General features: G+C 64.0%; 58 protein-coding genes (2 of these 58 running past the window's edge). 30 read left to right on the forward strand and 28 right to left on the reverse strand.

Annotated elements, in window-relative coordinates:
* A protein-coding gene (locus ACQY80_RS17615) for a citrate synthase (protein WP_428682198.1) crosses the window boundary here: on the forward strand, positions 1 to 735 show its 3' portion. The gene continues 549 nt to the left of window position 1, outside the view; only the last 735 of its 1,284 coding nucleotides appear in the window; its start codon lies beyond the left edge, outside the window; the stop codon is at positions 733 to 735.
* Positions 736 to 794: 59 nt separating this feature from the next.
* Here ACQY80_RS17615 and ACQY80_RS17620 read toward each other — a convergent pair whose 3' ends face one another.
* The 3 genes from ACQY80_RS17620 to ACQY80_RS17630 are packed head-to-tail and all read right to left on the reverse strand — an operon-like array spanning position 795 to position 4,363.
* Positions 795 to 2,192, reverse strand: a complete 1,398-nt coding sequence (locus ACQY80_RS17620) for a sensor histidine kinase (protein WP_428682200.1) — start codon at positions 2,190 to 2,192, stop codon at positions 795 to 797.
* Positions 2,189 to 3,091 carry a hypothetical protein gene (locus ACQY80_RS17625; RefSeq protein ID WP_428682202.1) on the reverse strand — a complete coding sequence of 301 codons (903 nt, stop codon included), beginning with the start codon at positions 3,089 to 3,091 and terminating at the stop codon, positions 2,189 to 2,191. The genes ACQY80_RS17620 and ACQY80_RS17625 overlap by 4 nt, the downstream gene beginning before the upstream one ends.
* A 57-nt stretch (positions 3,092 to 3,148) precedes the next feature.
* Positions 3,149 to 4,363, reverse strand: coding sequence for a hypothetical protein (locus ACQY80_RS17630; RefSeq protein WP_428682203.1), 1,215 nt, complete (start codon positions 4,361 to 4,363; stop codon positions 3,149 to 3,151).
* A 432-nt stretch (positions 4,364 to 4,795) separates the two neighbouring features.
* Here ACQY80_RS17630 and gyrA point away from each other — a divergent pair, with 432 nt between their 5' ends.
* A complete protein-coding gene (gyrA, locus tag ACQY80_RS17635; protein WP_428685925.1) occupies positions 4,796 to 7,447 on the forward strand; it encodes a DNA gyrase subunit A in 2,652 nt (883 codons plus the stop codon).
* Positions 7,444 to 7,752: a DUF952 domain-containing protein gene (locus ACQY80_RS17640; RefSeq protein ID WP_428682205.1), complete on the forward strand. Its 309-nt coding sequence runs from the start codon at positions 7,444 to 7,446 to the stop codon at positions 7,750 to 7,752. Before gyrA ends, ACQY80_RS17640 begins: the two co-directional genes overlap by 4 nt.
* A 13-nt stretch (positions 7,753 to 7,765) precedes the next feature.
* Here ACQY80_RS17640 and ACQY80_RS17645 read toward each other — a convergent pair whose 3' ends face one another.
* Positions 7,766 to 8,971, reverse strand: coding sequence for an MFS transporter (locus ACQY80_RS17645; protein WP_428682207.1), 1,206 nt, complete (start codon positions 8,969 to 8,971; stop codon positions 7,766 to 7,768).
* 131 nt (positions 8,972 to 9,102) lie between these two features.
* Between ACQY80_RS17645 and ACQY80_RS17650 the strand changes: the two genes are divergently transcribed.
* The gene (locus ACQY80_RS17650) at positions 9,103 to 9,969 is read left to right on the forward strand and encodes a LysR family transcriptional regulator (protein ID WP_428685927.1); all 867 of its coding nucleotides are present in this window, start codon (positions 9,103 to 9,105) and stop codon (positions 9,967 to 9,969) included.
* Between the two features lie 53 nt (positions 9,970 to 10,022).
* Positions 10,023 to 10,868: a TauD/TfdA dioxygenase family protein gene (locus ACQY80_RS17655; protein WP_428682209.1), complete on the forward strand. Its 846-nt coding sequence runs from the start codon at positions 10,023 to 10,025 to the stop codon at positions 10,866 to 10,868.
* Here ACQY80_RS17655 and ACQY80_RS17660 read toward each other — a convergent pair.
* On the reverse strand, positions 10,865 to 11,527 hold the full coding sequence (locus ACQY80_RS17660) for a lysoplasmalogenase (protein WP_428682211.1): 663 nt from the start codon (positions 11,525 to 11,527) through the stop codon (positions 10,865 to 10,867). The two genes, ACQY80_RS17655 and ACQY80_RS17660, sit on opposite strands and share 4 nt — an antisense overlap.
* Before the next feature lie 75 nt (positions 11,528 to 11,602).
* Here ACQY80_RS17660 and trmFO point away from each other — a divergent pair, with 75 nt between their 5' ends.
* Positions 11,603 to 12,964 carry a methylenetetrahydrofolate--tRNA-(uracil(54)-C(5))-methyltransferase (FADH(2)-oxidizing) TrmFO gene (gene trmFO, locus ACQY80_RS17665; RefSeq protein WP_428682213.1) on the forward strand — a complete coding sequence of 454 codons (1,362 nt, stop codon included), beginning with the start codon at positions 11,603 to 11,605 and terminating at the stop codon, positions 12,962 to 12,964.
* Here the strand turns inward: trmFO and ACQY80_RS17670 are convergent.
* Complete coding sequence (locus ACQY80_RS17670; protein ID WP_428682215.1) at positions 12,961 to 13,428, reverse strand: EF-hand domain-containing protein; 468 nt, start codon at positions 13,426 to 13,428, stop codon at positions 12,961 to 12,963. The two genes, trmFO and ACQY80_RS17670, sit on opposite strands and share 4 nt — an antisense overlap.
* Before the next feature lie 129 nt (positions 13,429 to 13,557).
* Here ACQY80_RS17670 and ACQY80_RS17675 point away from each other — a divergent pair, with 129 nt between their 5' ends.
* On the forward strand, positions 13,558 to 14,463 hold the full coding sequence (locus ACQY80_RS17675) for a hydrogen peroxide-inducible genes activator (protein ID WP_428682217.1): 906 nt from the start codon (positions 13,558 to 13,560) through the stop codon (positions 14,461 to 14,463).
* Position 14,464: 1 nt separating this feature from the next.
* Here ACQY80_RS17675 and ACQY80_RS17680 read toward each other — a convergent pair whose 3' ends face one another.
* Genes ACQY80_RS17680 through pgsA form a run of 3 tightly spaced genes read right to left on the reverse strand, consistent with a single transcriptional unit; the run spans position 14,465 to position 15,739 of the window.
* Positions 14,465 to 14,905, reverse strand: a complete 441-nt coding sequence (locus ACQY80_RS17680) for a molybdenum cofactor biosynthesis protein MoaE (RefSeq protein WP_428682218.1) — start codon at positions 14,903 to 14,905, stop codon at positions 14,465 to 14,467.
* Positions 14,902 to 15,159 carry a molybdopterin converting factor subunit 1 gene (moaD, locus tag ACQY80_RS17685; RefSeq protein WP_428682220.1) on the reverse strand — a complete coding sequence of 86 codons (258 nt, stop codon included), beginning with the start codon at positions 15,157 to 15,159 and terminating at the stop codon, positions 14,902 to 14,904. The genes ACQY80_RS17680 and moaD overlap by 4 nt, the downstream gene beginning before the upstream one ends.
* 7 nt (positions 15,160 to 15,166) lie before the next feature.
* Positions 15,167 to 15,739, reverse strand: a complete 573-nt coding sequence (gene pgsA, locus ACQY80_RS17690; RefSeq protein WP_428682222.1) for a CDP-diacylglycerol--glycerol-3-phosphate 3-phosphatidyltransferase — start codon at positions 15,737 to 15,739, stop codon at positions 15,167 to 15,169.
* Positions 15,740 to 15,886: 147 nt separating this feature from the next.
* Between pgsA and ACQY80_RS17695 the strand changes: the two genes are divergently transcribed.
* On the forward strand, positions 15,887 to 17,158 hold the full coding sequence (locus ACQY80_RS17695) for an MFS transporter (RefSeq protein WP_428682224.1): 1,272 nt from the start codon (positions 15,887 to 15,889) through the stop codon (positions 17,156 to 17,158).
* Here the strand turns inward: ACQY80_RS17695 and ACQY80_RS17700 are convergent.
* From ACQY80_RS17700 to nadC, 3 genes are all read right to left on the reverse strand, one after another.
* A complete protein-coding gene (locus ACQY80_RS17700) occupies positions 17,155 to 17,382 on the reverse strand; it encodes a hypothetical protein (RefSeq protein ID WP_428682226.1) in 228 nt (75 codons plus the stop codon). The genes ACQY80_RS17695 and ACQY80_RS17700 overlap by 4 nt on opposite strands.
* A 93-nt stretch (positions 17,383 to 17,475) precedes the next feature.
* Positions 17,476 to 18,192: a ribonuclease T2 family protein gene (locus ACQY80_RS17705; protein WP_428682228.1), complete on the reverse strand. Its 717-nt coding sequence runs from the start codon at positions 18,190 to 18,192 to the stop codon at positions 17,476 to 17,478.
* On the reverse strand, positions 18,179 to 19,027 hold the full coding sequence (nadC, locus tag ACQY80_RS17710) for a carboxylating nicotinate-nucleotide diphosphorylase (protein WP_428682230.1): 849 nt from the start codon (positions 19,025 to 19,027) through the stop codon (positions 18,179 to 18,181). Before nadC ends, ACQY80_RS17705 begins: the two co-directional genes overlap by 14 nt.
* A 96-nt stretch (positions 19,028 to 19,123) precedes the next feature.
* On the opposite strand from nadC, the gene ACQY80_RS17715 reads away from it, so the two are divergent.
* Positions 19,124 to 20,260: an NAD(P)H-dependent flavin oxidoreductase gene (locus ACQY80_RS17715; RefSeq protein ID WP_428682232.1), complete on the forward strand. Its 1,137-nt coding sequence runs from the start codon at positions 19,124 to 19,126 to the stop codon at positions 20,258 to 20,260.
* Positions 20,261 to 20,290: 30 nt separating this feature from the next.
* Here the strand turns inward: ACQY80_RS17715 and ACQY80_RS17720 are convergent, their stop codons facing one another.
* On the reverse strand, positions 20,291 to 20,743 hold the full coding sequence (locus ACQY80_RS17720; RefSeq protein WP_428682234.1) for a peptidylprolyl isomerase: 453 nt from the start codon (positions 20,741 to 20,743) through the stop codon (positions 20,291 to 20,293).
* A 214-nt stretch (positions 20,744 to 20,957) separates the two neighbouring features.
* Here ACQY80_RS17720 and mgtE point away from each other — a divergent pair, with 214 nt between their 5' ends.
* Complete coding sequence (gene mgtE / locus ACQY80_RS17725; RefSeq protein ID WP_428685929.1) at positions 20,958 to 22,358, forward strand: magnesium transporter; 1,401 nt, start codon at positions 20,958 to 20,960, stop codon at positions 22,356 to 22,358.
* A gap of 223 nt (positions 22,359 to 22,581) precedes the next feature.
* The gene (locus ACQY80_RS17730) at positions 22,582 to 22,710 is read left to right on the forward strand and encodes an entericidin A/B family lipoprotein (protein ID WP_428682236.1); all 129 of its coding nucleotides are present in this window, start codon (positions 22,582 to 22,584) and stop codon (positions 22,708 to 22,710) included.
* Positions 22,711 to 22,741: 31 nt separating this feature from the next.
* On the opposite strand, the gene tatC is transcribed toward ACQY80_RS17730, so the two are convergent.
* The 9 genes from tatC to ACQY80_RS17775 all read right to left on the reverse strand — a co-directional run bounded on the left by tatC (position 22,742) and on the right by ACQY80_RS17775 (position 30,036).
* Complete coding sequence (gene tatC / locus ACQY80_RS17735) at positions 22,742 to 23,554, reverse strand: twin-arginine translocase subunit TatC (RefSeq protein WP_428682238.1); 813 nt, start codon at positions 23,552 to 23,554, stop codon at positions 22,742 to 22,744.
* On the reverse strand, positions 23,551 to 23,955 hold the full coding sequence (tatB, locus tag ACQY80_RS17740) for a Sec-independent protein translocase protein TatB (RefSeq protein WP_428682240.1): 405 nt from the start codon (positions 23,953 to 23,955) through the stop codon (positions 23,551 to 23,553). Before tatB ends, tatC begins: the two co-directional genes overlap by 4 nt.
* A 35-nt stretch (positions 23,956 to 23,990) precedes the next feature.
* Positions 23,991 to 24,221, reverse strand: coding sequence for a twin-arginine translocase TatA/TatE family subunit (locus tag ACQY80_RS17745; protein WP_428682242.1), 231 nt, complete (start codon positions 24,219 to 24,221; stop codon positions 23,991 to 23,993).
* 25 nt (positions 24,222 to 24,246) lie between these two features.
* Positions 24,247 to 24,840: an SMC-Scp complex subunit ScpB gene (scpB, locus tag ACQY80_RS17750; protein ID WP_428682244.1), complete on the reverse strand. Its 594-nt coding sequence runs from the start codon at positions 24,838 to 24,840 to the stop codon at positions 24,247 to 24,249.
* Positions 24,837 to 25,607: a segregation and condensation protein A gene (locus tag ACQY80_RS17755; RefSeq protein ID WP_428682246.1), complete on the reverse strand. Its 771-nt coding sequence runs from the start codon at positions 25,605 to 25,607 to the stop codon at positions 24,837 to 24,839. Before ACQY80_RS17755 ends, scpB begins: the two co-directional genes overlap by 4 nt.
* A gap of 8 nt (positions 25,608 to 25,615) precedes the next feature.
* A complete protein-coding gene (nagZ, locus tag ACQY80_RS17760) occupies positions 25,616 to 26,623 on the reverse strand; it encodes a beta-N-acetylhexosaminidase (protein WP_428682248.1) in 1,008 nt (335 codons plus the stop codon).
* 94 nt (positions 26,624 to 26,717) lie between these two features.
* A complete protein-coding gene (locus ACQY80_RS17765; protein WP_428682250.1) occupies positions 26,718 to 27,506 on the reverse strand; it encodes an SPOR domain-containing protein in 789 nt (262 codons plus the stop codon).
* Positions 27,506 to 29,233, reverse strand: a complete 1,728-nt coding sequence (gene argS, locus ACQY80_RS17770) for an arginine--tRNA ligase (protein WP_428682252.1) — start codon at positions 29,231 to 29,233, stop codon at positions 27,506 to 27,508. The genes ACQY80_RS17765 and argS overlap by 1 nt, the downstream gene beginning before the upstream one ends.
* Positions 29,234 to 29,370: 137 nt before the next feature.
* Entirely contained in the window at positions 29,371 to 30,036 is a 666-nt protein-coding gene (locus ACQY80_RS17775) for a hypothetical protein (protein ID WP_428682254.1), read from the reverse strand.
* A 159-nt stretch (positions 30,037 to 30,195) separates the two neighbouring features.
* On the opposite strand from ACQY80_RS17775, the gene ispH reads away from it, so the two are divergent.
* From ispH to rnhA, 3 genes are read left to right on the forward strand one after another with little or no spacing between them, the layout of a single operon-like run.
* Positions 30,196 to 31,182 (forward strand): 4-hydroxy-3-methylbut-2-enyl diphosphate reductase, encoded by a 987-nt coding sequence (ispH, locus tag ACQY80_RS17780; RefSeq protein ID WP_428682256.1) that lies wholly within the window; start codon positions 30,196 to 30,198, stop codon positions 31,180 to 31,182.
* A complete protein-coding gene (thrB, locus tag ACQY80_RS17785) occupies positions 31,182 to 32,144 on the forward strand; it encodes a homoserine kinase (protein WP_428682258.1) in 963 nt (320 codons plus the stop codon). The genes ispH and thrB overlap by 1 nt, the downstream gene beginning before the upstream one ends.
* A complete protein-coding gene (gene rnhA, locus ACQY80_RS17790) occupies positions 32,141 to 32,593 on the forward strand; it encodes a ribonuclease HI (RefSeq protein WP_428682260.1) in 453 nt (150 codons plus the stop codon). The genes thrB and rnhA overlap by 4 nt, the downstream gene beginning before the upstream one ends.
* An 18-nt stretch (positions 32,594 to 32,611) precedes the next feature.
* Here rnhA and ACQY80_RS17795 read toward each other — a convergent pair whose 3' ends face one another.
* Both ACQY80_RS17795 and ACQY80_RS17800 read right to left on the reverse strand, forming a co-directional pair.
* The gene (locus tag ACQY80_RS17795) at positions 32,612 to 32,788 is read right to left on the reverse strand and encodes a YegP family protein (RefSeq protein WP_428682262.1); all 177 of its coding nucleotides are present in this window, start codon (positions 32,786 to 32,788) and stop codon (positions 32,612 to 32,614) included.
* 91 nt (positions 32,789 to 32,879) lie between these two features.
* Positions 32,880 to 34,010, reverse strand: a complete 1,131-nt coding sequence (locus tag ACQY80_RS17800) for an NAD(P)/FAD-dependent oxidoreductase (protein ID WP_428682264.1) — start codon at positions 34,008 to 34,010, stop codon at positions 32,880 to 32,882.
* A gap of 94 nt (positions 34,011 to 34,104) precedes the next feature.
* On the opposite strand from ACQY80_RS17800, the gene ACQY80_RS17805 reads away from it, so the two are divergent.
* The 7 genes from ACQY80_RS17805 to ACQY80_RS17835 all read left to right on the forward strand — a co-directional run bounded on the left by ACQY80_RS17805 (position 34,105) and on the right by ACQY80_RS17835 (position 41,208).
* On the forward strand, positions 34,105 to 34,593 hold the full coding sequence (locus ACQY80_RS17805) for an A24 family peptidase (protein WP_428682265.1): 489 nt from the start codon (positions 34,105 to 34,107) through the stop codon (positions 34,591 to 34,593).
* A 43-nt stretch (positions 34,594 to 34,636) separates the two neighbouring features.
* Positions 34,637 to 35,686, forward strand: a complete 1,050-nt coding sequence (gene cpaB, locus ACQY80_RS17810; RefSeq protein ID WP_428682267.1) for a Flp pilus assembly protein CpaB — start codon at positions 34,637 to 34,639, stop codon at positions 35,684 to 35,686.
* A 1-nt stretch (position 35,687) separates the two neighbouring features.
* Positions 35,688 to 37,157, forward strand: a complete 1,470-nt coding sequence (locus ACQY80_RS17815; protein ID WP_428682269.1) for a type II and III secretion system protein family protein — start codon at positions 35,688 to 35,690, stop codon at positions 37,155 to 37,157.
* Between the two features lie 26 nt (positions 37,158 to 37,183).
* Positions 37,184 to 37,831 (forward strand): CpaD family pilus assembly protein, encoded by a 648-nt coding sequence (locus ACQY80_RS17820; protein WP_428682271.1) that lies wholly within the window; start codon positions 37,184 to 37,186, stop codon positions 37,829 to 37,831.
* Complete coding sequence (locus ACQY80_RS17825; RefSeq protein ID WP_428682273.1) at positions 37,828 to 39,105, forward strand: AAA family ATPase; 1,278 nt, start codon at positions 37,828 to 37,830, stop codon at positions 39,103 to 39,105. The genes ACQY80_RS17820 and ACQY80_RS17825 overlap by 4 nt, the downstream gene beginning before the upstream one ends.
* Before the next feature lie 69 nt (positions 39,106 to 39,174).
* Complete coding sequence (locus ACQY80_RS17830; protein ID WP_428682275.1) at positions 39,175 to 40,152, forward strand: type II secretion system F family protein; 978 nt, start codon at positions 39,175 to 39,177, stop codon at positions 40,150 to 40,152.
* A 9-nt stretch (positions 40,153 to 40,161) separates the two neighbouring features.
* Positions 40,162 to 41,208 (forward strand): type II secretion system F family protein, encoded by a 1,047-nt coding sequence (locus ACQY80_RS17835; RefSeq protein ID WP_428682277.1) that lies wholly within the window; start codon positions 40,162 to 40,164, stop codon positions 41,206 to 41,208.
* Positions 41,209 to 41,281: 73 nt separating this feature from the next.
* Here ACQY80_RS17835 and ACQY80_RS17840 read toward each other — a convergent pair whose 3' ends face one another.
* Positions 41,282 to 42,283, reverse strand: a complete 1,002-nt coding sequence (locus ACQY80_RS17840; protein ID WP_428682279.1) for a fumarylacetoacetate hydrolase family protein — start codon at positions 42,281 to 42,283, stop codon at positions 41,282 to 41,284.
* A 51-nt stretch (positions 42,284 to 42,334) separates the two neighbouring features.
* Positions 42,335 to 42,748 carry a hypothetical protein gene (locus tag ACQY80_RS17845; RefSeq protein ID WP_428682281.1) on the reverse strand — a complete coding sequence of 138 codons (414 nt, stop codon included), beginning with the start codon at positions 42,746 to 42,748 and terminating at the stop codon, positions 42,335 to 42,337.
* A 131-nt stretch (positions 42,749 to 42,879) separates the two neighbouring features.
* On the opposite strand from ACQY80_RS17845, the gene ACQY80_RS17850 reads away from it, so the two are divergent.
* Positions 42,880 to 44,130, forward strand: coding sequence for an ATP-binding protein (locus ACQY80_RS17850; protein ID WP_428682283.1), 1,251 nt, complete (start codon positions 42,880 to 42,882; stop codon positions 44,128 to 44,130).
* Positions 44,131 to 44,133: 3 nt separating this feature from the next.
* Here ACQY80_RS17850 and ACQY80_RS17855 read toward each other — a convergent pair whose 3' ends face one another.
* The gene (locus tag ACQY80_RS17855) at positions 44,134 to 45,189 is read right to left on the reverse strand and encodes a choice-of-anchor A family protein (protein WP_428682285.1); all 1,056 of its coding nucleotides are present in this window, start codon (positions 45,187 to 45,189) and stop codon (positions 44,134 to 44,136) included.
* Between the two features lie 192 nt (positions 45,190 to 45,381).
* On the reverse strand, positions 45,382 to 46,704 hold the full coding sequence (locus tag ACQY80_RS17860; RefSeq protein WP_428685931.1) for an aspartate aminotransferase family protein: 1,323 nt from the start codon (positions 46,702 to 46,704) through the stop codon (positions 45,382 to 45,384).
* A 226-nt stretch (positions 46,705 to 46,930) separates the two neighbouring features.
* On the opposite strand from ACQY80_RS17860, the gene ACQY80_RS17865 reads away from it, so the two are divergent.
* The 8 genes from ACQY80_RS17865 to ACQY80_RS17900 form a co-directional block, all read left to right on the forward strand.
* On the forward strand, positions 46,931 to 48,277 hold the full coding sequence (locus ACQY80_RS17865; RefSeq protein WP_428682287.1) for a glutamine synthetase family protein: 1,347 nt from the start codon (positions 46,931 to 46,933) through the stop codon (positions 48,275 to 48,277).
* A gap of 14 nt (positions 48,278 to 48,291) precedes the next feature.
* A complete protein-coding gene (locus tag ACQY80_RS17870) occupies positions 48,292 to 49,560 on the forward strand; it encodes an NAD(P)/FAD-dependent oxidoreductase (RefSeq protein ID WP_428682289.1) in 1,269 nt (422 codons plus the stop codon).
* Positions 49,557 to 50,900, forward strand: coding sequence for an aspartate aminotransferase family protein (locus tag ACQY80_RS17875; protein ID WP_428682291.1), 1,344 nt, complete (start codon positions 49,557 to 49,559; stop codon positions 50,898 to 50,900). The genes ACQY80_RS17870 and ACQY80_RS17875 overlap by 4 nt, the downstream gene beginning before the upstream one ends.
* 7 nt (positions 50,901 to 50,907) lie before the next feature.
* A complete protein-coding gene (locus tag ACQY80_RS17880; RefSeq protein WP_428682293.1) occupies positions 50,908 to 52,299 on the forward strand; it encodes a glutamine synthetase family protein in 1,392 nt (463 codons plus the stop codon).
* A 93-nt stretch (positions 52,300 to 52,392) separates the two neighbouring features.
* Positions 52,393 to 53,499, forward strand: coding sequence for an ABC transporter substrate-binding protein (locus tag ACQY80_RS17885; RefSeq protein ID WP_428682295.1), 1,107 nt, complete (start codon positions 52,393 to 52,395; stop codon positions 53,497 to 53,499).
* 24 nt (positions 53,500 to 53,523) lie between these two features.
* Positions 53,524 to 54,429 (forward strand): ABC transporter permease, encoded by a 906-nt coding sequence (locus tag ACQY80_RS17890; RefSeq protein WP_428682297.1) that lies wholly within the window; start codon positions 53,524 to 53,526, stop codon positions 54,427 to 54,429.
* Entirely contained in the window at positions 54,429 to 55,271 is an 843-nt protein-coding gene (locus ACQY80_RS17895; RefSeq protein ID WP_428682299.1) for an ABC transporter permease, read from the forward strand. Before ACQY80_RS17890 ends, ACQY80_RS17895 begins: the two co-directional genes overlap by 1 nt.
* A 2-nt stretch (positions 55,272 to 55,273) precedes the next feature.
* Positions 55,274 to 55,712 carry the start of an ABC transporter ATP-binding protein gene (locus ACQY80_RS17900; RefSeq protein WP_428682301.1) on the forward strand. Its footprint extends 692 nt past the window's final position, so only the first 439 of its 1,131 coding nucleotides appear in the window; its start codon is at positions 55,274 to 55,276; its stop codon lies off the right edge, out of view.

Genomic DNA, 55,712 nt, shown 5'->3' on the forward strand with positions numbered 1-55,712 from the left:
TTCGTCTATCCCGACAACAAACTGAGCTACACCGGCAATTTCCTGCGCATGACCTTCGGCGTTCCGGCGGAACCCTATGAGGTGAATCCGGTCGTCGAACGCGCCCTCGACCGCATCTTCATCCTTCATGCCGATCACGAACAGAACGCGTCGACCTCGACCGTCCGCCTTGCTGGTTCGTCGGGCGCCAATCCGTTCGCGTGCATCGCAGCGGGCATCGCCTGCCTCTGGGGTCCGGCGCATGGCGGCGCGAACGAAGCCGCGCTCAACATGCTGCGCGAAATCGGCCGTCCGGAGCGCATTCCCGAATATATCGCGCGCGCTAAAGACAAGGACGATCCGTTCCGCCTGATGGGCTTCGGTCACCGCGTCTACAAGAATTACGACCCCCGCGCGACCGTGATGCAGAAGACCGTGCGCGAAGTGTTCGACGCGCTGAAGGTCAACGACCCTGTGTTCGAAGTCGCTCTGCAGCTTGAGGAAATGGCGCTCAGCGACCCCTATTTCATTGAGAAGAAGTTGTTCCCGAACGTCGACTTCTATTCGGGCGTGATCCTGTCGGCGATCGGTTTCCCGACGACGATGTTTACCGCTCTCTTCGCCCTCGCCCGCACCGTCGGCTGGGTCGCGCAGTGGAACGAAATGATCTCGGACCCCGCACAGAAGATCGGCCGTCCGCGTCAGCTCTACACCGGCTCCACGCATCGTCCGTTCGTTCCGGTCGACAAGCGCTAAGCAAGGTTTCTAGCGAAAATTCCAACGGCGGCGCAGGGCAACTGCGCCGCCGTTTCGATTCAGGCGTCGCGCGCCGGCAGGCTCAGCGTGAAGCGCGCGCCCTGTCCCGGCGCGCTTTCGACCGTGAGTTCCCCATCCATCGCACGCGCCAGCCGCCGCGCGATATAGAGGCCAAGCCCCGATCCACCGCTGTCGGTGCGGCCTAGCCGCTCGAACTTCTCGAACACCACCGCCTGCTGCTCGCTCGAAATCCCCTGCCCCTGATCAGCGACGGTCACCATCGCGCGATCACCCTCACGGTCGACGCGGATCCATATCAGCGAATTTTCGGGCGAATAGCGGATGGCATTGCCGACGAGGTTCAGCAAAACCTGCAGCACGCGCCGGAACTCGCCGGTCGCGGGCATCTTGTCGTCGACCCGCGGGGCATCGATGCGGATACCCTTTTCCTCTGCCTTCATGCCGAGCAGGCCGACGGTGCGGCGCGCAAGATCGCCAAGGTCGATCTCGTCCTCCGCTGCCCTGAAACCGGGGCGCTCGATATTCTGAAGATCGGCCAGATCGTCGACCAGCCCCAGAAGATGGCGACCAGCGTGGGCGATATCGCCGGCATAGCGCGCATAATCGGCGCGGATCGGCCCGTCGAACTGGCCGTGGATTGTCTCGGCGGTGGCGATGATGCGGCTGAGCGGACCGCGCAACGCGCCATCGATCCGGCGTCCGAACTGCGGATCGGACAGCGGCAGCGAACCAAACGCCGGATCGGCGAGCGACGCCGTCGCAGCGCTGGCACCGGGACCCGCAGTTGCCACAGCATCCTGTTCGATCGCCGCTGCACCGCGGAAGCCCGTAAAGCGCCCAGTCGCGTCGAACAGCGGGTCACCCGACAGGGTCATCGCCACGCGCGCTCCCTCACCTTCCGCCCGGACGCGCTGACCCTCGAAATGCGTCTGGCGGGCAAGCGCGCGCAGCACCGGGAAGCGCCCTTCCCCGTCGGGCTGAAGCTCGAACAATTCAGAGAGCGAGCGCCCTTCCCACTCGACCGGAACCGGCGGCGAACTTTCGGCCCGATGCAACGCGACCATCCGCAATTGCTGATCGCACTCCCACGCCCAGCCCTGCGGCGCGATGACGGCATCGGAAACCGTTGTCCCATGCGGCAAGGGAAGCGGCATCGGCCCGGCGCGCCAATCGCTGATTTCCAGGCTGGCGCCTTCCGCATCGGGAAGGATGCGGACCAGTGCATGAATGTCACTATGATCGTCGGCGGTATAAAGCGGGCGCGAAATGTCGCGTTGCAGCCGCTGCGCCAAAGCCACGAGTCGCGCCAGATGCGGCAGCGCCAGCGGCTTTCCGATTCCCGCGCCCGCACGCTGCTGAAGCCGCAGCAAGGGCGCATCGGCGCTGACGAGTATCCCGCTGCCGTCGAGGCGACCGCGAATGAGGCGCTCGCTCATCGGGCGCCCTCTCCGGTACGGCCGGGCAAGGCGGCAAGCGACGCCTCGAGCGGCGCCAGTGATGCGTGGTCCAGTCGAAGCGGCGCCAGCAGCGCCGGCAGCGCGGCAGGCTCCGCGCTCAGCAACGCGAGGGCCATGTCCGAATAGGACCGGCGGCTTGCCGTCGCGGCAAGCGCGATCAGTGCCAGCCAGTCGTGACGCGCAATCGCGGTCGCAGCCTCTTCCGCAGTCGCCTGTGCATTGAGCGCCGCGTGATAGTCCGCTGCGGCACGATCAAGGCCCTGCGATGCCATGCGGCGGTCGAGCGCATGCCCGACAAGATCGTCCGGAGCGGCCGCGCTCGCTTCCGGACGCTGCGTCCGCCATGCGGCGATATCGCGCAGGAGCGCGCGCAAAAGTTCGGGATCGACGTCGGCGAGCGCGATACGCGGATGACCATGGCCGTCGAAGCGACGGCGATCCGCGATCTGCAAAGCCAGGTAGGCGCGATCGGCCTTGCTATCTTCGGCGCTATCTTCGGCCGCCACTTCTGTGCCTTGCGCTTCCATCGCCTCGCTATCGTCGTCCGACAGAGCAGACGGGACGACCATCCGCATCGCGGAATATTCGCGCCAGCGATGCTCCTCGGCGCGCGCGAAGCACGCCGCCGCGAGACGCCCGGCCGTCGGCACGCCGCTATCGAGCCAGTCGTTCCACAGCAGCGCGGTATCGATTTCGCCATCGAGCGCTTTCGCCGCATCGACCACCAGTCGCCGCGCAATGCCGAGCGACAGCGCGCGCTGTTCTTCGGTCAGCCGGTCCGCCATCGGCCGTGCCAGATAATCCGCAAGCTCGCGCAGGCGCGCCGACAGCGTCGGCGACGGCGGATCGATGCCGGGCGAGGTGAAGGATTCAGCCATGCCCGCCCGCGATAGCAGCATGTCGTTAATAGGCGTTAAACCTTGAAGCGCATTGTTTTAACGCGCCTCCGGACGCCGCGCGAGGCGCAGCCAGAGCAGTATCTGGAGCAGCGCCAGTAGCGGCAGGATCGCAAACATCAGCGTGGCGAAGTCGAACAGCAGCGCCGGGACCAGCATGATCCACGCCTGATCTGCATCGGGCAGCAGCCAATGAAACCGGCGCCTTTCCCCCGAATCCTCATAGAGCGCCCGGGCCAGCAGGATGGCGGCCGCCAGGCAGGGCGCCAGCGCGGCTTCCGAAAAGCGCGGCATCAGATGGTCAGCCCCCCCGAGCGAGAGCAGCCAGGGGTAGCCAGCGAGCAGCAGCCAGCCGAAAACCCGTATGATGTCGCGTACGCGGTCCTGCGCTGCGCTCTCCGCTCGAAACGCCGACAGAAAGCGCATAGCAGCGAGACCGAGCCCACCGAGAATCGCTACGATCGCGCCTGCTGCGGCAAGGCCGCTACCCGCCAATAGGGCGACCGAAACCCACAGAAGGGCTGTGATATAAGGCAGGTAGCGCGCGGTCTTCGGAGATTTCACCAATAGCGGCCCGGCCAGACGCACAAGCGGCATCATGATCGCCGATCGGCCAAGGCCCATGCCGCCATATTCGACCTGCTGCAGGCTCGATTGCTCGATCAACGCGGCCGTCGGCAGGTCGGTGACGATCGCAATCTCGCCCTGCTCGAACAGCGCCGGCTCGCAAAAGAGCCGCCGCGACCCCGCCTGGACGGCGAGCCGCAGCAGCGTCAGCATCATGTCCCATTCGCCGGGCATGGCCGCAAGTTCGGCGACCATCGGCTGCGAGATCGATGCCAGACCACCCCAGCGCCGCGTCGCGTCGATCCGCTCGAACCCCTGCGTCAGCACCGTGTCGCCAGTGACGAGGATCGCGGGAGACCCAGGCTTGGCGATCGCCGCATAATGCGTGCCCCCCGCGCGAAGCCCATCAGCGACAAGAATGATGCGGTCATCGGCCTCGACAAGCGGGACAAGGTCGGCGGCTGCACGGACCGGCGTCACCTTCATTCCGCGACGGCGGATGCGGTCACAGGTCGCGAGCAGATCGGCGGGCACGGCCGCCACGGCAATCGTGATATGCGTCACGCCCACATCGGCAAGGCGCGCCGCCTGCCGCTCGATCAGCGTTTCTCCGGCCACGGTGACGAGCGCGCGCAGGCCGCCGTCGGGCAGCGTCTCGCTGGCACCAACCAGCGCGATCAGGGCCACCGGCGCCCCCCAGGCAGGCTCTTGGTCATCGGCGCGCAGCTTTAGGGGCAGGCGCGCGATTGGCAAGCCGCGTTTCCGGTTCCTTTTTTCCGCTCCCCTGCGTTAGCAGGCGCCCTCGACGACGCGTTGGATATGCACCCTGGCCCTTGCCAGAGAGAAAGCGTCTGCGCTTGAGGCAGAAAGCCCTCTCGACGGGCGCCATGACGTCGCGATAAGCCATTGGGAAACAGCCATTTCCATATCTGCGATCGCGGGCTCGATCGCTACAAAAAATATCCCGGAAAATGACCGAATCGCTGGCCTTTCCTGCCCCCATCGGCTAGGTCGAATCCATCTCCCGATAAGTAGAAAAAAGGCCGGGTTTTGACCGAAGAAAATACGCCTGTGCAGCCGTCCGACGACGGCATTTCGCCGATCAATATCGTCGACGAAATGAAGACCTCTTACCTCGATTACGCAATGAGCGTGATCGTCAGCCGCGCGCTGCCCGACGTGCGCGACGGCCTGAAGCCGGTACATCGCCGCATTCTCTATTCGGCCTTTGAAAGCGGCTATGTCGCGAGCAAGCCCTATCGCAAGTCGGCGCGCATCGTCGGCGACGTCATGGGTAAATATCACCCGCACGGCGACAGTTCGATCTACGACGCACTCGCCCGGATGACCCAGGACTGGTCGATGAGCGTTCCGCTGATCGACGGCCAGGGCAATTTCGGTTCGATGGATCCCGATCCGCCGGCGGCGATGCGCTACACCGAATCGCGCCTTGCAAAGCCGGCGATCACCTTGCTCGACGATCTCGACAAGGACACCGTCGATTTCCAGCCCAACTACGACGGCTCCGAAAGCGAGCCGACGGTGTTGCCGGCGCGCTACCCGAACCTGCTCGTCAATGGTGCGGGCGGCATTGCAGTCGGCATGGCGACCAATATCCCGCCGCACAATCTCGGGGAAATCATCAACGCGACCCTCGCGACGATCGATAATCCCGCAATTACGCTCGAAGATCTGATGGCGATCGTCCCCGGCCCGGATTTCCCGACGGGTGCGATGATGCTGGGCCAAGGTGGTGCACGCAACGCCTATCTGACCGGCCGCGGCTCGATCATGATGCGCTCCACGCATATCATCGAGGAAGGCAGAAACGACCGGCAATCGATTGTTTTGACGTCAATTCCTTTCCAGGTCGGCAAGTCGGGCCTGGTCGAGAAGATCGCGGAGGCCGCGCGCGACAAGCGCATCGAAGGCGTCGCAGATATTCGCGATGAATCGAACCGAGAGGGCGTGCGCGTTGTCATCGAACTGAAGCGCGACGCGACGGCAGAGGTCGTTCTCAACCAGCTCTGGCGGCACACGCCGGCCCAGTCCAGTTTCCCGGCCAACATGCTCGCCATCCGTGGCGGCCGCCCCGAAATGATGGGCCTCAAGACCATCCTCGAGGCGTTCATCACCTTCCGCGAGGAAGTGATCACACGGCGCTGCAAATTCGAATTGGGCAAGGCCCGCGACCGCGCGCACATTTTGCTCGGCCTCGTCGTTGCGGTCAGCAATCTCGACGAAGTCGTCCGTATCATTCGCGGCTCATCGAGCCCGGCGGCCGCCCGCGAAGCCCTGCTTCTCCGCGAATGGCCGATCGGTGAAATCGCACCTTACATCCGCCTCGTCGAAGCGATCGAAGGCGAACTCGACGACAGCTCTGCCTATCGCCTTTCGGAAATTCAGGTGAAGGCGATCCTCGACCTGCGCCTTCACCGCCTGACCGCGCTGGGTCGCGACGATATCGGCAAGGAACTCAGCGAGCTGGCGGCCGAGATCGAGGAACTGCTTTCGATCCTCGCCGATCGCGCAAAGCTCTATGCCGTGATGCGCGAAGAGCTAGTCGCGGTGCGCGACGAATTTGCCAAGCCGCGCAGAACTCTCGTTGCACCCGCCGCCGACGGCATCGATGACGAGGATCTGATCGAGCGCGAGGAGATGGTCGTGACCGTCACCCTCGACGGCTATATCAAGCGCACCCCGCTGGACACTTTCCGCGCCCAGCGCCGCGGCGGCAAGGGCCGCGCCGGCATGGCGACCAAGGACGAGGATGTCGTGACCGAGCTGTTCGTCACCTCGACGCACACGCCGGTGCTGTTCTTCTCGACGCTCGGCAAAGTCTATCGCATGAAAGTATGGCGCCTGCCCGAGGGCGGACCCGCCACGCGCGGCCGTCCGATGGTCAACTTGCTGCCGCTCGGCAAGGACGAGACGATCTCGACCGTGCTCCCGCTGCCCGAGGATGAGACCGAATGGGGCAAGCTGCACGTCATGTTTGCAACCGCAAAGGGCAATGTGCGTCGTAACAGCATGGACGCCTTCACCAACGTGCCCTCGAACGGTAAGATCGCCATGAAATTCGAGGGTGAGGATGAGGATGACCGGCTGATCGGCGTCGCTCTTCTCGACGAAAGCGATGACGTCCTGCTCGCGACGCGTCAGGGCAAAGCGATCCGCTTCGCCGGAGACGACGTCCGCGAGTTCCAGAGCCGCAATTCGACCGGTGTGCGCGGCATGCGCCTCGCCGATGGCGATGAGGTCATTTCACTGTCCATCCTGCACCGCGTCGGAACCGACAGCGAAGAACGCGAAGCCTATCTGCGCGCCGCGCCTTGGAAGGATAATGAGAACGAACCGACGCTTGATGGCGAGCGCATGGCTGAACTCGCTGCGCGCGAACAGTTTATCCTCACCATCTGCGCCAACGGCTATGGCAAGCTGTCGTCGGCTTATGAATACCGCCGCACGGGCCGTGGCGGTCAGGGGATCACGAACATCGACAATATCGCCCGCAACGGCCTTGTCGTCGCAAGTTTCCCTGCCACCAAGGCGCATCAGTTGATGCTTGTCACCGACCAGGCCAAGCTGATCCGCATGGGACTCGACTCGATGCGCGTCATTGGGCGCGGTTCGGCGGGGGTACGCCTGTTCGACGTCGCCAAAGACGAGCATGTCGTCTCGGCCGCGTTGATCGAGGACAGCGACGAGGAAGAAGCTGACGGCGCAGAAACCGTAGCCGAAGCCCCGGCAACGGAGACTCCGTCGGAATGACCGCGAAATCGGCCTTCAAGGTGCTGACGGCACAGCAATGGGCTGATTTCGAGCGCGAGCGCGTCTTCCGCGGCGCACCGGTGGATATCGCCGACGGCTATATCCACCTGTCGACCGCGGAGCAGCTTGAGGCGACGATCGCGAAATATTTCGCCGGCCAATCGGGCCTGATGATCGCCGAGGTGGATTTGACCTGCCTCGGCGACGCGATCCGCTGGGAACCCGCACGCGGCGGTGCCCTGTTTCCGCATATCTATGCCGAGCTGCCGATGCACGCGGTGATCGGATTGCAGCGGCGGGCGTGACGGTTCCTGGCCGTCACACGGGCTCGTTACAGTCTGCAAAAGCCGCAACCGCATCCTTGCTCCGCTGGCTCGCATAGACGGCGATGAAGCCTAGCGCTGAGGTCATCGCACCTGCGACGGCGACCGCCGGATAGCCGAAGCCGCTGGCGATCACACCGCCCCCCAGCCCGGCCCCGATCGCGTTGCCGAGATTGAATGCGCCGATGTTCATCGATGAGGCGAGATTCGGCGCTTGCGATGCGGCCGTCATCACGCGCAATTGCAGCGGCGGAACCAGCGCGAAGCTGGCGACGCCCCAGATAAACACGAGGATCGCCGTCGGCACCTTGTATGGCATCAGCAGCGCGAGCGCGAGGAGCGTGGCAGACAGGGCCGCCAGCGTCACCAGCAGCGTCCGGTCGACAGACCGGTCGGCATAACGCCCCCCCAGCCAGTTCCCGATCGTCAGACCGACACCATATGTCACCAGCATCGCGGTGATGAAACCGATCGAGGCACCGGTCTCGTCGCGCAGGATCGGCGCGATATAGGTGAATACGGTAAACATCGCACTCGACCCGAGCACGGTCAGACCGAGCGCGCCAAGGACATCGCGGCGAGCGAGAACGCCCAGTTCCGCCCGCACATCGCCGCTGTCCGGAGCGGACATCGCGGGAAGGGTGACACGGAGCGCGGCGATAGTCAGCAACCCCAGCGCCGATATGCCCCAGAAGGAGGCCCGCCAGCCAAGCACCTCGCCCGCCCAAGTTGCCACCGGGACACCGACCACATTGGCGATCGTCAGTCCCATGAACATCGCAGCTACCGCCGCGGCGCGGCGCTCGGGCGGCACCAGACTGGCCGCCACGACCGATCCGACACCGAAGAAGGCGCCGTGGTTGAGCGAGGTAACGATACGCGCCGCAAGCAACATTCCGTAGCTCCCCGACATCGCGGCAAGCAGGTTGCCGATCGTGAAGATCGCCGCGAGAGCGATCAGCAGGGTCCGGCGCGGCACCCTGCCCGTCGTCAGCGTCATCAGCGGAACGCCGAGCACTACGCCGAACGCATAGGCGCTGATCAAAAGCCCGGCCGACGGAATCGAGACGTGAAGATCCTGCGCAATGACGGGAAGCATTCCCATCGGCGCAAACTCGGTCACGCCGATACCGAAAGCGCCGGTCGCCAGCGCGAGAAGCGGGGCACGGCCGCCACGGGCCACGGCATTGTCAGTGTGCATCGGATAATCTTTCAATCTGCAAGTTGAGCGCATAAATGGCCAAAGGATATCTCATAAATAAGCGCATCTGCACGCGAAGGATTTTTGCTTTGAACGCACAAATATATTCACGGAGCGATCGTGCGCGCGAGATGGAGATGTTCTCGGCCGTCATAGCAACCGGCAGCTTTTCCGGCGCGGCGCGGCATCTTGGGCTTACCCCTTCCGCTGTCAGCCGGGCAATCGACCGGATCGAGGCGCGACTTGGCGTAAGATTGATTCTCCGGACAACCCGGGCCTTGCGGCTCACCGCAGAGGGTCAGGCCTATCTGGGCGCTGCGCGACGCATCATCGCCGACCTCGACGATGCCGAGCAGGCCATCGCCGATCAGGGCGCGCCGCGCGGCCGCCTGCGGGTGAGCGCGGCGCTCTCGCACGGCCGGCTATGCATTGTGCCGCTGCTGGGGGAGTTTGCGGAGGCTTTTCCCCATATCCTTGTCGATCTCGCCCTCGCTGATCAGATTGTCGACGTCGCGGGGGGTCAGGCCGATGTCGCCATTCGCTTCGGCCCGCTAGCGGACAGCGGGCTCACGGCACGCAAACTGGGTACGAACGGGCGGGTTATCGTTGCATCCCCGCGCTATCTTGCGCGCCATGGAAACCCCTCTGCTCCCGAGGATCTGTCGGCGCACAATTGCCTCAACTTCAACTTTCGCCGAGCCGAGCCGGTTTGGCCGTTCCGGCGCGACGGCGTCGATTTCGCATTGAATGTCCACGGCAATATCGAAGCGAATAATGGCGAGACGCTTGCGCAGCTTGCGGCTGCAGGGGTCGGGATCGCGCGGGTCGGAACGTTCAGCGTCGCAGAGGAAATCGCCGACGGAAGGCTCGTGCCTTTGCTGCAGTCCTATAATCCGGGCGACGTCGAAACGGTCCATGCCGTATTCGTCGGCGGCGCAAATACGCCCGCACGCGTGCGCGTGTTCGTGGACTTTCTGGCTGACAAACTGCGCAGTTGACCGCTCCGGCGGCTCCCATTGACCCGGCTCGCCAATGGGCGCAGCATCGCTCGATGACACTCACGATCATCCCCAGCGGTCAGGCCTGCGGCGCGCGCGTGACCGGTATCGATCTGACCCGGCCGCTCGACGCCGGGACCATTGCGGAGATCCGGGCCGCATGGCTCGACCATCATGTCCTGTCCTTCCCCGGCCAGAAAATGAACGAGGACGATCTCGAGCGTTTCACCGGCTATTTCGGCGGCTTCGGCGACGATCCCTTCATTCGCCCCATTCCCGGCCACGATCATATCATCGCGGTGAAGCGCCGCGCCGATGAAACCGCGCCGCTCTTCGCCGAGAACTGGCACAGCGACTGGAGCTTTCAGGAACGCCCGCCGGCGGGCACCTGCCTCTTCGGCATCACCATCCCGCCAGTGGGCGGCAACACCGAATTTTCGAATCAACATGCCGCGCTCGACGCGATGCCGGCCGATCTGCGCGCGCGCGTCGAGGGGCTGCAAGCGATCCACAGCGCGCGCAACGGCTATGCGCCCACGGGCATGTATGGCGCGGCCGACAAAGGGCGCAGCATGGACATCCGCTCGGACGACGAGGCGCTGGAAACGCAGTTCCACCCCTTCGTCCGCGAGCATCCAGAAACCGGCCGCAAGGGCCTGTTCGGCTGCGCGGGCTATATCATCGGCTTCGACGGGCTCGACGATAGCGAGAGCCTGCCGCTGCTATACAATCTCATCCAGTGGCAGGGGCGCGAGGAATTCCGCTATTCGCACCAATGGGAGCCCGACATGCTGGTGATGTGGGACAACCGCTCGGTCCTCCACCGCGCGACCGGCGGCTATGACGGCTACGACCGCCTGCTCCACCGCACGACGATCGCTGCGTGGGACGGGACCTAGGCTTTCGCTTCCTTTGCCAGCGTACTGACAACGCCCCACGCGATCAGCGCCTGTCCGCCGAAGTAGAGCGGCCAGACGAGCCACATCGTGACGTCCTTCGACAGCACACTGCCCTCGCTCGCAAAAATGAAGAGGTCGCTGGCGAGGAACAGCATCGCGCCGATCCCGGTGCGATAGCGCGGGAAGCGGCTGGTCCAGGCGGCGGCAGCCATCGCGGCGACGAACAGCGAATAGACCGCCGCGTGCCACCAGCCCGGCTGCGGGCTGAGCATCCCCCATACGATCGCCAGCGTTGCGGGCATAGTCAGCCAGCCGAGCAGCCGCTGCGACGGCGTCATCGTCGCGCGCCGGTTGAGCAGATAAAGAGTGATCGCGATAATATGTCCGACCGCAAAGGCTGACGCCCCCGCGATGAGTCCCTTGGCGTCAAGCAGCCAGTCACCGAGCGCGCCGAAGCCAAGCACCGCCGCGATCAGCCAGCCGTTCTTCTCTCGCGCGTTCGCCGCCGCCCAGACCGCGAGCAGGCCCACGCCGCTCGTCTTCCAGGCCCAGGTCGCGGGGCCGTCGAGCCGCTGGAACACGGCGATGAAGAAGCTGATTCCGCCCAGCTGCGCGAGCCACCACAACCACCGCGCCCGATCCCAGCCTGCTTCACCCATGCTCCGCCCCTTTGCATCTTGCACGCAACCGGCCTAGTGCGCGGCAGATCAATCGCAAGTCAATGGTTAGGGTAAATGGTGCACGACGTTCATATCATCGGCGGCGGCCTTGCGGGCTCCGAAGCGGCGTGGCAGCTCGCGGAGGCCGGATATCGTGTGCGCCTGTCCGAAATGCGCGGCGCCAATTTGCCGGGAGGGGGCGACATGACCCCCGCGCATCAGGGCGATGCTCTCGCCGAGATGGTGTGTTCGAACAGCTTCCGCAGCGACGACGGTGACAGCAACGCCGTCGGCCTGCTCCATCGCGAGATGCGTACGCTGGGCTCCATCATCATGCGCGAGGCCGACGCGACCAAGGTGCCCGCGGGCTCGGCGCTCGCGGTCGACCGCGACCTTTTTTCGGGCGGCGTCACGAAAGCCCTCGCCGACCATCCCAATGTCACCATCGTCCGTGAACGTGTCGATACGCTGCCGGACGAGGGGCTGACGATCGTCGCCACCGGTCCGCTGACCGCCGCCGGCCTCGCCGAAAGCATCGGCGCCGCAACGGGTAAGGACGCGCTCGCCTTCTTCGATGCGATCGCGCCCATCGTCTATCGCGACAGCGTCGACATGGATGTCGCATGGATGGCGAGCCGCTGGGACAAGGTCGGTCCGATCGGCGACGGCAAGGATTATATCAACTGTCCAATGGACAAGGACCAGTATCACGCCTTCGTTCAGGGTCTCATCGACGGCGAAAAGACCGACTTCAAGGACTGGGAAAAGGACACGCCCTATTTCGAGGGCTGCATGCCGATCGAGGTGATGGCCGAACGCGGCGTCGAAACCCTGCGCTTCGGCCCGATGAAAGGCGTCGGCCTCGACAATCCGCGCACCGGGCGCTGGCCCTATGCGGTTGTCCAGCTCCGCCAAGACAATGCGCTCGGCACGCTGTGGAACATGGTCGGCTTCCAGACCAAGCTGAAGCATGGCGCGCAGATCGAGCTGTTCCGCACCATTCCCGGGCTCGAAAAGGCCGAATTCGCGCGCCTCGGCGGCCTCCATCGCAACAGCTTCATCCGCTCGCCCGAACTGCTCGACCAGCAGCTCCGCCTGAAGTCGGCACCGCATATCCGCTTCGCAGGCCAGATCACCGGCTGCGAGGGCTATGTCGAGAGCGCCGCGATCGGCCTCGTCGCCGCGCGTTTTGCGATTGCCGAGCTCGGCGGCCGCGCCCTGCCCCCGCCGCCGCCCGAGACCGCGCTCGGCGCGCTCCTCGGCCATATCACCGGCGGCGCCGACGCGTCATCCTACCAGCCCATGAACGTCAACTTCGGTCTGTTCCCGCCGCTCGCGGACGACGTGCGGAAAAAGGATCGCAAGCTGGGCTATACCCAGCGGGCCGGAACGGCGCTGGCGGAATGGATGAAGCAGGCAGACGGTATCCCCGCCTAGCAATTGCACTTCGGCTTCGCGACACGCTTCGGCGCGGTCGTCGCGAATTCGGCGCGGGTCAGATCGCCAGACTTGTCGCCGTCAGCCTTGGCAAAGCGCTCACCCGTCGCTGCCGCCCATTCCTCGAAGGTCAGCAGATTATTGCCGTCCTTGTCGAGCTTGCGGAATGCCGCGGTGCGCGACGACATCAGCTCGACGCGGCTGATCCGGTCGTTGCGGTCGCGGTCGAACCGGTTGAAGCGCCGCTCCTCACGCGATGCCTCTTTCGCCGCGGGAAGCGCTGGTGGCGCCGGACCGCGCTTCGGCGCGTTGGCACCCGCTTGCGGAATGGCGGGGAGCCCCGGTGGAGGGTCGGGCAACACCTCCTCTTCGGCGATCTGCGTATACCCCTTCCACATGAAAAGCCCGCCAGTGAGCAGGAGTGCGCTCGCGACGCCGCCGATCAGGAATCTGGAAACCGTCATATGTCCCTCCACCCGTCAGACCTGCTATCATGGCAGACGCAAGACCAGCAACAGACGCCGCCAATTCGGTCCTAAATGTTGATCGGAAAGATTGTTCAAAATAGCACGCGCAATTGCTATATCCGATCAATGCAAAACTACCTGCCCTCGCTGAAGCAGATGCAATATCTGGTCGCGCTCCATGAGCACGGCCATTTTGGCCGCGCCGCCGACGCCTGCAACGTAACCCAGTCGACGCTCTCGGCCGGCATCCGCGAGCTTGAGACGTTGCTCGGCCAGACACTGGTCGAACGCACCCGCCGCGTCGTCCGCTTTACCGCGCTCGGCAACAAGATCGTAGACAAGGCGCATCGCGTTCTGCGCGAGGCCGAGGAACTGGCGGACATGGCCGCCGCAGCGGCAGCCCCACTTGTCGGGGAACTGCGGATGAGCGTCATCCCGACGATCGCACCCTTCCTGCTTCCCGGCCTGCTCCCGCAGCTCCGCAAGGAACGTCCGTCGCTGAAGCTGTTCCTGCGCGAGGAACCGAGCGCACAGGCGTGCGAGTCGCTTCACCACGGCACGGTCGACTGCGTGCTGCTCGCCCTCCCCTACGCCTGCGGCGACGTCGAGAGCGAAAAGCTGTTCGACGATGCGCTGTTCGTCGCCTTCCCTGGCGACCAGGCCGAAGACCTTCCCGCAATGGTCAGCGCCGATCAGATCGACCCTTCACAGATGCTGATGCTCGAGGACGGACATTGCCTGAAGGATCACGCACTCGCGGCGTGCAACCGGCCCGAGCTGCGCGCCGGCGCCCGCATGATGGGCACCTCGCTTCATACGCTGGTCCAGATGGTCGACAACGGCCTCGGCATCACGATGCTGCCGCAGATGGCGATCGAGGCGGGGATTCTCGATCATACCGACATCGACACGCGCCCGCTCGATTCGGACCACGACTGGCGCACCATCGCGCTCGTCTGGCGCAAGGGCAGCCCGCGCGCCGACGAGTTCCGCATGCTGGCGGATATCTTTCGCAAGCATAAGGCGAGCTAGGTCAGTCCCACCGCTCCGCACGGTCGCCGTCACTCTCGCGTGGCTCGACCCACCGGGTGCGGCCGTCGGCAAAGGTTTCGCGTTTCCACAACATCACATCGGTCTTGAGCCGGTCGATCAGGAATTCGGTCGCCGCCAGCGCCTCGGCACGGTGCGGACTGCTCGCGAGAACGAAGACGATGATTTCGCCCGGCGCCATTCCGCCGACGCGGTGGATAAGCGTCAGCGCCGAAAGCCGCCACCGGTCCGACGCCGCATGCGCCAGATCGGCCAGCCCGGCCTCGGTCATCGCGGGATGATGCTCCAGAAACAGCTCGGTCAGCCCGTCGTCGCCGCGCACCCGCCCGATGAAACTCGCGCTCGCGCCATGACCGCCCGCGTCGTGCAGATCGAATTCGGTGGGAAGGTCGATCGCTTCGGGCTGAACGATGACGCGGATCATCCGCCGGTCACCGGCGGGAACAAAGCGACTTCGCGCGCGCCGGCCAGCGGCGCATCGGGGCCCATCATGACGCCGTCGATCGCCACGCGGATCCGTTGCGGCTCGGCAAAGGCGACGGCCCCGCGGCCGTCGCGTTCACCGAGCCATGCGACAAGCGCGCCGACATCGGCCACATCGGCCGGCAGATCGATGACCTCGTCGGCCACTCCCATATGCTCGCGCACCCAGGCGAAATAGACGATGGTCAGCGCCACGGCGAGATCAATCCATATGCTTCAGGCCGACGCGCAGATAATCCCAGCCGGTAATGAGCGTCAGCACAGCGGCGCCCCATAGCGAAACCAGCCCCACGACCTTGATCCATTCCATCGCGGGCAGCGCGCCCGCCAGGATCAGCGCTCCGAAGGCGACAAGCTGAAACGTCGTCTTCCACTTGGCAAGCTGCGTCACCGGCATCGACACCTGCAGCGTCGCGAGGAATTCGCGCAGCCCCGACACGATGATCTCGCGCAGCAGGATCATCAGCGCCGCGATGACATGATAGCCGTTGATATCGCGCGTAAAGACAAGCAGCAGGATGACCGCGGCGATCATGATCTTGTCGGCGATCGGATCGAGGAAGGCACCGAGCCGCGATACGATTCCGCGGGCGCGTGCAACATAGCCGTCAAAATAGTCGGTAATGCCCATCAGGCAGTAGAGGCCGAAGGCGAGTGCATAATCGACCGGCTTCGGCTGCAACGAGCCCTCGGCCACACCGGGCCACAGCAGGAAAAGCAGGATGGGGACTGCAAATATGCGCGACAGCGTCAATATGTTGGGAAGGCTGAGCATGATTCCCGCAGGTTCGTCCGTTCCAAAATGGGCTTTGACCCCATCCGCCCTAACCGATAAGCCCCCCCGGCGACAACAAGATTGCCTTTGGGGGGATAATCCGAGGCGGGTGTTGTCGACATGTCGGGCTGAAAGAGTGGATTTTCAATGACCGGTTCCTTTGCGCTGATGAAGCAACGCCGGTTCCTTCCTCTCTTCGTCACCCAATTCCTCAACGCCTTCAACGACAATTTCTACAAGATGGCGGTCGTCATGCTGGCGACCTACGCGATCTATACCTCGCCAACCGACGTGGCATGGTTCAACGCGCTGGTCGGCGGACTGTTCATCCTCCCCTTCTTCCTGTTTTCCGCACTCGCGGGCCAGCTTGCCGACAGCAACGACAAGGCGGCGATGATCCGTATCATCAAGACCGCCGAAATACTGATCATGCTTGTCGGAGGCGTCGGCATATGGCTGCACAATGTGCCGCTGATGCTGGTTGCGCTGTTTTCGATGGGGATGCACTCGACCTTTTTCGGACCGATCAAATATGCGATCCTACCGCAGCATCTCAAGGAAGACGAAGTGCTGTCAGGCACCGGCTGGGTCGAAGCCGGCACTTATATCGCCATTTTGGGCGGGACGATCGCCGGCGGGCTGATCCATCCGAAGATTGCCATATTCGGGATCTTTGCCGTCGCCATCATCGGCCGGATCACCGCCTCCTACGTCCCACCCGCCCCGCCCGAAAAAGAAGCCGAGGGACTGGTCATCGACCGCAACGTCTTCCGGTCGTCGTGGCAGATCGTGAACGGCACGATGCATATCCCGCGTCTGTTTCTCGCGATCGTGTCGATCAGCTTCTTCTGGGCAATCGCTGCCATTCTGGCCGCGCAATTCCCGCCGCTGGTGAAGGATACGCTGGGCGCCGACAACACCGTCGCGACCGTGTTCACCGCAGTATTCTCGGTCGGAGTGGCGATCGGTTCGATCATCGTCAACCGGCTGCTGAAGGGGCATGTCTCGGCGCGCTATTCGCCGGGCTCGGTGATCGTCATGGGATTGTTCGTGCTCGACCTCTGGTGGGTTGTCGGCAGCTGGCAGCATGCCGACGCCAGCCTGATGAACTGGCGTGAATTCCTGTCGATCCGTACAGGCGACCGCATCATCTTCGACCTGCTCGGCATTGCAATCGCCGGCGGCATGTTCGTCGTGCCGCTCTATGCCTTTCTGACCACCACCGTCGCCAAGTCGCAGACCGCGCGCACGGTCGCGGCGAACAATATCGTCAATTCGGGCTTCATGGTCGCCGCAACGCTGTTACTCGGGGTGCTGATCGCGCTGGGGCTTACGATCGACGACACGCTGCTGATGGTTGCCGTCATGTGCCTGGTATCCGCATGGCTCGCCTGGAAACTCCATAAAGCCTGCGATTAAAGCAGGAACATCATCGTCGCGACGAAGAAGATCGCAAAACTTTCCAGAAACAGGCGCGTATCGCTGCCGCGTGCCCAGGGCGACGGCAACGCACGCTGCGTGCGCAACGCCTCGCGCAGTTCACCCTGCCAATCCTCGGGCGCGCTGAGCCGGGCGATCGCCAGCTGACGTGCACCATGCGCCCGCAGGCGTTCGCGAATGTCGATCTGTGCTTCCGAGTCCATACCCGGAAGTTAGGACGCGCTTAACGAGTCGATAAGGTTAAAAAAGCGTTAACGCCGGTCTGTCCCGGCGCGGGACGGATGGGCGCGCCTTGCTTAACCGCCCGGCATCGGGCGGATACGGACGCTGCGGCGATCGGCAACACCCTTCTGGAAAGACTTGCACGCCTGCGGACGCATCCGGGGACCGAGGCACAGGCGCACCTCGTCCAGCCAGCCGTCGCGATCGGTGCCGACCGCGATCATGCTCTCCTTCCACCCCGGATTGATCCCCGCAAAAGCGCGGCGGACGCTGCCTGCGGTCTGCGGCTTTGCAGCGAGCCGCTTCATGTCTGGAAAGCGGACGGTGCGAAAAAGGATTTCGGCGGCGCGGAAATAGGCGGCGGGATGCGGGCTCATGCAGGTGCCGTGCTTTGCCCACTCGTGCTGCAAGAGCTGCGCCGAGGGCGTCATGCAGAGATGTTTCTTCAATACCGGCTGCGGCACGATCTTCGCCGGGCGGCACCATTGCGGATAGCCGGGCGTGTTCGTTTCGGGCCAGAGCCCGTGCAAAACCCAGCCGAACCGCCCCTGCTTGCCCGAACACTGGAAGCCGTCGCGCGCATCTCTCGGATTGCGCACGCCCGCGCAATGCTGCGGCGACCAGCTCATTGACAGCAGATAACCGGTGATCGGCGGCTTGCGTACGGGATCACCCCGGCGCGGCTGCTCAAGGCGCGGGACGGGAATGCGGTCGGGAACCGAACAGGCCAGTGATTGCGCCTGCGCCGCGACCGGCGCGAGCATCAGCGCGGCCGCGCTAAGCCAGCGCAAAGTCGAGCCCGATGTCTGCTGCGGGCGCCGACTGGGTCAGGCGACCGACGGAGACATAGGTTACTCCCGTGGAACCGATCGCCCCGATCGTGTCGAGCCGGACCCCGCCGGAGGCCTCGGTCGGAACACGTCCGCCGACGATCGCGACCGATGCGCGCAAATCGTCGGGGCCCATATTGTCGAGCAGCAGGTGCGTCGCGCCTGCGGCGAGCGCCGGTTCGACCTGATCGACACGGTCGACCTCGACGATGATATTCTCGATCCCCGCGACGACCGCGCGGCGCACCGCTTCCTCGACCGATCCGGCGACCGCGACATGATTGTCCTTGATCATCGCCGCGTCCCACAGGCCCATGCGATGATTCTTCGCGCCGCCCGTGCGCGTCGCATATTTCTCCAGCACCCGCAGGCCGGGGATCGTCTTGCGCGTATCGAGCAGGGTCGCGCCCGTTCCCGCGAGTGCATCGACATATTGCCGCGTCATCGTCGCGATGCCCGACAGATGCTGCACCGTGTTGAGCGCCGAGCGCTCGGCGGTCAGCATCGCGCGCGCATTGCCCGACAGGCGCATCAGGTCGGTGCCCGCAGCGACCCGGTCGCCCTCGCCCGCCAGTATCTCGATCTCCATCGAAGGGTCGAGCGCGCGAAAGAACATCTCGGCGATCGGGAGTCCGGCGACAATGATCGCGTCGCGGCTGTCCATCACGCCAGAAAAGCGCGCATCGGCGGGAATCACCGCCATCGAGGTGATGTCGCCCCCCGACGCCATATCCTCCGCCAATGTGCTACGGACGAAGGCGCCAAGGTCGAAACCGGGAAGGAAAAAATCGCTCATGCGACGAGCGATAGAGGGGTGCCCGCGCAAATCAACTTGACGTTTACGTCAACTGGCGCTGACATGGCTGCAAATAACGAAATGGAGAGAGACGCCATGCAATCCCCGATCTGCGCGATGCTCGACATCGAATTTCCCCTGCTTGCCTTCTCGCACTGCCGCGACGTCGTCGTCGCGGTGTCGAAGGCGGGCGGCATGGGCGTCTTCGGCGCCGCCGCGCTACCGCCCGAACGGCTGGAAGAAGAGCTGGCGTGGATCGACGCGCACATCGGCGGTCGCCCCTATGGCGTCGACCTGATCGTCCCCAACAGTTTTTCGGGCAAGGGCGAAGCGCCTTCGGCCGGTGCCGCGAACATCCCAGAGACCCATCGCCAGTTCGCCGCCGACCTGCTCGGCAAGTTCGATGTCGATACCGACGGCCTCGAAGACGCGATGGAGGCACGGCAGAGCTTCGGCGACAATATGCATGAGGACGGCGCGGCGAAGCTGCTCGAGGTCGCCTTCCGCCATCCGATCAAGCTGATCGCCAACGCGCTGGGCGTGCCGCCACCGCTGATGCTCGAGCTTGGCAAGCACCACAATGTACCCGTCGCGGCGCTCGTCGGCACGCGCGACCATGCGCTGGCGCAGGTCCGCGCCGGCGTCGACATCATCGTCGTCGCGGGCGGCGAGGCGGGCGGCCATTGCGGCGAGGTCGCGACGATGGTGCTCGTCCCCGAGGTCGCAGCAGCGGTCGAGGCGGTCGGCGCCACGACGCCGATCCTTGCGGCGGGCGGGATCGTCACCGGGCGCCAGATGGCCGCCGCTATGGCGATGGGCGCACATGGTGCATGGTGCGGGTCGGTCTGGCTGACCACCGCCGAGGCAGAAACCAATCCGGTGGTGAAGGAAAAGATGCTCGCCGCCTCGGCGCGCGACACGGTTCGCTCGAAGAGCCGCACCGGCAAGCCCTCGCGGCAGCTGCGTTCGCCATGGACCGATGCATGGGAAGCCGATGGCGCGCCGAAGCCGCTGCCGATGCCGCTCCAGTCACTGGTCAGCGAACCCGCGCTGCGCAAGGTCGATAAATTATCGGAGGGCGGCCACGAAGGCGCGAAGGCGCTTGCAACCTATTGGGTCGGCCAGGGCGTCGGCCTGATGAACGAGGCGATGGGCGCCGGGCAGGTTGTCCAGCAGTTCAAGGAAGACTGGATCGCCGCGTGCGAGCGGCTCAACGGCTTTATAGGCGAATAAAAAAATCCCCGCCGAAGCGGGGATTTTCCTTTACTCGCTGACAGTCGCCTTGACGATCTTGCCGGGCTCGCGCGGCGGCTCGCCCTTAGGCAGCGCGTCGACATTTTCCATGCCTTCGATCACTTCGCCCCAAACGGTGTACTGCTTGTCGAGGAAGCGTGCGTCCTCGAAGCAGATGAAAAACTGGCTGTTCGCGCTGTTCGGGTTCTGCGCGCGCGCCATCGAGCAGACGCCGCGAACATGCGGTTCTGCGCTGAATTCCTGCTGCAGGTCGGGAAGCTTGCTGCCGCTCATCCCGGTGCCCGTCGGATCGCCGCCCTGCGCCATGAAACCGGGGATTACGCGATGGAAGACGACGCCGTCGTAAAAGCCTTCCTTGGCGAGCGTCGTGATGCGCTCGACGTGCAGCGGGGCGAGGTCGGGACGCAGGCGGATGACGACATCGCCGGTCGACAGCGAAAGGGTGAGCGTCTGATCGGACATGGTTTTGCTCCTTGGTTGGAATTTGGCGGTGCCATAGCCGCGCCGCGCCGCAAAGCCACGCACTAATTGTGGAAAAGCGGCGCGCGGCGTTGCCATCGCGCAGCCGCAGGACTAGGGGAAGGCACGGACGCCGCATTACCCAGGGAGGACCGCGATGGACAAACGCGAAGAGTCCCTCCCGCACGAGGATGCGGTGATCACCTACGATCGCGACATGGGCCGCGACCAGCCGCCCCGCGATACCGAAACCGAACTCGACGAAGACGACCGTCTGAAACCGGCGTTCGTTCGCGACGTAATCGACCTTGCCGAAGCCGGCGAGGTCGAGGCCGCCCGCGAACGGGTCGGCCGCCTGCACCCCGCCGACATCGCCGATCTGTTCGAACTTGTTTCGGACGAGGACCGCCCGCTGCTCGCGCACGTCTTGGGCGACATGCTGTCGGCCGACGTGCTCGCGGAAATGAACGACTATGTGCGCGAACGGTTGATCGACCTGCTCGCGCCCGAGCAAGTCGCCGAAATCGCGTCCGAACTCGATACCGATGATGCCGTCGCGATCATCGAGGATATGGAGGAGGACGACCAGCAAGCCGTCCTGCAGGCGATGGAGCCCGAAGATCGCGCCGCGATCGAGGACGCCCTCTCCTTCCCCGAGGAGACCGCCGGGCGCCTGATGCAGCGCGAATTTGTCGCGGTGCCGGAGCATGTGACCGTCGGCGACGTGATCGACCGCCTGCGCGAGGATGTCGACCTAGCCACCGATTTCTGGGAAATCTTCATCGTCGACCCGATGCATCGCCCGGTCGGAACCTGCCAGCTCAGCTGGATCCTGCGTGCACCGCGAGGCGTCGCGATCAGCGATGTCATGAAACGCGAGCAGACGCTGATCCCGGTCGATATGGATCAGGAAGAGGTCGCGCTGCGCTTTCAGAAATATGCGCTGATCTCGGCGGCGGTCACCGACAAGGCCGGGCGCCTCGTTGGCATGATCACGGTCGATGACATCGTCCACATCATTCAGGAAGAGGCGGGCGAGGATATCCTGCGCCTGTCGGGCGCCGGCGACGGCGACATCAACGAACCGATCGTCCTGACGATTCGAACCCGCCTGAGCTGGCTGGTCGTCAATCTTGCCACCGCGATGCTCGCCGCATCGGTCGTCGGCATATTCGAAGGCGCGATCGCCAAATTTGCGCTGCTCGCAGTGCTGATGCCCATCGTGTCGGGTATGGGCGGCAACGCCGGGACGCAGACGCTTGCGGTTACCGTCCGTGCGATCGCCACCAATCAGCTGACCGCGTCGAACACGCTGCGTATGATCCTGCGCGAATTCCGCATTGCGGCAGTAAACGGGCTGACGCTCGGCGTCCTGATCGGCACCGGAACCGCATTGATCTTCGGCAATCCGCTGCTCGGAATCGTCATCGCCTCGGCGATGTTGATCAACAATCTGGTCGCGGGTCTGGCGGGCATCCTCGTCCCGGTCACGCTCGACCGGCTCGACATCGATCCCGCCGTCTCGTCAGCGGTTTTCGTGACTACGCTGACCGATATCATGGGCTTCTTCTCGTTCCTCGGGCTCGCGGTGCTCAGCGGCCTTACGGCGATGAACTGATCAAAGCTCTGGAATCGAAGCGATTCAAAAGAATCGCGAAAAAAATTTCATCGCCGCAACTTTTTCCGGGAACTTATTCCCTCCGATGACCGTTTCCATTTCGAGCAGCGGTCATCGCCCCCCCGCAGCGCTGCTCAGCAACATTGGCCCGGCCCGCATTTCCCTCCCCCCCCCTCGAAAGCGTGCCGGGCCATTTTGCATCCAAATCCTGAGAGGTGACAAAATGACGAGTGCCCGTGTAATCCTCCTCACCCTGCTCGCCAGCTTTCTGGTCGCTGGCTGCAATACGGTGAAGGGTGCTGGCCGCGATATTGAATCGGTCGGTCAGGCAGGTAGCGACGCCATTCACTAATCGGGTTTTGCCCGCTTACGCCCAAAAATCCCTACTGGGCCTCTTCGAGAGGCTCGACAGGCGCCTCTTCGGCGCCTGTTTTGCGTTTGCGCTGGGTGAACCAGATCGCAACGATGGAAATCTCGTAAAGCAGCACCAGCGGAATCGCGAGAAGCAGCTGGCTCAGCACATCAGGCGGCGTGAACACCGCCGCGATCGCGAAAGCACCCACGATCATATAACGACGCGCGCTGATCAGTTGCTGGCGCGTCACCAGTCCTGCACGCTCGACCAGCATGAGCAGAATCGGCAGCAGGAACGCGACCCCGAACGCCATCAGAAACTGCATGATGAAGCTGATATATTCGCCCGTAGCCGGCAACGCTTCCTGCTGCACCCCGCCCAGATCGCGCTGAAAGCCGAACAGGAAGTGCAGCGCGGTGGGAATGGTGATGAAATAGGCAAAGCTGGCGCCCGTCGCGAACAGCACCGGCGTTGCGAACAGGAAAGGTAGCAGCGCCCGCTTTTCCTTGCGGTACAGCCCCGGCGCGACGAATTTCCACAGCTGGTTCGCGATCACCGGAAATGCCAGCATCATCGCGGCGAACAGCGCGACCTTCATCTCGACGAAAAACGCTTCCGTCGGCTTGGTGTAGATCAGCTTCTTCAGACCCGCTTCGATGAGCGGATGCACCAGCACGGTCAGGATGGCGCGGGCGAAATAGAGGCACAGCAGAAACGCCGCGCCAATTGCCAGCAGGGATTTCAGCAGACGCGAACGAAGCTCGATCAGATGATCGAGCAGCGGCATCTTGCCGCCCGCGCCATCATCACCTTCGGCCGTCGCCGGTGCTTCGGAGGTCATGGCAACGGTCCGTCGCGTGGCGGCACTTCGTGCGTTTCGGGCTTGGTCGCGGCAGCGGCAAAATCGGGGTTCTCCGGCGGCGGCGCGTCGGCAGCCTCGCCCTCCGCAGCGGCGGCGGGTGGCAGCAAGGGCGGTGTGCCCCCGCCGGCAACAGCGTCATCGGCGCGCGGGAATTCGCGCATAATGGCGTCATTCTGCGCGCGCCATTGCTTTTCGAGCTCTTCGAGCTCGGCTTCGCGCATCATCGTGTCGAGGCCCGAGCGGAAATGGCGCGCCATTCCACGCGCCTTGCCGACCCATTTGCCGACAAAGCGCATCGCCTTGGGGAGATCCTTGGGGCCGATAACCACCAAGGCCACCACCACGACGAGCAGAAACTCGGTGGGCGCGACATCGAACATGAACTAGTTTTTCCCCCGCAAGCGTCGCCCCGCGATCAGCGGGTTTCGGTTTCCGCGGTCGGTGTCGGGGTGGCGTCGGGCGCGCGCTGGCCATCGATCTGGCGCGGCGCGGGCGGCGGCACCGTGTCGTCTTCGGCCATGCCCTTTTTGAAGCTCTTCAGCCCCTTGGCGACGTCGCCCATCATGTCCGAGAACCGTCCCTTGCCGAACAGCAACAGGATGATCAGGCCCAAGACAAGCCAGTGAACGAGACTAAAGCTACCCATCTCAAAATCTCCTTGAGGCTCTCATCTAGGCCTCTTCGCCGTCTTTTACTAGGTCCAGTTCGTCCATTGCCTCGTCGAATGCGAGGTCGACGGGGTCGAGCAGGCCCGCTGCGCGCAAATCTTCGATTCCCGGCAGGTCCTTGCGGCTGGTGAGGCCGAAATGTTGCAGGAAGGCGTCGGTCGTCTTGTAAATCAGCGGCCGCCCCGGAACCTCGCGGCGCCCGGCGGGCGCGATCCACTCGGCTTCCATCAGTACGTCGAGCGTTCCCTTCGACGTCTGGACGCCGCGGATCGCCTCGATCTCGGCGCGGCTGACGGGTTCGTGATAGGCGACGATCGCGAGCACTTCGGCGGCCGCGCGCGACAGTTTTCGCGGGTCGTCGCGCTCGCGGCGGAGCAGATGCGCCAGATCGGCGGGGGTCTGAAAATGCCAGTGCCCGCCGCGCTCGACAAGTTCGATCCCGCCGCCCTCGTGACGCGCGGCAATCCTCAGGATGATCGCCCGCACGTCGCCCGGCGTCAGCTCGTCGCCCAGCCGTCCCGCCACCTGCCGCGCGTCGAGCGGCTCGTCGCTCGCGAACAGCATGGCTTCGATAGCGCGTTCGAGATCGTCGATCATGCTTGTGCAGCCTTCAGATACAGTGGTTCGAACGCGCCTTCCTGCTTCAGGTCGACGCGACCTTGCCGCGCAAGCTCAAGCGCCGCCACGAAGCTCGACGCGATCGCCGAGCGGCGCAGCGGCCCCTGATAGTCGGACGGCAAAAAATCGGAAAGCTCGGCCCAGTCGAGCCTGGCCCCAATCATGCGCTGCAGATGCTGGAGCGCGGCGTCAAGCGTGATCACGGGGCGCCGTGCGACCAGATGCACGACGGGTTCGGTGCGCAGCTTGACCTGCCCATAGGCCGACAGCAGATCGTAAAGGCTGGCGTCCCAGCGCCGTATCTTCACGTCGCGCAGCCCCTCGGGCTTCGCACGCAGGAACACGTCGCGGCCGACCCGGTCGCGCGCAAGCAGCCGCGCCGCCGCCTCGCGCATCGCGGCGAGCCGCTGAAGGCGCAATTGCAGGCGCAGCGCCAGTTCGTCGGGCGACGGTTCCTCGAGCGGATCCTTGGGCAGCAGGAGCGCCGATTTGAGGTAGGCGAGCCAGGCGGCCATCACGAGATAGTCCGCCGCCACCTCCAGCTTCGCGCGCATCTCGGCGATGAAATGTAGATATTGCTCGACAAGCTGGAGGATGGAAATCTGCCGCAAATCGACCTTCTGGCTGCGCGCGAGCGTCAGCAGCAGGTCGAGCGGCCCTTCCCAGCTTTCGAGATTGAGTTGCAGCGCATCTTCGCGCTCGGCTGTTGCCGGTGCCAGTTCGAATTCGAGCGGCAGCTCTTCCACGTAAGGGCTCAGGCCAGGGCGAACAGCGCGTCGCGCTGATCGACGAGCACCGCGAACTGCCGCGGATCATGATCGCCCGCGATCCGGTCCATCGCCCCCTCGAGCCGCGCCAGCGACAGCGTGCTGATCGGGTCCAGCGCCTCGGCGATGCCGATCATGTCGTCCATCTTCGCCCAGCAATTGAGCGCGATGTCGCAGCCCGCCGCGATCGCATCGGCGGCGCGCGACGGCACGTCGCCCGACAGCGCCTTCATGTCGAGATCGTCGGTCATCAACAGGCCGTGAAAGCCGACGCGCTGGCGGATGATCGTGTCGATCACCACGGGCGATAAGGTCGCGGGACGATCCGGATCCCAGGCGTCGAAAATGACATGGCAGGTCATCGCCATCGCCGCATCGCGCAGCGCCGCAAAGGGCGCAAGATCGCTCTGCAGGTCATGGTCCGATGCGGTGACCGTCGGCAGCGCCTCGTGCGTGTCGAGCATCGCGCGGCCGTGGCCGGGAATATGTTTGACGATGCCCACGACGCCGCCGTCCTGCAGCCCGCTGAGGATCGCGCGGCCGAGCGCCGCGACGCGCATCGGCTCGCTGCCGAGCGCGCGGTCGCCGATCACGTCGCTGGCGCCGGGCTGGCGCACGTCGAGTAGCGGCAGACAGTCGACGGTAATCCCGACCTCGGCCAGCATAGCCGCAAGCGCCATCGCGTTGAGCCGCGCTGCCTCGATCGCGCTGGCGGGCGCGCGCTCATAAAGGGCATCGAACGCCGCACCGCTCGGGAAATCGGGCCATTCGGGCGCCTTCATGCGCGCGACGCGGCCGCCCTCCTGATCGATCAGGATCGGCAGGTTCGCGCGGCCGTCAAGGCTGCGCAGGTCGTCGGTCAGACGCCGCAATTGCTCACGGTTTTCGATGTTGCGGCCGAACAATATATAACCCGCAGGATCGCTATCGCGAAAGAAAGCGCGCTCGTCGTCGGTCAGGGTCAGGCCCGAAAGGCCGAAAATAGCAGGTATCATCGTGCGTCAACCTCCATAGGTCGGCGCCCCCTCGTCATCAACATGGCATGCGAGAGGGAACGAACCAATGTCCGGTGCGGCAAAGCGGGCCGAATCAGCGGACGACGACGCAATTTTCACCCGCGACGCGCAATTTTCCGCACAGCGAGGCGGCGTTGGCGGCGCTTCCCGCCGATGCCCGCAGGCGATAGACCGTCTTGTCGCCAGACTTGACCGGCGACACCGACTTGCCGAGCCCGGCAAGATAGGGAAAGCGCTTCGACAAATTGGTCCAGGCGTTGCCCGCAGCCGCTTCGCTGCTGAAAGCGCCAAGCTGGATCGTCGCCGATCCGCCAGTCTGTGCGCTGTCCTTGGCGGCCGGCACGGCGGTCTTGACCGACATGGCCGCAGGTTTCGGCTTGCCCTTGTCGGCGGCGGCGATGCGCGCCGCTTCGGCCTTTGCCGCATTGGCCTTTTCGATGTCCCCCTTGGCTTTTTCGGCAGTCGCCGCGGCTTCGCGCTCGGCGGGGGTCACTGCGGGCTCTTCGGGCATACGGCTGGCATCGACCTTGCCGGACGGCTCCGCGCCCTCGGTTGCGGCGAAACTCGCGTCGCCCTCGCCCTCGAAGGTCTTTGCGCCATCGCTCTTCGGCGCGACCTTATAGTCGCCCTTCTGCGCCGCGATCAGCTCGCCCTGCCCGCGCGCGCCGCCGTTCTGGAGCCACCAGAGGCCGCCGAGAACCGCCCCGATCAGCAGCAAGCCGCCAAGGACCATGACCAGCAGACGAACGGGCGAAACCTCGTTATCGGCGTCATAGCCGTCGGCGGCCTCCAGCCAGGGCAGACGGTCTTCGTCTTCCAGGCCGAGCCCGGCATCGCCCTGACCCGCGTTGTTCTCCGCCATCAGTTCATCTCCTCGAGCGCCTCTACCCCCATCAGGTGGAGCCCGTTGCGGATAACCTGCCCGATTCCGTCGGCCAAATAAAGCCGCGTCGCGGTCAGTTCGGGGTCGTTTGCCAAAACGATACGCGCGCCGGGCTCATCGTTACCAAGATTGTACCAGGCGTGGAACGCAGCCGCGACGTCGCCAAGATAGAAGGCGATGCGGTGCGGTTCGCGCGCCAACGCCGCCGCTTCGACCAGCCGCGGGAACTGCGCGAGCAGCTTCACCAGCCCCAGCTCATAATTGCTCAGACGTTCGATATTCGGCGCGGGAAGCGAGATTCCGGCGTCGGCGGCCTTCTGGTGCAGCCGTGCGATCCGGGCGTGGGCATATTGCAGATACCATACCGGATTATCGCGCGACGCCTCGACGACCTTCGCAAAGTCGAAATCCATCTGTGCGTCGGCTTTCCGCGTCAGCATGGTGAAGCGCACCGCATCCTTGCCGACTTCCTCGACGATGTCGGCCAAAGTGACGAAATTGCCCGCGCGCTTCGACATCTTGAATGGCTCGCCATTCTTGAGCAGCCGGACCATCTGGACCAGCTTGACGTCGAATTTCTTGGTGCCGCCAGTCAGCGCCGCAACGGCTGCCTTGATCCGCTTGACGGTCCCGGCGTGGTCGGCGCCCCAGATATCGATCAGCTCGTCGGCGTCCTGCGCCTTCTGGAAGTGATAGGCGAGATCGGCGCCGAAATAGGTCCAGCTGCCGTCCGACTTCTTGATCGGACGGTCCTGATCGTCACCGAACTTCGTCGAGCGAAACAGCGGCAGCTCGACCGGCTCCCAATCCTCGGGCGTCTCGCCCTTCGGCGCTTCGAGTACGCCATCATAAACGAGATCATGTTCGCGCAGCCATTTCTCGGCCGCTGCGGGCTTACCCTCCGCCTGAAGCTCTGCCTCCGATGAAAAGAGGTTATGATGGATGCCGAGCTTGCCCAGATCCTCACGGATCATGTCCATCATCGCGCTGACCGCCTCGGCGCGGAACAGCCCCAGCCAAGCCTCTTCGGGCGCGCCGACATAACGGTCGCCATATTCGGCCGCCAGCTTCGCCGCGACGGGCTTCAGATAGTCGCCCGGGTAAAGCCCCTCCGGAATATCGCCGATATTCTCTCCCAGCGCCTCGCGGTACCGCATGTGCACCGAGCGCGCGAGCACATCGACTTGCGCGCCGGCGTCGTTGACATAATATTCGCGGATCACCTGATGCCCAGCATATTCGAGCAATGCCGCCAGCGCATCGCCGACGACCGCGCCGCGGCAATGGCCGACGTGCATCGGACCGGTCGGGTTCGCCGATACATATTCGACGTTGACGCGGCGCCCGTCGCCCATCCCCGAACGGCCATAGTCGCCGCCTTCGGCGTGGATCAACGCAAGCTCGTCGCGCCAGCTGCCATCGACGAGGCGCAGATTGATGAAGCCCGGCCCGGCGACGCTCGCTTCGGTCACTTCATCGAGCGCGCCGAGTTCGGCGACCAGCAGCTCGGCGAGCGCGCGGGGATTGGTTCCGGCAGGCTTGGCAAGCACCATCGCAGCATTGGTGGCAACATCGCCATGCGACGGGTCGCGCGGCGGTTCGACGCTGATCGCGCCGCGATCGAGGCCTTCAGGAAGCGCGTCACGCTGGACGAGCGTGTCGAGCGCGGTATTGATATGGTCGGAAAAGCGGCTGAACAGGGTCACAGCGGATCCTATCTTGGACGAAATCGGTTGGTGGGCGCCCTACCCCAGGTCGGGTAACGCGAAAAGCCCTGCGCCGCCCATATTGGCGCCGCAGGGCAAAAAGGGAAGCGAGCAGCGCGAAGGCGCCGCCGCACCTTTTATCGTCGGACGTTATATTCGAGCTGTTCTTGCGTCAGCTGGAAGCCGACCAGCAGTTCGAAGCTCGCGCGTTGCACCGCAGCGCGAACCTCTGGAATGCTCAGCGGGTCGATCGCAGCGTCTTCTTCGCCAGCCTTGCGGCGGCGGGTGATACGTTCCTGAATGTCGGCGGGCAAGGTTGCCGCCGTACGGTCGACATAGGCGGCCGCCTGTCCGTGGCCGGTACCGCGCACCTGCCCCTCGGCAAAGCTGACTGTGACCTGCCCGATGCGCTTGGCAACGACCGCAGTGCCGCCCTGAACGACGGTCGAGAAATAGGGCAAGGTCACCGTGCGCGCCGGTCCGGCGTCACGGCGCGTCGCCATCACGTCGAAGCTGGCGAGCTGGTAGACTTTTTCGCCCGTATCATTGCACTGGGCGGTCAGATTGGTCACCGTCGCGACAACATCGATCGCGCGGGCGTCGCGACTGGTCGCCGGGTCGAACAGCGTGATGTCGCCGGTGTAAGCGGGAACGGCAATCGCGGGGCAGATGTTGCGCGTCGCCGTAATGCCTGCGCCGCCGCCCGAAATAGCGACGTCATTGTCCTTGGCGCAACCGGCCGCCGTCACCATGGCTGCGGTTCCGCACAGCACGGCGATGATCTTTCGGGGCGAAGAGGACATGAACATCATAGAAATCGGGCTTTCCAAAACTCTGGCAGATGCATCGGACGGGTTATCCGAAACTCCATGCGCGCCGCTTCTTATCGGTGCGATGAACGAGGTGCAACAGGACGAAGCGCCTTTACCCGATACGCCTGACTGCGCTAGAGCGCGCGCATCATGAACGCTCCCCATTCCCCGGCGCGCCCGCAGGGCGACGAAAGCGCGGAACTCGCGGTATTAGTCGCGGCGCCGCGCGGTTTTTGCGCCGGCGTCGACCGTGCGATCCGCATTGTCGAACTGGCGCTGATCCGTTTCGGCACGCCAGTCTATGTCCGCCACGAAATTGTCCACAATCGCTATGTCGTGGAATCGCTGAAGGCCATGGGCGCCATTTTCGTCGAATCGCTCGATCAGGTCCCGGACGGCGTGCCGGTTGTTTTTAGCGCTCACGGCGTACCGAAAGCGGTCCCGGCGAAGGCCGATGCCCGCGGGCTCGACTATATCGACGCGACCTGTCCGCTGGTGTCGAAAGTTCACCGTCAGGCGGAACGCGCACATGAAACCGGACGCCACATCATCTTCGTCGGCCACGCCGGCCACCCCGAGGTCATCGGCACGCTCGGCCAGTTGCCCGACGGCGCCATGACGCTCGTCGAATCGGTCGACGATGTCGCGACGCTGGCACCTGCCGATCCCGACATGCTGTCGTTCCTGACGCAGACGACGCTGTCGGTCGACGATACGCGCGACATCGTCGCGGCGCTCCAGCATCGCTTTCCGTCGATCAGCGGACCGCGCGGCGAGGACATCTGCTACGCCACCTCAAACCGGCAGGAAGCGGTCAAGGCTATCGCCGACCGCTGCGACCGCATAATCGTGATCGGCGCGCCCAACAGCTCGAACAGCCTGCGTCTGGTCGAGGTCGCCGAACGGCTCGGCACGCCGGCCCACTTGGTCCAGCGCGGCACCGACGTCGATCCCGCCTGGCTCGACGGGATATCCACCCTCGGCATCACCGCTGGCGCGAGCGCCCCCGAAACGCTCGTTCGTGAAGTGATCGACGCGGTCGCAGCGCTCCGCCCGGTAGTCGAAGAGGTGGTCGTCACCGCCGAGGAAAATATGGTTTTCAAGCTCCCGCGCGGGCTCGAGCCGGCGACCCCCTGATGGCCGTCTATACGCATGTCGACCCCGACGACCTCGCCGGGCTCGTCACCCGTTACGACATCGGCACGGTGGTGTCCTGCAAGGGCATCGCCGAGGGGGTCGAGAACAGCAATTTCCTGCTCGAGACGAGCGGCGGGCGCTTCATCCTGACCCTCTACGAAAAGCGCGTGCAGGAAGGCGACCTGCCCTTCTTCGTCGATCTGCTCGACCATCTCGCGACCCGTAACTGCCCGGTGCCGGCGATGATCCGCGACCGAGACGGCGTCGCGATCCAGAGGGTTGCGGGCCGCGCAGCGTGCATCATCCAGTTCCTGCCGGGGATTTCGCTGACCAATCCGACGCCGGGTCAGTGCGAGGCTGCGGGCGCGTCACTCGGTACGATGCATCGCGCCGCCGCCCATTTCGCCGGCGGGCGCGAAAACAGCATGGGGCGCTTGCATTGGCGCGGGGTTGCCGAAGCGGCGGGCGATCTCGACGCGGTGATTCCCGGTCTGCAAGCGATCGTCGATGACGAGCTGGCCTTTTTCGAGGCAAACTGGCCCGAAGCCCTGCCCGCACACGTCGTCCATGCCGACCTGTTTCCTGACAACGTCCTGATGCTTGGCGAGACGGTCACCGGTCTCATCGACTTCTATTTCGCCGCGACCGATTTTCGCGCCTATGACGTCGCGGTCACGCATGCGTCATGGACGTTCTCCGCCGACGGAACCCGCTGCGACGCCGACCGCGCGCAGGCACTGATGCGCGGCTACGCCCGCGAGATCGCGTTGTCCGATGCCGAAATCGCCGCGCTGCCTTTGCTCGCACGCGGCGCGTCGCTGCGCTTTCTGCTGACCCGCGCGCACGACTGGATCCATACCCCGGCCGACGCGCTCGTCACCCGCAAGGACCCGGCGCCCTTCCTCAATCGTCTGCTCTGCTATCGCGCCGCCGACGCCGCCAGCCTGTTCGCGACCGCATGACCGAGGGACGGACGGTGATCGTCGCCACCGACGGCGCGTGCAAGGGTAATCCCGGCCCCGGCGGCTGGGGGGCGGTGCTGCGCTGGGGCGATGTCGTAAAGACGCTCTCCGGCGGCGAGCCCGACACCACGAACAATCGCATGGAGTTGATGGCGGCGATCGAGGCGCTCGCGGCACTGAAGCGATCGTGCAACGTCGAGCTTTCAACCGACAGCGTCTATGTCCGCGACGGTATCACCAAATGGATCTTTGGCTGGCAGAAGAACGGATGGAAGACAGCCGCAAAAAAGCCCGTCGCCAACGCCGACCTCTGGCAACGTCTGGTCGCGGAGGCGAAGCGGCATCAGATCGAATGGTTGTGGGTCAAGGGCCACGCGGGGCACGGCGACAATGAAATCGCCGACAAGCTGGCGAGCGATGCAGCGCTCGAAGTGGCGCGGGCGCGCTGAGCGCCCGCGCGTTTACATTTATTCGGCTTCGCGGGTTTCGGCGCCCGGCCCGTTTTTCTTGATCGACTCGATGGCATTTATCGCGGAGGCTTTGCTCGAATAGCCCTCGGTCCAGAAGATGGTTTCGCTATTATATTTGAAATAGGCGACGAATTCGCCGCCTTTGTTCTTCTTGATCTCGAAATAATGGGCCATGCCATCCTCCACAGGTCTGACCGCATCGGGGGTGATGCGGCCAAATCTATGGTAGTGCGGCCGCTTGGCGGTGCAAGCGGCCAGATGAGGTTCAGGCGAAGCGCGATGGCGAGAAAGGTACCGCATCGACGGCACCGATTGCGCCGCCCGGTGCCGGCCCGCCAAGCTCTGCCGCCAGCAGTCCGGCAATCGCAGGCGCGGTCTGGATACCGAAACCGCCCTGCCCTGCACACCAGACGAAGTCCGGCTGGTGCGGATCGGCGCCGAATACGGGCAAACGGTCGGGCGCGAAGCTCCGAAGCCCTGCCCATTTTCGTTCGACCGCCGCGACCGGCCAGTTGACGACCTGCTGAAGCCGGTCGATCGCGATTGCGACGTCGATCTCGTCGGGCGCCGCATCGCAGGGCTCTGACGGTGTCTCGTCGTGCGGGCTTAGCCAGATGCGGCCTTCACTCTCTCCCTTGAAGTAAAATTCGCCGCCGACGTGGATGACGAGCGGCAGGCTCGCGGGAACCGGGACGCCTAGCCGGACCTGCGCGACCGTGCGGCGATAGGGCCGGATGCCGATAGCGGCGACGCCGCACATCTCTGCCACGCCGTCGGCCCAGGCCCCGGCAGCGTTGACGATGGCATTGGCATGGATCGTCTCGCCGCCCAGCCGGACCTCCCACCCGGAACCCGTCCTCCGCGCGGCGTCGAGGCGCGCGCGGGTCGCAAGCATCGCGCCATCGCGGATGGCTGCGCGCAGATAGGCGGCGTGAAGTGCCCCGACGTCGATGTCCGCGCAAGACGCCTCATAGGCCGCCTCGCTCCACTCGGGCCGGATGCCGGGTACGAGGCGTTCGATCGCGGGGCCCGCCATCCGCTCGATCGGTACGCCTTGTGCAGAAAAACGTGCGGCAAAGGCATCGACGCTGGCGGCATCGCTCCCGCGGGCAATATTGAGCGCGGTGCGCGGTGACAGGAAGCCGCGATCGGAGAAGTCGCGCGGCGGATCGTTCAGCAGGTCGAACGACGCGATCGACAGTGGCTGCACCCCCGACCCGCCATAGGTCTCGTGCCAGAAGGCCGCCGACCGTCCCGTCGCATGATAACCCGGCGCGTCCTCGGCCTCGGCCATCAACACGCCGCGATGCGGCGCGAGCGCGGCAGCCAGGCTGGCGCCGGCGATACCCGCGCCGACGATCAGCACGTCGGTCGAGGAAGGCAGCGTGTCGGTCATCCGCCGCCGCATATCGGCTGCGCCCGGGAATGCAAGCCGCGCCGCCGCCAACATGGTTACTCTTTGGTAAGCCATATTGCGTAGAGGAAAGCCTATGCAAAGCGGCTTTGTCTCCATTGGCCTGATGGCCCTGCTCGGCGTGTTGATAATCGCCGCGGCGGTCAGCGACCTCCGGTCGCGCACCATCTCCAATGGGCTCAATGCCGCGATGGCGCTGCTGGCGATCCCCTTCTGGATCGCTGCGGGATGGTCGATCTGGCCTGAAATTCCGCTACAGTTCGCCGCCGCCTTCGGGGTATTCTTGCTCTTTGCCGGACTCTTCGCCATCGGTGCGATGGGGGGCGGCGATGTGAAGATGATCGGGGCGGTGATGCTCTGGATTCCGCTACCCTTGTTCGTTCCGATGCTGACGATCATGGCTATCGGCGGCGGAATACTGTCCGCAATCATGTTGATTCATTCCAAAATCCGCCCTTCCGACAAGGTGATAGAGGTTCCGTACGGGGTCGCCATCGCAATTGCCGGTCTTTGGGCGCTTCACCAACAATATCTTAACCACTTTCAGTTTATCGCATCGAACTGAGGGCAAGCGCCACCACCTCTGGTTGGCGTAGGAGGCGAAAATCGTGGATACGCGAAAGATAATGCTGATCGTCGGCGCGCTGGTGATTGCCATCGGCGCGGCGTTCGGGGTCAACCAGATGATGCGCGGCGCATCGGCGCCGGTGGCGCGCGCTGCGGCGGCACCGGAAATCAACGGACCCATGATCCTTGTCGCCACCCGGCAGTTGCCGGCCGGCACGATCATCGGGCCGGATAGCTTCCGCTTTCAGCCCTGGCCGAAAGAGCTCGCGGAGAAATCCTATTTTCTGAAGGACAAGACGAACGTCCAGACCCTGGTCGGAACCGTCGTGCGCTATCCGATCACCGCAGGCCAACCGCTGACGCAGGGCGCTCTCGTCCATCCCGACGACCGCGGCTTCCTCGCCGCGGCGCTTGGCCCGGGCATGCGCGCCGTCACGGTTCGCGTGTCGCAGGAACAGGGCGTTGCCGGCTTCGTCTTCCCGGGTGACCGCGTCGACGTCGTCCTGGCACAGGAGCTGAAGGTCAAGGAGGGCAGCAGCTATCCCGACGACCAGCTCTTCACCGCAGAAACGATCGTCCGCAACGTCCGCGTTCTCGCGACCGACCAGCGCTACGATGCAGAGGATGAGACAGGCAAGACGCCCGTCCGCACCTTCGGCACTGTGACGCTCGAAGCGACGCCCGAGATTTCGGAGAAGATCGCCGTCGCCCAGAATATGGGCAAGTTGTCGCTCGCGCTCCGTCCGCTCGCCGAAAATACCGGCGATCTGGAAGCGGCCATCGCATCGGGCGAAATCAATGTTCCCGCCGGCGGTGGCACCGCTACCGAACGGAAGATGCTGGCTGAAGCCGCGTCGCGTCCGACCTCGAACAAGAGTTCAGCAACGACCGGCGGCGACGTTTCGCGCTTCTGGGTTCCGGTGAGCGGCCGCGTCTCGGCGCCGCGCCAGCCCCCGCAGCAGCAGTCGTTCAATGGCGGCGGCATGGGGGGATCGATGGCGGGATCGGCAGCACCTGCCGCGCCGCGGGGTCCGACGGTTCGCGTAACGCGCGGCGACAAGGTGACCGAAGTTCCTGTTGGGGGTAAGTAAAATGACCAGCAAACTCCATTTCACGGCGACCACGCTCGCCCGCACTGTGGCCATCGGTCTCGTCGCGGCGACGCTGGTCTCCGCCCCGGCCCAGCAGGCCTCGGCCCAGGCGACGCAAAATGCCAGCAGCAGCATCGACCTGTCGGTCGGCCGCGGCCGCCTGGTCAGCCTGTCGACGCCGATGACCGATGTCTTCGTCGCGAACGACGAGGTCGCCGACGTCCAGGTCCGCTCGGGCCGCCAGCTCTATGTCTTCGGCAAGAAGCCCGGCGAAACGAGCATCTATGCGACCGATGCCAGCGGCCGGGTGGTCTATTCGACCGTTGCCCGGGTCGGCAATAACATCGAGACGATCGACCAGATGCTAACCCTGGCGATGCCCGATGCAAAGATCACGTCGAATGCAATGAACGGCTTTGTCCTGTTGACGGGCACCGTGGCGTCGCCCGACGATGCAGCGGAAGCAGAACGCCTGGTTCAGGCCTTTGTGGGCGAGCAGACAAAGGTGCTCTCGCGCCTTCGCACGGCGACACCGCTGCAGGTCAACCTGCAGGTCCGCATCGCCGAAGTGAACCGTTCGCTGGTCAAGGAGATGAGCGGCAACCTGCTGACTCAGGACCGCACCGGCGGCTTCCTTGGCGGCGTTTTTCGCGGCCGCAAGGCCGGCACAATCACACGTAACGCCGACGGTTCGACGACCTATAGCGTCGAGACACCGACGGGAGTCAACAGCCTGGCCGCGGCCGGCCGCCTGTTCGGCCTCGACCTGATCGCTTCGCTCGATCTGGGTGAGCGTTCGGGCATGGTCGCGACGCTGGCCCAGCCCAATCTGACCGCGATGTCGGGCGAAACCGCCGACTTCCTGGCTGGCGGCGAATTCCCCGTCCCGATCCCCGGCAACTTCGCCGGCACGACGATCGAGTATCGCAAATATGGCGTCAGCTTGGCCTATACGCCGACGGTTCTTTCGAACGGTCGCATCAGCCTGCGCGTCCGCCCTGAAGTTTCGGAGCTTTCCACCGAAGGCGCCATCGAAATGGACGGCTTCCAGGTTCCGGCCCTCACGGTGCGCCGTACCGAGACGACGGTCGAACTGGGCTCGGGCGAAAGCTTCATGATCGCCGGCCTGATGAACAACCGCTCGATCGGCGCGATCGACAAAATCCCTGGCCTCGGCGACGTTCCGATCCTCGGCAGCCTGTTCAAGTCGGACAGCTTCCGCCGCGGCGAAACCGAACTCGTCATCGTCGTGACGCCCTATCTCGTCCAGCCGGTCTCGGCGAACGAGATCAAGCTGCCGACCGACGGCTATCGCGACGCCAACGACCTCAACCGTCTGCTGCTCAATCAGAACAACGACGGCGTGACGGGAGGCGACCGGCCCAAACCGCGGCTCGAAACCTCGATCGGCGATGCCGACCGTCCAAACGGTGGCGGCAGCGCCGCACCGGGTTTCAGCCTGAAGAAATGACGCGCTGGTTTTCAGGAGTTTAAGTGATGAAGAAGATCGCAACTTGGACCGCACTGGCACTGGCGACGTCGCTGGCAGGATGCACCGGAACCGCGAACACCAACCGCAGTCTGGAATCAGTCCATCAACCGGTGGTTCGCAACACCATCTATCAGTTCGACGTTGCCGCCGGCAGCGGCGATCTGGTGCCGAGCGAACAGGGCCGTCTGCAGGGCTGGCTCGACGCGATGGGCGTCCGTTATGGCGACCGCATCGCGATCGAGGATCCCTCGGTCTATGGTGCCAGCGAAGCACAGGCGACAGTCCGCGCGCTCGTCGAGCGCCGCGGTCTGTTGATCAGCCCCGACGTCCCGGTGACCACCGGCGCGGTTCCCGACGGCCATATCCGCGTCGTCGTCACACGCGCCGCGGCCTCGGTTCCGTCCTGTCCGGACTGGGCGAGCAAATCGTCCGTCAATCCGAACAACGCCACGTCGTCGAATTATGGTTGCGCGACGAATAGCAATCTCGCCGCGATGGTCGCCAATCCCAATGACCTGATCAAGGGTTCAAGCGAGCGGGTCAGCGATCCCGCATCGGCGACCCGCGCGATCAAGACCTATCGCGAAAAACCACCGACGGGCGCCGAAGGCCTCAAGGAAGTGACGACCAGCAGCGCAGGAGGCGGCAAGTGAACGCTCCGTTCAAGGCAGCAGGGCTGCGTGATCCGTTCAGCGCCTTTGTGTGCGACGACGATACGCTGGAGCTGATCCGCGTCGCCGCCGCCGACATGGGCTGGCCGATCGAGAAGTGCAACAAGGGCGGCCTGCGCAACGCAGTCCAGTCGCTGTCGGTCTCGGCGAGCCCGAACATCCTCTTCGTCGACATGTCGGAATCGGGCGATCCGATCAACGACATCAACGCGCTGGCCGAGGTTTGCGAGCCGGGCACCGTCGTGATCGCGGCGGGCCAGGTGAACGACGTCCGCCTGTATCGTGACCTTCTATCGAGCGGGATTCAGGATTATCTGCTGAAGCCGCTGTCGCTCGACCAGGTCCGCGAAAGCTTCACCATGGCGCAAGCGATGCTATCGGCGCCGAAGCATGCCGACATGCATGACGACAAGCCGCATCACATGATGGCGGTCGTCGGCGTGCGCGGCGGCGTGGGCGCGTCGCTCCTGTCGACCTCGCTTGCTTGGGTGATGAGCGAGCAGGCCGATCGCCAGACCGCGCTGCTCGATCTTGACGTGCATTTCGGTACCGGCGCACTGACACTCGACCTCGAGCCCGGCCGCGGCCTGATCGACGCGATCGACAATCCCAGCCGCATCGACGGATTGTTCATCGAGCGCGCAATGGTGCGCGCTTCGGACAAACTCAGTCTGCTGTCGGCCGAAGCGCCGATCCACCAGCCGGTGATGACCGACGGGTCGGCCTTCTTCCAGCTGGAAGAGGAATTGCGCAATGCGTTCGAGATGACGATCGTCGACATCCCGCGCCACGTTCTCATCCCTTTCCCGCACCTGGTGCAGGAAGCCGGAACGATCGTGCTCGTCAGCGACGTGACGCTGGCCGGCGCGCGCGACACGATTCGTCTGCTGTCCTGGTTCAAGCAGAATGTCCCCGGATCGCGGGTCGTTCTGGTCGCGAACAAGTTCCAGAACGCCGTCGGCGAACTGTCACGCAAGGAATTCGAATCGTCGATCGAACGTCCGATCGACATCGCCATTCCATTCGACCCCAAGCTGGTGAGCCAGGCGGCGAAGCTCGGCAAGTCCTATGCCGAGCTTTGCAAGGGCACGAAGGCCGCTCAGGCCTGGACCAGCCTGATGCGGGTCATCGTCGATGGTGCCGATGAAAGCGCTGAAGAAGCCGCAGCGCCCGCGAAGTCCAAGTCGAACGGCAGTTCGCTGCTGGGCAAGCTCGGTGGTCTCGGGACGCTGGTTGCCAAAAAAGGCGCAAAATAAGGGCGGCGCGGCGTTCCGGGCTTCCGGATCGCCGCCGTCTTTCGAGCAGGAAGCCGACGAAGGGCCATTATGAACCTGAACCTGCCAATGATCCTGACCATCGTCGCCGTCGTCATGGCGGCCGCGATGCTGCTCTTCGCCTTTGCGGGTCCCTCAGCCGGCAAGGCAAAGAGCCGCCGTCTGGCATCGGTCCGCGATCGCCACGCGAATTCGACCGAAGCAGTCGTCGCCGCCCAGATGCGCAAGACGATCCAGTCGGTCGGCGGCCGTCCGGGCTCTGGACTGTCCAGCCTGATGCCGCGCCGCGAGCTGATGGAAAAACGGCTCCGCCGGACCGCCAAGAACTGGACACTCTCGCAATATATGTTCTGGTGCATGGGGCTGTTCGTTGCCGTGACGGGCGTACTGCTCGTTCTGCGCACGCCGTTTCTGCTTGCCGGACTCGCTGGCCTGATGGCTGGCATTGGCCTGCCCCACGCTTATGTGGGGCGGCTGATCACGAAGCGTGTCGCTGCGTTCAACACCCGCTTTCCCGACGCAATCGACCTGCTTGTTCGCGGTCTGAAATCCGGCCTTCCCGTTACCGAAACCTTCCAGGTCGTTAGCCAGGAACTGCCGGGGCCGGTGGGCGAGGAATTCAAGGGTGTCGTCGAACGCATCCGCATCGGCAACACGATGGAAGCCGCACTTCAGGAATCGGCGGAGATGCTTGGCACGGCTGAATTCCAGTTCTTCTGCATCACGATTGCGATCCAGCGTGAAACCGGCGGCAACCTTGCTGAAACGCTCGCCAATCTGTCGGAAGTCTTGCGCAAGCGCGCGCAGATGAAGCTGAAGATCAAGGCGATGTCGTCAGAAGCCAAGGCCTCGGCCTATATCGTCGGCGCCCTGCCATTCTTCGTGTTCGGCGTCGTCTGGACGATGAATCCCGAATATCTCGCGGGCTTCTTTTCGGAGCAGCGCCTGATGATTGCGGGCCTTGGCGGTCTCGTGTGGATGAGCATCGGCGCATTCATCATGAAAAAAATGATCAGCTTCGAGATCTGAGGGCGGACGATGAACAGCAATCTTCTCCTTTCCGCCTTTTCGGGAGCGCAGACAGGCCCGACGCTGATGGGCGTCGATGTCGTCTGGGCAGCGACGATGCTGGCGGCGGTTGGTGTCGCCGCAGTGCTCTTTGCCATCTACAATGCGCTCACCGTGCGCAACCCGATGGCCAAGCGTGTGAAGGCGCTGAACGAACGCCGCGAGCAGCTCAAGGCGGGCATCACGGCGTCGACAGCGAAGCGCCGCGCCAAGCTGGTTCGCAAGAACCAGACCGCCGACAAGATGCGGACGTTTCTGGGCCGCCTGCAGGTTCTGCAGGACGGGCAGATCAAGGAAGTTCAGCAAAAGCTGGCGCAGGCGGGAATCCGCTCGAAGGACCTCGCGGTCACGGTCATCTTTGGCCGCCTGGTTCTGCCGATCCTCTTCGGCGGTATCGCCGTGTTCCTGATCTACTGGCTCGACATGTGGCCGGATCTGACGCCGTTCAAGCGCGCGGGCTATACGATGGGTGCGCTGCTTCTCGGCTACAAGGCGCCCGATCTGTTCGTCGACAATATACGGCAGAAGCGCACCGACGCGATCCGCAAGGGCCTTCCCGACGCGCTCGACCTGCTCGTGATCTGTGCCGAAGCCGGTCTGACGGTCGATAGCGCCTTCTCGCGCGTCTCGAAGGAACTGGGTCGCGCCTATCCCGAACTGGGTGAGGAATTTGCGCTCACCTCGATCGAACTCGGCTTCCTGACCGAACGCCGTCAGGCCTTCGAAAATCTGGCCTATCGCGTCAATCTGGAGTCGGTGAAGGGCGTCGTGACCACGATGATCCAGACGGAAAAATACGGCACGCCGCTCGCCAGCGCACTGCGCGTCCTGTCAGCCGAATTCCGCAACGAACGCATGATGCGCGCCGAAGAAAAGGCGGCACGCCTGCCTGCGATCATGACCGTTCCGCTGATCCTGTTCATCCTGCCGGTGCTGTTCATCGTCATTCTCGGCCCGGCGGCCTGTTCGCTTGGCGACGCAATGTCGGGCGGCGGTTTCGGCAAGGGCGGCGGCTAAGCTAACGGCTGATCAAAAAAAGAGGGGCGGGGGAGAAATCCCGCCCCTTTTTTTGTGCGCCGAGGCCGTTCGATCAACCGACCTGCTGCTCGATCGCTCCGAAAATGCTGTGGTGGCGTTCGTCGTCCATCCAGATACGGACCGTGTCGCCCCTCTGCATGAACGGCGTCTTCGGTTCGCCCTGCCGTATCGTCTCTACCGTCCGCACCTCGGCCAGGCAGCTATAACCCAGCCCGCCCTCGCCGATCGGCTTGCCCGGACCGCCATCGGCATCGCGGTTCGACACCGTCCCCGATCCGATGATCGTTCCTGCACCCAGATCGCGTGTCTTGGCCGCGTGCGCGACGAGCTGGCCGAAATCGAAGGTCATATCGACCCCGGCATCGGCACGGCCGAGCGGCTGGCCGTTGAGATCGACGCTCAGCGTTCCGTGCAGTTTGCCGTCCTTCCACCGATCGCCGAGCGCTTCGGGCGTCACAAACACCGGCGACATCGCGCTCGACGGCTTGGACTGGAAAAAGCCGAACCCCTTGGCAAGTTCGCCCGGAATCAGTCCGCGCAGCGACACATCGTTCGTCAGTCCGACCAGCAGGATATGCTTGCGCGCGGTTTCTGCATCGACACCCGCCGGAACGTCTCCGGTGACAACGACAACTTCCGCCTCCATGTCGCAGCCCCATGCCGGATCACCGAGCGGGATCGGATCGCGCGGCGCCAGAAACGCATCGCTTCCGCCTTGGTACATCAATGGATCGTGCCAGAAGCTGTCGGGCATTTCGGCCCCGCGCGCCTGCCGCACCAGCGCGACATGGTTCACATAGGCGCTGCCGTCGGCCCACTGATAAGCGCGCGGCAAAGGCGAAGCCGCATCCCGCTCGTGAAAGCGCTCTTTCGGAATCGCATCATGGTTGAGATCTTCGGCCAGCGCCGCAAGGCGGGGCGCGGCATAGGCCCAATTGTCGAGCGCGGCCTGCATCGTCGGGACGATCTGGCCGGCGTCGGCGTACCAGGCGAGGTCGTCCGAAACGACGACCAGCCGTCCATCACGGCCGGCTTTGAGCGAAGCTAGTTTCACATCTGTCCCTTTGTCTGCGATGACGCGCATCGCAGATCGGGGGAGCGATGATCAGCGCGGCATCTGAATCGATGCGAAACAGGTAAAGCCGCTCTGCCCTGCCCGCAAGTTCCGGATGTACTGCAAATAGGCCTGCGACTGATTGGAAGTCGTGCCGGGCAGCATCTGACCCTTGAACGCGCGCTTTACCTCTTCCCCTGTAAACGGCCGCGGAGAGCCCGGAAATGCGCCCTTGGTGCCGGCCGGAACCAGCTTGCCCGCCGCGTCGATATATTGCCCCGCGCCCGACGGGCCGGGAACCGGGATCTGGCAGTTCATCACCGACACGGCGGTCTGCGCGAACGCCGGGCGGATCGTCAGCGCGGCCGAGACGCCGACGGCGCCGAGCGCCAGCATCCGGCGCCGCGAGGGCGCGGCTTCATCGTCGGCGAGGCCGTTTTCGGCGGGAATGTCGCTATTTTCCATCCCTCGCGCATAACCCAATGAAGCGGTGAGGAAAAGCAAAGACGTCGAGGGATGTTCAACCATCCCGCTTTGAGACATCGACAGGAAAAATGCTAATCGCCGCGAACGGCCTTGCGCCGGGACGTCGCTTCGTGCGACCCGCTCAAGCGATGTTCGATCGCCTGTCGAGTCTTGCCGTTGCGCTGACGCTGATCGTCATCGCGATCATCTTCGCGGCCCTCGCCGGCGGCGATGCGCTGTCGATCGCTATCCTCGCGATTGCCGGAATCGTCGGCGCCGCTACGGTCTACAGCGCGGCCGCGCCCGTGGGCCCCTTGCCAGCATCAGCAGACTCGCTTGCCGCGACCACCGCAACGCCGTCCCTGCTCCGCCATCCGGATTTCGCGCTATGGGTCGATCAGGAGCGCGAGCCGCTGATCGGTACCGCCGACAATATCGTGACCATCGCCAATGATGCCGCCGTCCGGCTGCTCGGCCGCCACATCGTCGGCGCCGACATTCGCACCGCGATCCGCCACCCCGCCGCGACCGAATGGCTGTCGCAGTTGCACGACGACGGACCGATCGAGACGTTGAACCTCGTCGATTTTCCTCGGCCGGGTCAGCGCTGGACGATGCGTATCGCGGCGCTGTCGGGCGGCGACCGGATCATCTTCCTGTCCGACCGCTCAGCGATCGACGCGGCCGACCGGATGCGGTCGGATTTCGTCGCCAATGCCAGCCACGAGTTGCGCACCCCGCTCGCGGCGATCCTCGGCTATGTCGAAACGCTGCAGGATATGAACGGCGACGCCGACCTGCCGACCCGCAACCGCTTCCTGTCGATTATCGATCGCGAAGCGCGGCGGATGCAGCAGCTCGTCATCGATCTGCTGTCGATCTCGCGTGTCGAGGCCGACCGCTTCCGGCGCCCGACGACTCCGGTCGATCTCGCCGCGATCGTCCGGAATACCGTCGCCCAGCTTCGCGACAGCGAGGACGCGCGGCCGATGGATATCGTCACGACGATCGACGACGCCCGCCAGCCGATGCTCGGCGACGAGGCGCAACTCGGTCAGCTCGCCCACAATATCGTCTCGAACGCGATGAAATATGGCCGCCCCGGAACGCCCGTCACGGTCGAGCTTGCCCGCGAGGGCAAACGCGTGCGCCTGTCGGTGTCCGATGAAGGCGACGGCATCGCCGCGGACCACCTGCCCCGTTTGACCGAGCGCTTCTATCGCGTCGATGAAGCGCGCAGCCGCTCGGTCGGCGGTACCGGCCTAGGCCTCGCAATCGTTAAGCATATCAGCGAGCGCCATCAGGGACAGCTCGACATCGAAAGCGAACAGGGCAAGGGCACCCGAGTGTCGGTGTCCTTCCCGCTCGGCGGCGACGCCTAGCGCTTATTCGTCACCGTTTTTGGCACGGCGACGGCGAAGATAGAGCAGTCCTGCGACGCCCAGCCCGAAAAGGCCGACCATGCCCGGTTCGGGCACCGGCACGGGGTCACTTCCGCCCGAGCTCGATCCGCCGCCGGATGATCCACCCGACGAGGAGCCGCCGGTCGACGGCGGGGTGTAGGTGCCGGCGTATGTACCGACGTGCATTTCGCCATTCTGCTTCAGATTGCCGAACACGCCCGAGCCCTGAATATAATTGCGCGTCTCGGCATCGGCGAGCGGCGCGAGCACCGATCCGCCCCATGCCGTGGTCAGCGTCAGCTGTTCGGCATCGGGGAAATTCCAGATGACGTGCTCGCCAAGATTGTTCGTACCGCCAAGGAAATTGTCGTTGAGGTTGATCACCCGACCGCTGACATTGACGATCGCGGTGTCGGCGCCATTCAGGTTGAACTGGATCTCGCCGATCTTGTCGAGATCGGCGGCGGTAATGTTGAACACCGCGAGCCCCTGCGCATTCGGCTGGGCCGTAAAGACGCCCTTGTTGCCCTGGATGCTGAGCTGGCTGTTCGAGGTCAGCGTGCCCATGCTGAACGACAGGCTGCCCATGCTGTCGGCAAGCTGCGTCTTCTGCTGCTGAAGCTGGACGGTAAAGGCCGGGTTGGTCGTGCCGAGGTTCGAGACGACGGTGTTCTGATTGACGTTGGTGTTGCTGATCGTCCCGCCGACCTTCACCGTCTGCGGCGAACCGTTGAGGTTAAAGCCGCTGCTGACATTCCCGCCGACAACCGCACCCGATCCATTGTTCAGATTCTTGTGCCCGCCGGTGACGTCGCCGACGACCGTCAGGCCCGGCTGTCCGTTCGTCGAGGGCGTACCCCCACGGATGTTGTAGTTAGACGAATTCCCGGTCAGATTCCCGCCGACGAAGGTCCGCCCCTCGACTTCCGACGAGGATTCCAGATTGCCGAGAACGACAAGATTCCATTCCTTGAGCGCGTCAATGCCGGTGATCGGCGAAGCCGACTGGGCGAGCACGGGCAAGGCAGCCAGCGACATCGCAACCACGGCCGTGGAAGCGAAAGAACGGAGAGCGAAAGTCAATGTAACAACCTGTTAATTAGGGGGATTCGCCGAAATTGGCGCTGCCGCCCTCTAATGCATTTTCGCTATACTGACCATATTTTGCTTGTCCCGTTTCGGAACAGCGCCCCCGATCCCTCCGCGAGTCGTGGCAAATATGCGGCAGCGTCAGTCGATCGCCGCGAGCAGATCGGCAATCTTGCCGAACATCTCGTCGATCTGGCCCTTTTCGACGATCAGCGGCGGCGACAGCGCGATAATGTCGCCGGTCGCGCGAACGAGCAGCCCATTGTCGAAACAGGCGTGGAACAATTCCATCGCGCGCGCGGTCGGTGCGCCGGCGCGCGGTTCGAGTTCGATACCCGCCACGAGACCAATCGTGCGAATGTCGATGACATGCCGCCGGTCCTTCAGGCTGTGCGCGGCCTCTTCCCAATAGGCCGACAGGTCGTTCGCGCGGTCGAACAGCCCGTCGCGCGCATAAAGGTCGAGCGTCGCGAGTCCGGCCGCGCTCGCGAGCGGATGCCCCGAATAGGTATAGCCGTGGAACAGTTCGATCCCGCCCGCCACGCTATCGATCACCGCGTCGTGCAGCTCGCGCTTCACCGCCACCGCGCCCATCGGCACCGCGGCGTTGGTCAGCCCCTTGGCCATCGTGATGATGTCGGGGGTCACCCCCCACGCCTCCGACGCCGTCGCCGCACCGACACGGCCGAACGCGGTAATCACCTCGTCGAAGATCAGGATGATACCATGCTTGTCGCAAATGTCGCGCAGGCGCTGGAGATAGCCGACCGGCGGGATGAGCACCCCGGTCGATCCCGCCATCGGCTCGACGATCACCGCCGCGATCGTTTCGGCACCGTGCAGGTCGACGAGCCGCTGGAGGTCGTCGGCCAGTTCGGCGCCATGCTGCGGAAAGCCGCGCGTGAAGGCGTTGCGGCCGAGGTCGTGCGTGTGGCGCAGATGGTCGACGCCGGGCAGCCCGCCCCCGAAAGCGCGGCGGTTGTTCACAAGCCCGCCGACGCTGATGCCGCCGAAGCCGGTGCCGTGATAGCCGCGTTCGCGGCCGAGCAGGCGGGTGCGCGTCCCCTGCCCCTTCGCGCGCTGGATCGCGAGCGCGATCTTCAGCGCGGTATCGACCGATTCCGAACCGCTGTTGGTGAAGAAAATACGGTCGAGTCCCTCGGGCATCAATGCCGCAAGCCGCTGCGCCAATTCGAACGGTAGCGGGTGGCCGAGCTGAAAGGTCGGCGCGAAATCCAGCGTGCCCGCAGCCTTCGCGATAGCCTCGGTAATCTCGGGCCGGCAATGGCCGGCATTGCTGCACCAGAGGCCCGCGGTGCCGTCAAGGATCTGCCGGCCGTCACTGGACTGGTAATGCATCCCGCTCGCCGAGACGAGCTGGCGCGGGTGCGCCTTGTACGAACGGTTGGACGTAAAGGGCATCCAGAAAGCCGCCATCTGGTCGTTCTCGCCCCTCATCACCATCTCCTTCAGGTTCGTCACTGCGCGGCCTCGCCAATACCGGCAACGCTGAAGACCGGAGATTGCTTCGCTTGGCGCGCAATGACAACGGGCATTTGCTCAAGCGAAGAATTCGGCATGGTTTGATGCAAAAACCGGCCGAAGAGCTGCCCCCTCTGGCGCTCGGTCAAACTTCACGATACGCTGGCCCTCCACAAACGGGCCGGCTCCTCGGCCCACTCGGGGGCTCATGTCAGTCAATCTGGAACAATGGATCAGCGAAAATAAGATCGACGAAGTCGAATGTATCGTCCCCGACATCAACGGGGTTCAACGCGGCAAGGTGCTTCCGGCGAAGAAGTTCCTGTCTTCGGTGAAGGACAAGTCGCTGCGCATTCCGGGCAGCGTCTTCATCTGTACGATCGACGGCCATTACCCCGAGGATATCGACGACATCTGGGACAAGGATCCCGACAAGATACTGATCGCCGACCCCAGCACGATCTGCGTCGCTCCGGGCTTCACCTCGCCCACCGCCTTCGTGATTGCCGATGCCTATAATGGCGACGGCACCGAGGTCGATATTGCGCCGCGCACCATCCTGAAAAAGGTGCTCGGCCTCTATGCCGAAAAGGGCTGGAAACCGATCATCGCGCCCGAGGTCGAATTCTATCTCGTATCGCAGAACGCCGACCCCGATTTCCCGCTGACCCCGCCGGTCGGCCAGTCGGGGCGCAGCGAAACCGCAAGCCAGCCCTACGGGCTGGAAGCGATGAACGAATATGAGGATATCATCGATCATATCTATGACGATTGCGAGCTGATGGGGCTCGATATCGACACGATGATCCACGAAATGGGCGCCGCGCAGCTCGAGGTGAATTTCGAGCATGGCGATCCGCTGCGGCTCGCCGACGAGGTGTTCCTGTTCAAGCGCGTCGTGCGCAACGTGGCGAAGCAGCACAATGTCTATGCGACCTTCATGGCGAACCCGATGGCGGGTCAACCGGGAAGCGCGATGCATATCCACCAGTCGGTGGTCGACGCCGCAACGGGCAAGAATCTGTTCTCGACCGCGAATGGCCGCGATAGCGCGATGTTCCGCAGCTATATCGCAGGCCTCGTCCGATATATGCCGCAAATCTCGCCGCTGTGGGCGCCCAATGTAAACAGCTTTCGCCGCATGCGCCCCGACAGCGCGGCCCCGATCAACGTCCAGTGGGGCGAGGACAATCGCTCGTGCGGGTTCCGCGTGCCGATCTCGGACAAGGCGAACCGGCGCGTGGAGAACCGCCTGCCCGGTGCCGACAGCAATCCCTATCTGGCGATCGCGGCGTCGCTGATCTGCGGCTATATCGGCGTCGTCGACCGCATGGTGCCCGCGAAGTCGATCACCGGCAGCGCCTACAACCGCGCGCGCACCCTGCCCCGTACCCTGGAGGCCGCTCTCGACCGCTTCAGTTCGTGCAAGAAGGTCCGCAATCTGCTCGGCGACGACTTCTTCGAAATCTTCTTCGCTGTGAAAGATTATGAGCTCTTCAATTACCAGTCGGTGGTGTCGAGCTGGGAGCGTGAACATCTGCTGATGCGCGTCTGACCCGCAACGCAGCCATGACCGACCCGCTCGCCAACAGCTACTATGCCGCGACCGCTCACCCGTGGCGACCGCGCGCGTTCGAAGGCGATCTGGAATGCGACGTCGCCGTCATAGGCGGCGGCTTCACTGGCCTTTCTGCCGCGCTCGCCTGCGCCGAACGCGGATTTTCGGTAATCCTCGTCGAAGCCGCCAGCATCGGCTTCGGCGCGTCGGGACGCAACGGCGGTCAGCTCATCCCCGGTCTACGCTGGACAGCGTCGGAGCTGGAAGAAGAGTTCGGTAGCGAACGCGCCGATGCACTGTTCGACCTTTGCTGGCGCGACAATCGCGTGAAGGCGCGGATCGAAAAGCACGGCATCGATTGCGATCTGAAGGCCGGTCATCTGGAGGCGGCGTGGACGCCCGGCGATTTCGACGCGATGAAGCGCGAGGCCGACTATCTCGACACGCGCTTCGGCTATGCGAGCGATGTCATCGCAAAGGCGGACATGGCGGCGCATATCGCCAGCCCGCTCTATCATGGCGGCATCCATGACCCACAGGGCGGGCATTTCCATCCGCTTAATTATGCCATCGGTCTAGCGAAAGCGGCGGAGGCGATGGGGGTGTGCATCCTAGAGGATGAACGCGTCGAAAGAATTGTAGACTTAAGCGACGGGTCGAGCGGGCTGTTCACAACACAGGACATCATTGAAGCTCGCTATGTCATCAATGCCACCGACAGTTGGATCGGCGAAATCGAACCCGACCTCGGCCGCTACACCGTTCCGATCATGAACTATAATATCGCGACGGCGCCTCTCGCGAACGCCGATACGCTGCTGCCGACCGACGCCGCCGTCGCCGACAGCCGCTTCGTCCTCAACTATTTCCGCCTCTCGGCCGACAAGCGCCTGATCTTTGGCGGCGGCGAGCGCTATTCGCAGACCCCGCCGCGCGACATCGCGGCATTCGTGCGCCCCTTCATGGCAGAGGTCTTTCCGCAAATCGCCGATGCAAAGATCGACTATGGCTGGGGCGGCGCGGTCGCGGTGACGATGAACCGGCTGCCGCATATCGGACGGCGCGGGAATATATTCTTCGCTCACGGTTTTTCGGGACATGGCGCGCTGGTCACGACGCTCGCGGGCGAGCTGATCGCTGAGGCGATGGCGGGAACCGTCGAGCGCTTCGACATCCTCGCGGGCCTGCCGTCGCGGCCCTTCCCCGGCGGCAAATGGCTGCGCCGGCCGCTCGCGACCCTGGGGCTGCTTTATTATGCGATGAAGGACAAGCTCGGATGATCACCGAGGCCGCCATTGCCCGCGTGGCAGCGCGCGAAGCCGATCGCTTTCGCGCCGCCAACCCGCGCGCTTTCGCGCATCATGCCGCCGCGACGGGCTGGTTCCAGTCGGTGCCGTTCCACTGGATGAAGGACTGGCCAAGCCCGATGCCGATCGTCGCCACCTCGGCAAAGGATGCAACGCTGACCAGCATCGACGGGCAGCGCTACGACGATTTCTGCCTTGGCGACACGGCGAGCCTGTTCGGCCATTCGCCGCCCGCTCTTGCCGCCGCGCTGGCGAAGCAGGTGGGTGAAGGGCTGAGCTATATGCTGCCAACCGAGCGCGGCGCGGCCTTGTCCGAACGCCTCGCATCGATGTTCGGGCTGCCGCAATGGCAGGTCACGACCACTGCCAGCGAGGCTAACCGTGCCGTCATCCGCTGGTGCCGCGGGATCAGCGGACGGCCGAAGGTCCTGACCTTCAACGGCGCCTATCACGGCGCGGTCGACGACGCCTTCGTCGACCTGAAGGCTGGCGCGCCAGCGATGCGCGCCAGCCTGATCGGGCAGGTTCACGACCTTCGCGAGACCACGACGGTGATCGAGTTCAACGACGAGGAAGCCCTTGCTTCAGCGTTGCACGGCGGCGACATCGCCTGCGTCCTCGCCGAGCCGGTGATGACCAACGTGGGCATGGTCCGCGACGCGCCGGGCTTTCTTCAGACGCTGCGACGGCTCTGCGACGAGACGGACACCTTGCTGGTGTTTGACGAAACCCACACCATCTCGTCTGGCTATGGCGGCCACGGCGTCACCCATGGCCCTACGCCCGACTTGATGGTCATCGGCAAGTCGATCGGCGGCGGCGTCCCGTGCGCGGTCTATGGCTTGAGCGCCGAGGTCGCGGACCGCATGGCGGCGCTCAACCGGTCGCGCCCTCCGGGTCACAGCGGGATCGGCACGACGCTTTCGGCGAATGCCCTCGCGATCACGGCGATGGACGCAATGCTGTCCGACGTCATCACCCCGGCCGCTTACGACCATATGCTTCGCGGCGCCGTTCGGCTCGTCGCCGGGCTGGAGGCGGAAATCGCTGACGCCGATCTCGAGTGGCACGTCATGCAGGTCGGCGCGCGCGTCGAGTTTCTGACCTGCCCGAAACCGCCGCTGAACGGCGGCGAGGCGAAGGCGGCGACGCATCCCGAGCTCGAAGCCGCGATCCAGCTCTTCCTCGCGAACCGCGGGATTTTGCTGGCGCCGTTCCACAATATGATGTTGGTGAGCCCGGTCACCGGCGACGATCAGATCGACCGGCTCGTCGGCGCTTTCGCCGACTGCGTGAATGCATTGAAGGAGTAGAGGGGCCATGTCGAAGTCATCGGGCGTGATCGCGCCGCGTTCGGAAGCGGAGGCGTTTTTCAAGGCGAACCCCGACGTCGATTCGATCGAGATGATCTATACCGACTTTGGCGGCGTCCCGCGCGGCAAGCGGCTGCGCCAGCATGAAGTAATGGCGGTTTACGAGAGCGGCCGCATGTTCCCCGGCTCGATTACCGTCGTCGACATCACCGGACAGGACACGGTCGAAACCGGCCTCGTCTGGGAAGATGGCGACGCCGACCGGTCGATGAAGCCGATCCCCGGAACGCTCGTCCGCACGCCGTGGGGCGGCGAGAATGCCGCGCAATTCCTCGTCGATTTCTACGAGCTTGACGGCACCCCGCACGACCTTGATCCGCGGCATGTGCTGGGCGGCGTGATCGATCGCTTCACTGCCGACGGCCTGACTCCGGCGCTTGCGGTCGAACTCGAATTCTATCTCGTCGACCCGCGCCGCGCCCGCGACGGCGCCATCCGCCCCGCTCGCCCCGGCTACAGCCGCGACACGCCGCGCAACGTCGAAGTTTATGGCCTGCGCGAGCTGGAGGATTTTCGCCCCTTCTTCGACGCGCTCTATGCCGCCACCGAAGTGCAGGGCCTGCCGCTCGAAAGCGCGATCTCCGAATTCGCGCCGGGTCAATTCGAGCTGACATTGTGCTACAAGCCTGACACGCTGCGCGCCTGCGACGATGCGATTATGTACAAGCGCCTCGTCAAAGCAATCGCCCAGCAACAGGGCCTCGAAGCGACCTTCATGGCCAAGCCCTTTGCCGAACAGGCGGGCAGCGGCATGCACATCCATGTGTCGATCAACGACGACAAGGGTGCGAACATCTTCGCGAGCGAGGATCCCGAGGGCACCCCGGCGCTCCGCCACGCCATCGGCGGGATGATCGGCACCGTCGGCGACGCCTTCGCGCTCTTCGCGCCGCATGCGAACAGCTATCGCCGCTTCAAGGCAAACAGCTACGCCCCCGTCGCGCCGACCTGGGGCGTCAACAACCGCACCGTGTCGTTCCGCATTCCCGCCGGCCCGCCGCCGAGCCGCCACGTCGAACATCGGGCATGCGGCGCCGACGCCAACCCCTATCTCGCTGTCGCCGCGGTCCTCGCCGGGATGCATCACGGCATGAAGAGCAAGGCCGACCCCGGCGCCGCGGTCGTCGGCAATGGCTATGACCGCGACAGTTCGGGCGATGACAAGCCGCCCTCGAACTGGTTCGCCGCGGTCGACCGCTTCCATGGTTCGGCCTTCATGCGCGACTATCTGGGGGAGCGTTTCGTCGACATGTTCACCATCGTGAAGCGCGTCGAGCAGGATCGCTATTTCGGGGTCGTTCCGACACTCGATTACGACTGGTACCTGCGCAACGCATGAAAGTTTCAAAAATTGTTGGTGCAGTGCAAAAAAGCCTCTTCCCAACATGACATTATTGAGTCAGCTTGAAGGCACAAAACAGGGAGGCCAGCCATGGATCTGAACGAACTGCTGAAACACAACCGGGGTCGTCGCTCACTCTTGCAGGCCCTTGGGGTGGCAGCAGTCGGGATCAGTTTCGGGGGCCTCGCCGCCTGCAGCAAGGAAGGCGGCAAGAAGCTCGCGAACGGCGAGGAAGCCAAGCTCAATTTCTATAACTGGGACACCTATATCGGGGAGACCACGCTCGATGATTTCAAGGGTGCGACCGGGGTCGAGGTCACGATGGACCTTTTCGACAGCAACGACACTTTGTTCGCGAAGTTCAAGGCGGGCAACCCCGGCTATGACGTGATCGTGCCGTCGAACGACTTCGTCGAACGCATGGCGCGCGCCGACATGCTCCAGCCGCTCGACCATGCACAAATCCCGAATATCAAAAATATCGACCCGAGCTTCATGAACGTGGATTACGACCCGGGCCGTAAATTCTCGATGCCCTATACCTGGCTCGTCCTCGGCATCGGCTATCGCAAATCGAAGGTGAAGGTGAAGCCCGACAGCTGGAAAGTGTTGTTCGACAGTCCCGAATATAAGGACCGTATCGCATGGCTGTCCGAAGCCGGTGACATGTTCCGCCTCTACGGCAAATATCTGGGCAAGTCGGTCAATTCGCTGACGCCCGCGGACATCGAGACCATCTCGGCGATGATGATCAAGCAAAAGCCCTATGTGAAGAAGTTCCACGAGGATGACGGGCAGGATCTTTTGCTCAAGGGCGATGTCGATGTCGTGCTCGAATATAATGGCGACATCGCGCAGGCGATGACAGAGGACGACGATCTCGACTTCATCGTGCCGAAGGAAGGCAGCCAGCTTAATTCGGACACGCTGTGCATCCCGAAGGGCGCGCCGCACCCGAAGAATGCCCACGCCTTCATCAACTATATGCTCGACGGCGAAGTCGACAAGAAGATCACCGAAACGATCCTCTATCCGACCCCGAACGCCGCCGCGAAGGCGCTGATGCCCGAGAGCTACAAGAATAATCCCGTGATCTTCCCGCCGGCGGATATTCTCGCGAAATGCGAATATGCGAAGTTCAACGAGAAGCTTCAGCCGCTCTATGAGGAAGCCTTCACCAAGGTGCGGGCGTCGTAGGTTTTTCGAAGGGGGCATCGGGGGGTGGCCGAGCAGGACTGGAAAACGAACAAGCGGGTCTTTGCGGCGGTTTCGCTGCCGACCTTGCTTTGGACGTTGCTCTTCTTCGTCGTTCCGATGGCGATCGTCTGGGGCTATAGTTTCAGTACCAAAGTCGGTGACACCGGGATCGACTTTTCAGGCACGCTCGACAACTACAAGCGCGCGACCGAATATCTCTATCTCAGCATCTTCGGAAAGAGTTTCGCGGTCGCTGCGCTCGTCACGCTGATCTGCCTGATCGTCGGCTTTCCGGTCGCGATGGCGATCACCTTCGCGAGCGAGAAATGGCGGCCGTGGCTGCTGCTCGGCATCATGCTTCCCTTCTGGACCAACCTGCTCGTCCGCACCTATGCGCTGATGATCATCCTCGGGCAGCAGGGTTATGCCAACAAGGGGCTCGAAGCGTTGTGGGGCGGTACAAGCTGGGTCAAGACGCTCATCGGGCTGCAGCCGCTTCCGACATGGGAGCCCGCGCAGCTCCTCTTCAATAATTTCGCGGTCGTCTTCGGGCTCGTCTACGTCCACCTGCCCTTCATGGTCCTGCCGCTCTACGCGGCGCTCGACCGGCTCGACCGCAGCCTGATCGAGGCCAGCCTCGACCTTGGCGCCGGCCATTTCCGCACGATCATGCGGATCGTCGTGCCGCTTGCGGCGCCGGGTATCGTCGCCGGGGTGATGATCACGCTGATCCCCGCGCTCGGCGCCTATCTCACCCCCGACCTGATGGGCGGCACCGACAGCCAGATGATCGCCAACGTCATCGAGCGTCAGTTCAAGAAAGCGAACGACTGGCCCTTTGGCGCCGCGCTGTCCTTCCTGCTCATCTATGCGATGTTCATCCTGATCGCGCTGCAATCGATGCGCCGCAAAGTGCCGGAGATTCCCTGATGGCGCTCTTCCGCCGTACGCCGATTGCGCCCCTCGAATATAGTCGCACCCTGTGGATGCGGCTCTGGGTCGGCGCGGTGATGATCTTTCTCTATGCGCCGCTGATCGTCCTGATGATCTTCAGCTTCAACGACAGCAAGCGCAACGTCGTCTGGCGCGGTTTCACGCTCAAATATTACGACAAAGCGCTGAACAACGACGTGCTCGTCGAGGCGCTGATCAACTCGCTGACCATTGCCGCGCTCGCGACGCTCATCAGCCTGATCCTCGGCGCCATTTCGGCGGTGATGCTCTGGCGTTTCCGCTTCCCCTTCAAGGGCGCGGTCGACGGGACGATCTCGCTGCCGATCATCGTTCCCGAAATCTGCATGGGCGTCGCCTTCCTGATGTTCTTCGCAAAGGTGCAGTGGCCGACCGATCTCGTCTGGCCGTTCAACCTCGGCGCGATCACCATCGCGCACATCACCTTCTGCTTCCCCTTCGTCACCATGGTGGTGCGTTCGCGCCTCGCCAACTTCAACCGCGAGCAGGAGGAAGCGGCCAAGGATCTGGGTGCGGGCGAATGGCAGATGTTTCGCGACGTGCTGATCCCGCACATGAAGCCCGCGCTCGTCGCCGGGGCCTTGCTGTCCTTCACGCTCAGCCTGGACGATTTCGTCATCACCTATTTCACCAGCGGCCCCGACACGATCACCTTCCCCGTGAAGGTCTATTCGATGCTCCGCTTCTCGGTGACGCCGGAGGTCAATGCCGCCTCCACTCTCCTCATCATCCTGACCATCGTCCTGACCGCCGTCGCGCTGAAGCTTCAGGGCGTAAAGGCCATCGCGGAAACCCACTGACCATGACCGATACCAAACAGCCGATCATCCAGATCCAGAACGTTTCGAAACGCTTCGGCAAGGTCACCGCGGTCGACAATGTCAGCCTCGACATTCTGGCAGGCGAGTTCTTCGTGCTGCTGGGTCCGTCGGGCTGCGGCAAGACGACGCTGCTGCGGATGATCGCGGGCTTCGAATTGCCGACCGAAGGCCGCATCCTGATCGATGGGCAGGACATGGCGGGTATTCCGCCAAACAAGCGCCCGGTGAACATGGTGTTCCAGAGCTATGCTGTGTTCCCGCACATGAGCGTCGCAGATAACGTCGCCTATGGCCTGAAGATCGCGGGCGTAAAGGGCGGCGAAGTCAAGGACCGCGTCGCCGAGGCGCTCGAGCTGGTCAAACTCGGCGGGTTCGAAACGCGCATGCCCGACCAGATGTCGGGCGGCCAGCGCCAGCGTG

It is taken from the genome of Sphingopyxis sp. (assembly GCF_965279755.1).
Taxonomy (GTDB): domain Bacteria; phylum Pseudomonadota; class Alphaproteobacteria; order Sphingomonadales; family Sphingomonadaceae; genus Sphingopyxis.

Coding starts and splice junctions, on each gene's coding strand:
- ACQY80_RS17620 (WP_428682200.1), bottom strand. CDS start 2,192: ATGAGCGAGCGCCTCATTCGCGGTCGCCTCGACGGCAGCGGGATACTC.
- ACQY80_RS17625 (WP_428682202.1), bottom strand. CDS start 3,091: ATGGCTGAATCCTTCACCTCGCCCGGCATCGATCCGCCGTCGCCGACG.
- gyrA (WP_428685925.1), top strand. CDS start 4,796: ATGAAGACCTCTTACCTCGATTACGCAATGAGCGTGATCGTCAGCCGC.
- ACQY80_RS17640 (WP_428682205.1), top strand. CDS start 7,444: ATGACCGCGAAATCGGCCTTCAAGGTGCTGACGGCACAGCAATGGGCT.
- ACQY80_RS17645 (WP_428682207.1), bottom strand. CDS start 8,971: ATGCACACTGACAATGCCGTGGCCCGTGGCGGCCGTGCCCCGCTTCTC.
- ACQY80_RS17650 (WP_428685927.1), top strand. CDS start 9,103: ATGGAGATGTTCTCGGCCGTCATAGCAACCGGCAGCTTTTCCGGCGCG.
- ACQY80_RS17655 (WP_428682209.1), top strand. CDS start 10,023: ATGACACTCACGATCATCCCCAGCGGTCAGGCCTGCGGCGCGCGCGTG.
- ACQY80_RS17660 (WP_428682211.1), bottom strand. CDS start 11,527: ATGGGTGAAGCAGGCTGGGATCGGGCGCGGTGGTTGTGGTGGCTCGCG.
- trmFO (WP_428682213.1), top strand. CDS start 11,603: ATGGTGCACGACGTTCATATCATCGGCGGCGGCCTTGCGGGCTCCGAA.
- ACQY80_RS17670 (WP_428682215.1), bottom strand. CDS start 13,428: ATGACGGTTTCCAGATTCCTGATCGGCGGCGTCGCGAGCGCACTCCTG.
- ACQY80_RS17675 (WP_428682217.1), top strand. CDS start 13,558: ATGCAAAACTACCTGCCCTCGCTGAAGCAGATGCAATATCTGGTCGCG.
- ACQY80_RS17680 (WP_428682218.1), bottom strand. CDS start 14,905: ATGATCCGCGTCATCGTTCAGCCCGAAGCGATCGACCTTCCCACCGAA.
- pgsA (WP_428682222.1), bottom strand. CDS start 15,739: ATGCTCAGCCTTCCCAACATATTGACGCTGTCGCGCATATTTGCAGTC.
- ACQY80_RS17695 (WP_428682224.1), top strand. CDS start 15,887: ATGACCGGTTCCTTTGCGCTGATGAAGCAACGCCGGTTCCTTCCTCTC.
- ACQY80_RS17700 (WP_428682226.1), bottom strand. CDS start 17,382: ATGGACTCGGAAGCACAGATCGACATTCGCGAACGCCTGCGGGCGCAT.
- nadC (WP_428682230.1), bottom strand. CDS start 19,027: ATGAGCGATTTTTTCCTTCCCGGTTTCGACCTTGGCGCCTTCGTCCGT.
- ACQY80_RS17715 (WP_428682232.1), top strand. CDS start 19,124: ATGCAATCCCCGATCTGCGCGATGCTCGACATCGAATTTCCCCTGCTT.
- ACQY80_RS17720 (WP_428682234.1), bottom strand. CDS start 20,743: ATGTCCGATCAGACGCTCACCCTTTCGCTGTCGACCGGCGATGTCGTC.
- mgtE (WP_428685929.1), top strand. CDS start 20,958: ATGGGCCGCGACCAGCCGCCCCGCGATACCGAAACCGAACTCGACGAA.
- ACQY80_RS17730 (WP_428682236.1), top strand. CDS start 22,582: ATGACGAGTGCCCGTGTAATCCTCCTCACCCTGCTCGCCAGCTTTCTG.
- tatC (WP_428682238.1), bottom strand. CDS start 23,554: ATGACCTCCGAAGCACCGGCGACGGCCGAAGGTGATGATGGCGCGGGC.
- tatB (WP_428682240.1), bottom strand. CDS start 23,955: ATGTTCGATGTCGCGCCCACCGAGTTTCTGCTCGTCGTGGTGGTGGCC.
- ACQY80_RS17745 (WP_428682242.1), bottom strand. CDS start 24,221: ATGGGTAGCTTTAGTCTCGTTCACTGGCTTGTCTTGGGCCTGATCATC.
- scpB (WP_428682244.1), bottom strand. CDS start 24,840: ATGATCGACGATCTCGAACGCGCTATCGAAGCCATGCTGTTCGCGAGC.
- nagZ (WP_428682248.1), bottom strand. CDS start 26,623: ATGATACCTGCTATTTTCGGCCTTTCGGGCCTGACCCTGACCGACGAC.
- ACQY80_RS17765 (WP_428682250.1), bottom strand. CDS start 27,506: ATGGCGGAGAACAACGCGGGTCAGGGCGATGCCGGGCTCGGCCTGGAA.
- ACQY80_RS17775 (WP_428682254.1), bottom strand. CDS start 30,036: ATGTCCTCTTCGCCCCGAAAGATCATCGCCGTGCTGTGCGGAACCGCA.
- ispH (WP_428682256.1), top strand. CDS start 30,196: ATGAACGCTCCCCATTCCCCGGCGCGCCCGCAGGGCGACGAAAGCGCG.
- thrB (WP_428682258.1), top strand. CDS start 31,182: ATGGCCGTCTATACGCATGTCGACCCCGACGACCTCGCCGGGCTCGTC.
- rnhA (WP_428682260.1), top strand. CDS start 32,141: ATGACCGAGGGACGGACGGTGATCGTCGCCACCGACGGCGCGTGCAAG.
- ACQY80_RS17795 (WP_428682262.1), bottom strand. CDS start 32,788: ATGGCCCATTATTTCGAGATCAAGAAGAACAAAGGCGGCGAATTCGTC.
- ACQY80_RS17800 (WP_428682264.1), bottom strand. CDS start 34,010: ATGACCGACACGCTGCCTTCCTCGACCGACGTGCTGATCGTCGGCGCG.
- ACQY80_RS17805 (WP_428682265.1), top strand. CDS start 34,105: ATGCAAAGCGGCTTTGTCTCCATTGGCCTGATGGCCCTGCTCGGCGTG.
- ACQY80_RS17815 (WP_428682269.1), top strand. CDS start 35,688: ATGACCAGCAAACTCCATTTCACGGCGACCACGCTCGCCCGCACTGTG.
- ACQY80_RS17820 (WP_428682271.1), top strand. CDS start 37,184: ATGAAGAAGATCGCAACTTGGACCGCACTGGCACTGGCGACGTCGCTG.
- ACQY80_RS17830 (WP_428682275.1), top strand. CDS start 39,175: ATGAACCTGAACCTGCCAATGATCCTGACCATCGTCGCCGTCGTCATG.
- ACQY80_RS17835 (WP_428682277.1), top strand. CDS start 40,162: ATGAACAGCAATCTTCTCCTTTCCGCCTTTTCGGGAGCGCAGACAGGC.
- ACQY80_RS17845 (WP_428682281.1), bottom strand. CDS start 42,748: ATGGAAAATAGCGACATTCCCGCCGAAAACGGCCTCGCCGACGATGAA.
- ACQY80_RS17855 (WP_428682285.1), bottom strand. CDS start 45,189: ATGTCGCTGGCTGCCTTGCCCGTGCTCGCCCAGTCGGCTTCGCCGATC.
- ACQY80_RS17860 (WP_428685931.1), bottom strand. CDS start 46,704: ATGGTGATGAGGGGCGAGAACGACCAGATGGCGGCTTTCTGGATGCCC.
- ACQY80_RS17865 (WP_428682287.1), top strand. CDS start 46,931: ATGTCAGTCAATCTGGAACAATGGATCAGCGAAAATAAGATCGACGAA.
- ACQY80_RS17870 (WP_428682289.1), top strand. CDS start 48,292: ATGACCGACCCGCTCGCCAACAGCTACTATGCCGCGACCGCTCACCCG.
- ACQY80_RS17875 (WP_428682291.1), top strand. CDS start 49,557: ATGATCACCGAGGCCGCCATTGCCCGCGTGGCAGCGCGCGAAGCCGAT.
- ACQY80_RS17880 (WP_428682293.1), top strand. CDS start 50,908: ATGTCGAAGTCATCGGGCGTGATCGCGCCGCGTTCGGAAGCGGAGGCG.
- ACQY80_RS17885 (WP_428682295.1), top strand. CDS start 52,393: ATGGATCTGAACGAACTGCTGAAACACAACCGGGGTCGTCGCTCACTC.
- ACQY80_RS17895 (WP_428682299.1), top strand. CDS start 54,429: ATGGCGCTCTTCCGCCGTACGCCGATTGCGCCCCTCGAATATAGTCGC.